Here is a 57,671-nt window from a genome sequence, read left to right as displayed (position 1 = left end):
ATGCCGTGATCGACCACATTAACCGGCACCGGGACGACGTAGTGTTTATGTTGTGGGGCAGCTACGCTCAGAAGAAAGGTCAAATGATTGACCGTCAGCGTCACTGTGTGTTGACGGCTCCACATCCATCGCCTTTGTCAGCACATCGGGGCTGGTTTGGATCCGGGCACTTTTCGAAGGCAAATGCCTATTTACGTGGCACCGGTCAAACACCCGTCGACTGGCAGCTTCAGGCGACGGTTTCCGACTGACTTTCAAGGGTCAAAAACACGCCCCCTGCTTTGCTATCCAACTGTAAATTCTCAAAAAATACCGTTATTTGCCTGCCATTGCACGGCGTCTGGACTAACCTTAAGAATGTAAGAAGACAGGAACTTCCGGCCCGAAATGCATTCAGCCAGAGTTCATCTTTCTTCGCTTGTTCATTGCAAAAAACGGAGTACGCCGGGCGGCCGGCACCTCATCTTAACCTGTCTGGTTTTTTACACTGGCGCGTACTTTGCAGCCAGGAAACCGTTGGATTGATAAACACTGAAGCATGATAGACATCGCTCATGGAAAGAGCCTAATTGTTAGCGTTTTAGGGGGTCGTTCATGGATATTTTCAAGCACTTTCAGTCACGTTACGAAGCCAGGTTGCTGGAGGAGTATTCCCTCGAGGAGTACCTCAGCCTTTGCAAAGAGGACCCGATGGCCTACTCATCGGCACCCGAGCGCATGCTCGCCGCCATTGGCGAGCCTCAGGTCATCGATACCGCCAAAGACTCGAGGCTCAGCCGCATTTTCTCCAACAAAATCATCCGGCGTTACCCGGCCTTTGAAGAATTCTATGGCATGGAAGAGCCGATCGAGCAGATCGTTTCCTACTTCCGCCACGCCGCTCAGGGGCTGGAAGAGAAGAAACAGATTCTTTATTTGCTGGGCCCGGTGGGTGGGGGTAAATCGTCGCTGGCCGAGCGATTGAAGCAATTGATCGAGACAGTCCCGTTCTATGCCATTAAAGGCTCGCCGGTGTACGAGAGCCCGCTCAGCCTGTTTGACCCGGATGAAGACGGTGCCATTCTCGAAGAGCGGTACGGCATCCCGACCCGGTATCTTCGGTCCATCATGTCACCCTGGGCGGTTAAACGCCTGCATGAGTATGGCGGCGACATCAGTCAGTTTCGGGTGGTGAAGCTGTTCCCATCCATCACCGACCAGGTCGCGGTTGCCAAGACAGAACCGGGTGACGAAAACAACCAGGATATTTCAGCACTGGTCGGTAAAGTCGATATCCGCATGCTTGAGGATTTCCCCCAGAACGACCCGGACGCCTACAGCTTCTCGGGCGCCCTGTGCAAAGCGAACCAGGGCCTGATGGAATTTGTCGAGATGTTTAAGGCGCCGATCAAGGTGCTGCACCCGTTGCTCACCGCCACACAGGAAGGCAACTACAACGCCACTGAAGGCATGAGTGCCATACCCTTCTCGGGTACGGTGCTGGCGCACAGTAACGAATCGGAGTGGAAGGCGTTTCGTAACAACAAAAACAACGAAGCGTTTCTGGACCGTGTGTTCATCGTCAAGGTGCCGTATTGCACCCGGGTCACCGAAGAAATCAATATCTATCGCAAGCTGATCGAAAACAGTTCACTGTCGGCGTCACCCTGTGCACCGGATACCCTGAAAATGCTGGCCCAATTCTCGGTTCTGTCTCGTCTAAAGGAACCCGAAAACTCCAACGTTTATTCGAAAATGCGCGTCTACGATGGCGAAAACCTGAAAGACACCGACCCCAAGGCCAAAACCATTCAGGAGTACAAGGATTCCGCCGGTGTCGACGAAGGTATGGACGGCCTCTCGACCCGGTTCGCGTTCAAGATACTGTCGAAGGTGTTCAACTTCGACGCCACCGAGGTGGCTGCCAACCCGGTGCATCTGCTTTACGTGCTGGAAGAACAGATCGAACAGCAGCAATTCCCCCAGGAAGTGCACGATCGTTATCTGGCGCACCTGAAAGAATACCTGGCGCCACGTTATGTGGATTTCATCGGCAAGGAGATTCAGACCGCTTACCTCGAAAGCTACTCCGAGTACGGACAGAATATATTTGATCGCTACGTTACTTATGCTGATTTCTGGATACAGGATCAGGAGTTCCGCGATCCCGAAACCGGCGAGATTCTGGACCGCGCGGCACTGAACGAAGAACTGGAAAAGATTGAGAAACCCGCGGGCATCTCCAACCCAAAAGACTTCCGCAACGAAATCGTCAATTTCGTGTTGCGCGCCCGGGCCAACAACGAGGGTCGTAACCCGAGCTGGCAGAGCTACGAGAAACTGCGCGCAGTCATCGAGAAGAAGATGTTCTCGAACACCGAAGATCTGCTGCCGGTGATTTCCTATTCGGCCAAGTCATCGACCGATGACGAGAAGAAACATCAGGATTTTGTGCGGCGCATGGTCAACCGTGGTTACACCGAGAAGCAGGTGCGTCTGCTGAGCGAATGGTATTTGAGAGTGCGCAAGTCGTCCTGATCGTTTTCGAAACGGCTGGCCAGCAGGCAACACCCTTGCCCGCCAGCCGGCCAACCCGGTCAGCCCGACACACAGAGGTCACAGTATGATGAATTCCTACGTGATTGACCGTCGGTTAAATGGAAAGAACAAGAGTGCGGTTAATCGTCGGCGGTTCCTGGAACGGTATCGCAAGCACATCAAAAAGGCGGTGAACGAAGCGGTGAACAAGCGCTCAATCACCGATATGGAGCACGGCGAATCCATTTCCATTCCCTCGGAAGACATTTCCGAGCCAGTCTTCGGCCATGGCCGGGGTGGCAAGCGCAACATCATCAACCCGGGCAACAAGGAATTCCGTTCCGGTGACCGCATTCGCAAGCCACAGGGCGGCGGCGGTGGCCAGGGGCAGGGTAGTGGAGAGGCTGGCAACAGCGGGGAAGGGCTGGACGACTTTACCTTCAACATCACCCAGGATGAATTTCTCGAGTTCCTGTTTGAAGACCTGGAATTGCCCAATCTGGTGCGCAAAGAACTCAAGGAAATGAGCGACCACGTCTATCGGCATGCCGGTTTTACCAGCCAGGGCGTGCCCAACCGCATCAATATCGTTCGCTCATTGCGCAACGCCCATGCCCGGCGTATTGCCCTCAGCGGTAAATCCCGGCGTCGGCTGAAAGAGCTCAAAGCACTGGTTGAGCAAGAGATGGAGAAAGAGGAGGTTTTGCGCGATGGCCACTCTTTGCTGGCCTGGCAGGAGGAAATTGAACGACTGGATCAGAAGATCCGCCGAATGCCATTTATCGATGATTTTGACCTGCGCTTTAACCGCAACGAACGGGTGCCGGTGCCCAGTAATGCCGCCGTCATGTTCTGCCTGATGGACGTCTCCGGCTCCATGACACAGAACACCAAAGACATGGCCAAGCGCTTCTTCTTGTTGCTGTACCTGTTTCTGCGGCGCAACTACGAGAAAATTGACGTTGTCTTTATCAGGCATCACACCAGTGCCAAAGAAGTGGACGAAGAAGAGTTTTTCTACTCCCGTGAAACCGGCGGCACCATTGTCTCCAGTGCATTGAAGATGATGGGTGAGGTGATAAACGACCGCTACCCGTCCAATGCCTGGAACATTTACGCGGCCCAGGCATCCGATGGCGACAACTGGAATGACGACTCGCCCCAGTGCCGTGAGCTGTTGGCCAAGGCGATCATGCCACTGGTGCAGTACTACTCCTACATCGAGATTACACCGCGAGACCACCAGGCGCTCTGGCATGCCTATGAAGATGTTCAGGCTGCGTTTCCGGAACAGTTCGCGATGGAGCAGATTATTGATCCGTCCGATATTTATCCGGTCTTCCGCCAGTTGTTTCAGAGGAAAACCACATGACACAGAAGCCTATCTCGACCGGCAGTGAATGGACCTTCCCGCTGATTCAGGAATACGATGAGGTGATCGGCCAGATAGCCCAGGAATACCGGCTCGATACCTACCCCAACCAGATCGAGATCATCAGCTCGGAGCAGATGATGGATGCCTATTCATCCATTGGCATGCCACTGGGCTATCACCACTGGTCTTATGGCAAGCAATTCCTTCAGACCCAACAGAATTATCAGCGCGGCTTTATGGGCCTGGCCTACGAGATTGTGATCAACTCCAGCCCGTGCATCGCCTATCTGATGGAAGAGAACACCATGCCCATGCAGGCACTGGTGATTGCCCATGCCTGCTACGGTCATAACTCGTTTTTCAAAAATAACTATCTGTTCAAAACCTGGACGGATGCGACCGCGATTATCGATTACCTGGTCTTCGCCAAACAGTACGTGACCCAATGCGAAGAGCGGTACGGCGTGCGTGAGGTCGAGCGGATACTGGATTCCTGCCATGCGCTGCAGAACTATGGCGTCGACCGCTACAAGCGGCCATCCCCGATTTCAGCGGCCGAAGAACTCTCCCGTCAGGAGGAGCGCGAGGCCTACCAGCAACAGCAGGTGAACCTGTTGTGGCGCACCATACCGGTATCGGAGGGCAAGGAAACCCAGCAGGAACGGCGCACCTTCCCGCCGGAGCCTCAGGAAAACATCCTGTATTTCATTGAAAAAAACGCCCCCTTGTTGGAACCCTGGCAACGTGAGCTGGTGCGCATTGTGCGCAAACTGGCCCAGTATTTTTACCCCCAGCGCCAGACACAGGTGATGAACGAGGGCTGGGCCAGCTTTTGGCATTACACCCTAATGAACGAGATGTACAACCGGGGGTACATCACCGAAGGCTTCATGATGGAGTTTCTGGCCAGTCATTCCGCCGTGGTCTACCAGCCCCCCTATGATTCAAAATACTATTCCGGGCTGAATCCTTACACCCTGGGCTTCAACATTTACCGGGATCTCAAGCGCATGTGTGAACACCCGACCGATGAAGACCGGGAATGGTTTCCGGATCTGGCGGGCAAGGACTGGCTCGATACACTGCATTTCGCCATGGAGAACTTCAAGGACGAGAGCTTCATTCAGCAGTTCCTGTCACCCAAGGTCATGCGCGATATGCATCTGTTTGCGGTCTATGACGATGAGGACGAGAGCGAGTACGAGATCAGCGCGATCCACGACGAACAAGGGTATCGCAAACTGCGAGCGATGTTGGCAGAGCAGTACAACCTGAGCATGCGCGAGCCCAACATCCAGGTCGTGGACGTCAATTTGCGCGGTGACCGTTCACTGACGCTGCGCCATACCCGGCACAATAACGTACCGCTCGACAAAGACGCCGACAAAGTGCTCAAGCACGTACACCGGCTGTGGGGCTTCGACGTGCACCTGGAATCATGCCAGGGCGATGAAGTGCGCCAGCGGTTGCACATGCCACCCCGGGAGATGACACCAGAGCAGGCCCTGGAGGAAGGACTGAAGTATGTGTAGAACCACGGCCATTGTGCACCGGCAGCGGCCTGGGTATGATTCCAGCAACCTGATTAACACGCTCACCCAGTGAGCGGAGGCGACAAACAGACAGCACAATACTCTGAACTTCAAACCACCGAGCCCTGGTGGTCTACGTCAATCGTGATATGACGCCAGGGCCTTGTTCGACACCTGCGGTGAAGAACAACAGGGTTGCCGCGGAAACGCGTCAGCCTCCCGACTTGGAAAGGTGATGCATGTTAGAAGACGCGATGGGCCGCCGGTTCTATTACCTGCGGCTGTCGGTAACCGATGTGTGCAATTTTCGTTGCACCTATTGCCTGCCAGATGGCTATCAGGGTAAACCTGATCAGTCCTTTCTTACGCTGCCCGAAATCAGACAGACGCTAACGGCCTTTGCGGCCCTTGGTACTGAAAAGGTCCGTATTACGGGCGGGGAACCAGGCCTGCGCCGTGATTTGCCGGAGATCATCAGCGCAGCCGCTCAAACCCCGGGTATCCGGACCGTGGCGCTCACGACCAATGGTTACCGGTTGGCTGAGCGCATTGCCCGCTGGCGACAGGCCGGGTTAAACCAACTGAATGTTTCCATCGATAGCCTGGACCCGGCCGAATTTCATTCCATAACAGGGCATAACCGCTTGCCAGAAATACTGCGCGGGCTGGAGGCGGCACTCGCAGAGGGCGTGTCAGTCAAGGTCAATGCCGTGTTGATGCGTGGTCTGCCCGATCAACTGGCCTCTTTTCTGGATTGGCTGAAGACCACCCCGGTCACCTTGCGTTTTATCGAGGTCATGGAGACTGGCGATCACCCGGCCTTCTTTCGAGAGCATCACATCAGCGGCCAGACCGTGAAACAGCAATTGTTGGCTGCAGGCTGGCAAGCCGTGCAGCGACGCCGGGATGCCGGGCCTGCCGAGGAGTTCTGGCACCCGGACTATCAGGGTCGTATTGGCCTGATCATGCCTTACAGTCAGGATTTCTGCTCCAGTTGCAACCGGCTGCGCATTTCCTCAACGGGAAAGCTGCATCTGTGCCTGTTTTCAGACGGTGGGCTGGACGTTCGTCCCTGGATGCAACCCCACGTGGCCACGACGGAACTGCAAGACAGACTGACCGCGTTGCTCAGGCACAAAGCGCCGAGTCATTTGCTGCACGACGGCCAAACCGGTGGCACCCAGAATCTGAGCATCATCGGAGGCTGACGGCGGTGGACAGTCATGACTGAACAGGGGGCTGTGCTGATTCTGGCCGGCGGCCGCAGCCGACGCATGGGTACCGACAAGGCGCAGCTGCCAATCGCGGATACCACCCTGCTGAACTGGCAACGCCAGCGCCTGTCCGCACTCGGCCTGCCGGTCTGGCACAGCGGGCCAGGCGGCATCGCCGATGCCTGGCCCGATTTTCGGGGCCCCCTGGCCGGATTGTACAGCGCACTGAGGCACCATCCGGAAGCCGCATTCTGGCTGGTCATACCGGTGGATATGCCCGCGCTGCCGCTGGACCGCTTGCGCCGGCTGGAGCAATGCATGAAGGCCGGGTCACCCCCCGTGGCTTACAGCAATGCACCGCTACCGCTGGCTGTGCCAGCTGCAGCAGCACTCCGGGAAACACTGGCCACCTGGCTGAATCAGCCAGATGGTCCCAGGTCCCTGCGTGCCTTGATGTCACATTTTAACGGGCGGTGGCTCACTGAGCCTTTGGATGAACGCGACCGCCTCAACCTAAATACGCCTGAAGACTGGGCTGCGTTTCAGGCACTGCGCCTGAGATGAAGCGCAAACAGCCAGGCAAGCCCAGAGGAGAGACCGGTGACTAAGCCGATAAACCCGGAGACAAACCCATCGCCGCAAGCCCTGAACGTGGTGGTGCTAACGGTGTCTGATACGCGCGGCCCGCACAACGATACGTCCGGTCAGTATCTGGCAGACGCTGCTGCTGCGGCCGGGCATAAGGTCATTGAAACGATGATCGAAAAAGACGAGGTATACCAACTGCGGGCCCACCTGTCACGCTGGATCGCCTCGGCCGATGCCCAGGTGGTACTGATGACCGGAGGCACCGGCTTTACCGGTCGTGATTCGACGCCCGAAGCCGTTGCACCTCTGTTCGATAAGCACATTGAAGGCTTTGGTGAATTGTTCAGGCAGCTTTCCTACCAGGAAATTGGCACCTCGACGGTACAGAGCCGGGCTCTGGCCGGGCTTGCCAACGGTACGCTGGTGTTCTGTTTGCCAGGTTCAACCGGCGCCTGCCGAACCGGCTGGGAAGGCATCATTCGCGAACAGCTCGACTCCACGCACAAGCCCTGTAATTTCGTCGGTCAGTTGAAGGCGGTGGTCTTATGAGCGAATTCAGTCACCTGAACGACCGGGGTGAAGCCAACATGGTCGATGTCTCCGGCAAGGCGGTGTCACAGCGTGAAGCCAGGGCCGAAGCCTTTGTGACCATGAACGAGGCCGCGCTGACTCTGATCGAACAGGGCGGTCACCACAAGGGCGACATTTTCGGGGTGGCCCGGGTGGCTGGCATTCAGGGTGCCAAACTGACACCTCAACTGATTCCCCTTTGCCACCCGCTGATGCTGAGCAAGATCGGCGTCGAGCTTGAACTGCAGCGTGTGCAGGGGCGTGTGCGCATCGAAACCCGGTGCAAGCTCGATGGCAAAACCGGGGTCGAGATGGAAGCGCTGACCGCGGCTTCGGTCACTGCACTGACCTTGTTTGACATGGTCAAAGCGGTCGACCCGGGCATGTGCATTGAAGGCCTTAGGGTGCTGGAGAAACAAGGCGGCAAAACAGGTCACTGGACAGCGGACGAGGTTGCTGATGTCTGAACCGGTTCAGGTAAAGTTTTTTGCCCGTTTGCGAGAAGAGCTCGGGGTCTCCAGCCTCAACATTCCGGCTGAGGAAGTGCCCGACCTCGATGCACTGCTTGACTGGCTGGTCAAGGCGCACCCTCAGTGGCAACCGGCACTGCAGGGTAAGCTGATGACGGCCGTGAATCAAAACATGACCTCATCTAATGCGACGCTTCTACCGGGCGACGAAGTCGCACTGTTTCCACCCGTAACCGGAGGTTGAGTCATGCGAACAACGGCTATAGAGGTACGCGTTGGCTCGGACGATTTTGATGTTCAGGCTGAATACGATGCCCTCTGTTCTCACAACACCGATGACGGCGCCGTGGTGTTCTTTGTCGGCCGGGTGCGAGACCTCAACGAGGGAGAAGCGGTTCATGGCCTGCATCTGGAGCATTATCCGGGCATGACCGAATCGGTTCTGCAACATCTGGCAGAGCAGGCGGCCGGGCGCTGGCCGCTAAACCGGGTGCGTGTTGTTCACAGGGTGGGCGACTTGCACCCGGCTGACCAGATTGTCTTTGTCGGTGTCAGCAGCCCCCACCGGCAAGCGGCGTTTGATGGTGCAGCTTTTTTGATGGACGTTCTGAAAACCGAGGCACCGTTCTGGAAAAAAGAAACCGGTCCGGACGGTACCTCGCGCTGGCTCGATGCGCGACAGAGTGACACCACACTGGCGGAACGCTGGCGTTAACCCGCCTTTGAGTGAGGCTGGTGTTCCCTCAGGCAGGCTTCGATGAGCCCGTCTTTTCGAGCCCAGATGGAATGCACCCACTCCTGCACTTCCTGGCGAAAGACATCGTCATTCTGGTAATCGCCCCGGCTGAAGTGATCGGGAATGGCGATTTCTTCAACGCTCATAATCACATGGTTCATGCGCCCGCACAGCAGATCCCAAAATGAGGGGACGCCCTGAGGGTAGACGATGGTGACGTTCGTCAGCGCGCTGAATTTGCTGCCCAGCGCCCTAATGGTAAAGGCGATGCCGCCGGCCTTGGGCCTGAGCAAATGCCGGAATGGGGAGCTCTGTTGCTGGTGTTTGAGCGGCGAAAATCGGGTGCCTTCCAGAAAATTAACGACGCTGGTAGGCATTTCGGAAAACTTTTCGCAGGCGCGTTGAGTGGCCAGCAGATCCTGACCAGCTTTCTCCGGGTGTTTCTCCAGGTAGGCTTTGGAATGACGCTCCATAAAAGGAAAATCGAGGGCCCACCAGGCCTGGCCGACCACAGGAATGCGGGCCATTTGCTTCTTGATAAAAAATTTCAGCAACGGAATCTTTCGGTGATAGGCCTGGAACAACACAAATATATCGGCCCAGGACTGGTGATTGACAGTAAGCAGATACCAGCCCCTGGGGTTGAGCTGGCCCAGTCCCTGGATGTCCCAACGGGTTGTTTGCATTCGCCGCATCCACCATAGGATACCGCCCATCCACAGTGCGGCGATTTCAGTGATGCAGGGGTTAACCCAGCGTTGCCCGGCGGGAAACTGAAGTAACAACCGCAGCAGTATAAAGATATAAAGAAAGACCCCGAGAAACAGGGTATGGCCCAACAGGGCCAGGGCAGCAACAGCGCCCATCAGGTGTGATGCAATGGCGTGAACCATGGAGCGACTCGGTTGATCGGATGGCCGCTCAGTTTATGAAAATGGCACGGCGCTGACAAATCAGCGTCACAGTGGTCGAGTCAGAAAGGGGATTCCACGAGCAAATAACCCTTGCCCCGCACGGTTCGTATTGCGTTCTCCAGCCCAAGCTTCTGACGAATGCCGGATACCAGAATGTCCACGGTGCGTGATACCCCATCGTACTCTATGCCGCGCAGTGCTTTCATGATGTCATCGCGGCTGTGAATCACGCCGGGCTGATCGTACAGCAGGCACAACAGGTTGAATTCCGGCTGGGTCAGTTCAACATCCCGGCCCTGGCAGGTGACTTTTAAATTGCGCTTATCGACGTTGAGCCAATCGAGCACAGTGCCGTCGCTGACGCCCGATGGAGCGGTGATACGGCGGCTGCGACGCAGATGCGCCTTGATTCGCGCCAGCAGGACCCGGGGTTCGACGGGTTTGGTCAGGTAATCGTCAGCCCCCAGTTCCAGCCCGAGAATTTCGTCCAGGGATTCACCACGAGCGGTCAGAAACAGAATTGGCCCCTGGTAAAACTTCTGGATCTGGCGGCACACTTCCAGGCCATCCTGCCCCGGCAACATAATGTCCAGAATCACCAGGTCCGGTGCCCAGGCCTGAATGCGGTCTGGCGCCTGAAGGCCATCGGCGACGGTCTGCACCTCGAACCCTTCGCGGGTGAGGTATTGTCGGGTCAGATCGCTCAGGGCGACATCGTCTTCAACCAGAACCAGTCGGCCATAGCTGGCCTGACTTGCTTCGGCTTCGCCGGTCGTTGTTTTATCACTGGAGTTGGAGAACGTCATGGTCGGGTTCCTATGGGGTCCATCGCAGGCTGATCGATGCAGCATAGCTCAGTGGATCGGTCTCAGTCAGGTCGGTCAGATCAACTCGCAGCCGCAAGCGCCAGTCCGGAGCAAGCTGCCAGATGACGCGGTTCTCCAGTCCAAGCTGGTCGCGGGTCAGCGATTGCACCAGGTTGAATTCCGTCTCCCAGGCAGCAAAGTCGCTGCTGATGCCGACCCCCAGATCATGGTCGGTGGTGGTGGTCGCGTTGGCGTCCAGTCTGCGGTGCTCGCTTTCCCAGAACAGGCTCGCCCGGCTGCGCGTGCCCACTGCCGCCGATAGCGCAGCGCGGCTGTCGCTTTCGAGGCCCTGATCATGCCAGAACTGATCATGGGCGAGGCGTACTCGAAACGCCCCCATGCTTTGTGCGAAAGCGACCCGGCCGAGCCAGCCATCCAGAGTGTCGTCGTGTTGCAAACCCAGGGTCAGTTGTACTATGGCGTTGGGGTTGCGCACCGAAAACCCGCCCTCCAGCCGCCCAAGCCAGGGCGAATCGGTTCTGCCCGGGTAATGGCGAGACAAGGCCGTCATCTGAATCAGCGGTCGCACGGTGTAGGATTGCCGGGTGGAATAGAACACGGTTTTAGGCAGCAGTAGCTGGCCCTGGCCTCCGACCTGAGCATAGCCACTGTTCGCCTGCTCAGTCTGCCCGGCACTGAGTTCCAGATAACTGCTGAACTGATAGTCGCTTACTGTCTGGGCTTCCTGTGCCTGTATCAGCAGCACCTGGGTGTTGATGCGCACCCGCACCGGTAAGTCGGGGTCGGCCAGTACGTCAGCCAGATAGCGTTCAGCGGTGTCTGGCTGGTTCAGTTGTAGGTAAAGTACTGCCAGTTCCAGCTTCAGGCGGGCAGCGGTCGGGTTTTGGCTGTGCAGGGCTTCCAGGTCGATGACGGCTTGTACGACGTTCCCGTCGGCCTGCAATTGCTGAATGGCGGTCAGTTCCTCTGACCAGTCGGTTTCGGCGATAGCCATAACTGGCAGCAATAAAATCAGCCACAGGGCAGGTCGCAGACGCTTAAATAGTAATAGGCGTTTATTCATTGTCATCGTCGTCCTCTTCATCCCTATCATCGTCTGTGCCGCTGTCTTCCAGCTCGGTATCATCGTCCAGATCGTCGTCATCTTCATCATCATCAAGATCGTCGTCGATGCTATTGACCCCGGAGTCTTCACCCAGTGATTCATACCAGGTTTCAAACTGATCATCGGTCCAGTCTTCCGGCAGCGACAGCAGTGTATCGAGTGACAGCGATTCACGTTCATCGGGGGCCAGCTGGCTTAACCAGCGCTCCAGCAGGCGCTCCTGAGTGGACCCTGAAGCGCCGGCCCGGTCGGCAATTAACTGATCCAGTTGTTGCGATAAATCCTCAAGTGACCGGACATCGTTTTGCGATTCAAGCAGATTGTCGGGAAGATCGTCCCACTCTCCCCAGTCGTCTTCGGCCAAAGCCGGGCCGAGGCTCAGCAGGAGCATGAACAGCAGCGTCTCAAACAGCCGGGTGCACACTTCACGGCCCATCATGAGGTTGCCTCAGCTTGATGCGTCAGGGCTGGGAGTGACACCGTTACCGAGGCACCCCCCAGCTCGCTGCGACCGAGCGTCAATTCACCCTGGTAATGACGAACCAGGGTGGCGACCAGGGCCAGCCCCATGCCATGACCGTTATGGCTCAGGTTGCGCGCCTTGTCGCCACGCACGAAGGGTTGAATGGCGTCATCAAGGCTCATGCCCCTGAACCCCGGGCCGTTGTCTTCAACGGTGAGCACCAGGTGTGGCGGCTGGGCGCTCAGAGTGACACGCGTTTGTCCCTGTCCGTACTGAAGAGCATTGCTGATCAGGTTGCGGCACAGTCGACGCCAGTGGTGGGCAGCGATACTGCCGCGATTGATGGGGTCGAGCACCAGATCAAGAGTGCCACTGCCCGGTTGCATGCGATCAACCAGGTCGCTCAGTTCATTGCTGACAAAGCAGTAGGCCGAGTCCTGATCGCTACCGCTGGCTGGGCTTTGCTGGCTCAACTGATGGTACAGCAACAATTCGTCAATCAGTTGGTTCAATTCGCGGACATCGGCTTGCAGTTGCGCCGTCAGAGGGGCATCCGGGTCGAGCATGGCCAGCGCAAACTGCATTCTGGCCAAGGGGGTTTTCAGATCGTGGGAGACCGCCTGGTTCAGTTGCTGGCTTTGCTCGGCAAGTTGAATCAGACGATCAGCCATCGATTGAATGTGACGCCACATCTCGGTCAGTGCATCGTTCTGATTTTCCGGCAGGTCTGGCGATGTCCCCGTTTCGGCGATGGTATCGATGGCCTGGTTCATACGAGTCAGCCGAAATTGCAGTGGCCTCAGCACTCGCCAGAGCGCGAGGGCCGTAATGCTCAGAAAACCGATCAGCAAGATCAATGTCATATCGGGCGTTAGCCAGACGAATTCCTGAAATGGCCCGAGCCTGAGCGCTTGCTCGGAACCGGCCGGTACATAGACAAAAAACTGTTTCAGGGTGTTGTTCCGGTCGACCACGACCTGTCCGTTGTCCAGATCACGTTCAAGCACAAACCCCAGGCCTTCATTGCGCCAGCCCAGGCGCTCAATGCCGATGCCCAGGTCGGCATTCAACTCGGCCAGGCGTTGTTCCCGCTGCACAGCCGGGACCAACGACAGCTCGTTAGTCACCAGTAAGCCGAGACCAGTGGCCAGATGCTCCCAGTCACTGATGGTGACGCTAACGGCCTGCCGGTCATCAAGAGGATGGATAAAGCGCGCCGTTTCGCTGACCCAGTCAACATCACTGTATTGGGCTTGCTGTAGCGGATTGTCGGCGGAGACCCAGTTGGTACCGGTCAACGTTGATACCAGGTCCAGCCAGGACTTGCGGCGTTCGTCTGTGTCCTGGCGCTGGTATCCCTGTTGCACAAACCGGGCGGTAGAACTCAGCAAGGGGTCTGAGAAATGTTTGAAACGGGCATCGTTGACCAGTGTGACGGCCACAAACAACGCAAGGCCGGCGATCAGTAAGATGCCAACCCAGGTGCTGTAAATTCTGGCGAATATCGAAAACATCAAGTGCCCTCAGTGAGACCACACTATAACGGTCCGGGCGTCGGCTGAGAACGCTTGCCAACAATCCCGGTACAGTATTGAAACATGTCATACAAAGCTGGGGCGTAGGCTTGGTTGCGAGTCAGATCAGCCCGTCGGGCATCACATTGATCGTGAGTGGCAGACAGCAAAAGGTGATAACTATGACTAAACCATCGCAATTGAAACAGACACAAGACAGCACGCTATCGCATCGCGGTATCCGGTCTTACCGCCCCCGTCCGCTGACGATGGCCGTTATTGCCGGTACAACTACCTTGCTGGCAGCCTGCAACCCGGGAGGTGATACCAGTTTGGGACGCGCCACTCTGGATATTCAAGCCACGGCACCCAGCTACAGTGCGAACACAGCGCGTTCTCTGACGGTGCGGGATGCGGGCGAACCGGTTGTATTGCCCGTCATCAACCCGGACAGCAGTAAAGCGGGGGACCTGACCCTAACCAAAGCCTGGATCGTTGTGCGCTCCATTGAGCTAGAGCAGGATGACGACGATGATCAGGATGACGATGACGATGACGACAGCGACGACGATGAGATCGAATTTGTCGGCCCCTTTGTGGTTAATCTGCTCACCAATGAGGTGACGCCCAATTTGCCAGAGCTGAGTTTGCCCCGTGGCCGATACGACGACATCGAAATCGAGTACGGTCCGTTGCGCAGTAATGATCAGGGTGCAGACGGGCAGCCACTGATGGATCAGTTCGAAGACCTGGGCGCAAATTACAGCCTCTATCTTGAGGGGCAATATACGCCAGTAAACGGGGCAGTGAACGCGTATGACTTTAAGCTGACCTACGACGATGATGACGATTTCGAGTTGTCGGGGCTGGATTCCAGTCTGGGCTTTGACGTTGATGGCTCAGTGGATTTGATCGTCGCGTTCCGCATGGCACGCTGGTTCCGGTTTGACGACGATGACACCAATAGCGATGGCGTTCGTTTTGAAGATGGCATCGCGCAGGGAACCAATGAGATTTTTCTGGACGATGATGACAGCTCAAATGACGCTGCAAAGGTGTATGACGTTATCGAGGAAAACATCGAGGAGTCGGCCGATTACGGTGAAGACGACGATGACGACGGAGACCTGGATTCAGACGAAGATGACGACGACGATGATGATGGCGACGACGACTGGGATGACTGGGACGATGACGACAACAGTTGAACCCGTTTTTGTAACCGAACCCGTGTAAGACCCTTGGCCAGACTATCGTCTGGCCTTTTTTATGGCAGAACCGTCTGCATTCCGGTAACAGGCCGCAATCGATCGATGACCTTAAGCCGCCTTAACGATTGGTCAACTTGATCTCGATACGCCGGTTATTCTGAAACGCTTCTTCGGTGAAAGCCGGGTCAACCGGGTGGTGTTCGCCAAAGCCTGCGGCCGCCATGCGGTTCTGATCGATGCCCTGTTGTGCCAGATAGCGAACAACCGACACCGCCCGGGCTGTGGAAAGCTCCCAGTTGGAGGGGAAACGCTCGGTGTTGATCGGGCGCTGGTCAGTATGGCCGTCGATGCGCAGTATCCAGTTGATGTCGTCGGGTATGTCAGCGGCGATTTCCTCGAAAATATCGGCCAACTTGTCCAGCTCGCCCTGGCCCGCAACGCCCAACGTCGCCGACGCTGACTCGAAAAACAGCTCGGAAGGCAGCAGAAAGCGATCGCCCTCGATCCGGATGTTGGGGTTATTGGCCAGCGCCTGGCGCAGTCGGCCAAAGAAATCGGACCGGTATTGTTCGAGCTCGTTGACGCGCTGTGCCAGAGCCGAATTTAAACGCTCGCCCAAGTCTGCCAGTAAGACCTCTTGCTCGGCAGTCAGTTCCTGCTCCAGCGCCAGGGCGGTGCTGATCTGGTTAAGTTGGGCTTGTAGGGCATCAATTTGCTGACTCAAGCGGTCAATCTCAGCCTGGGCCCGGGCCGACAACCGTTTTTCCTCTTCCAGGGCTTCTTCGCCTTCGCTGGCGATGGCGACCAGGTCTTCAATGCGCAGCTCTTGTTCCTCGATCTCACGCTGGGCGAGCAGGGTGCGCTCCTCTTCGGTGGCCAGCCTGGCTTCCAGGGCCTGGCTGCGATCGCGCAGGGAACCGACCAGCTCATCCCGGGCGGCCAGTTCGACTTCCAACTGATCGACGGTTTCCTCGCTTTGGTTCAGGCGGGTTACCAGGCCGGCAATTTCCTGTTCCAATTCGGCCCGCAATTCGCGCAGGGTCACGATATCCTGTTGCAGCGCGGCTTTTTCCCGTAATTGGACCTCGATGGTTTCCCGGTCGGTTTCAATGGTCTCCTCAAGCGCGGCTACCTGTTCCTCCAACCCGGCCTGGCGTTGCAGGCTTTGGTTATACTGAGCACGCAGTGACACCAGGCGTTCGTTCAACGCTTCATTGCTTTCTTCCTGAAGGCGCAGGGCATTGCTGATTTCGGCAAGGCGGGCATTAAGGCGGTTCAGCTCCGCATCCCGGTCCGAGACGGTTTCGGCCAGAAAGACCTGTGCCAGCGTGAAAATGAGCAACATGAAAATGACCAGCAACAACAGCGCCGACAGGGCGTCGACGTAGCCGGGCCAAACATTGACGGTGGATTGAGCGCGTCTGCGACTGCCTAACATCAGCGGGGCTCCGTTCAGTCGTCGTCAGAAAAACCCAGCTTTTCTTTCAGCTGGCGATTTTCTTCTTCGAGGATCAGGAGTTCTTCGGCCAGTTCCTCACGGGCTTTCTGGGTCCGTGGCAGGCCGGGCTCTTCGGTCAGGTCGCGCGCGTCAATCAGATTGGTTAGGCCCGTCAGCCATTCTTCAAGGCTGTCATAAAACCGGTTCTGTGCATGGCCGGCCTGAATATCCAGAAAGCCCAGTACCAGTGACCCCCCCAGACCGAGCAGTGATGAACTGAACGCAGTGCCCATGCCATCGAGTGGTCGTAGCAGGCCAGCCTGGAGTTCGCCGAAAACCTGCTCAAAATCCTGATTGCCGATGTCGAGGTTGATGATCACCCGGCCCACCGCTTCAATGGTGCCCAGCAAACCCCAGAAGGTACCCAATAGCCCCAGAAAGACCAGCAGGCTGATCATATAACGGGAAATCTCGCGGGATTCATCGAGTCGTGATCGAATGCCATCGAGCACGGTGCGCAGCGACATCGCCGACAGGGTAAAGCGGTCGCGCTTGAAATCTTCACCCAACTGGCGCGCCAGCGGCTTTAGCAGTCGTGGCTCCTGCTTAACTGACAAACCGCTGCGGCCGGTTCGAAACAGGGCAATCCACTGCAGTTCCGGACGCAGAATGAGGACCTGGCGGTAGGTCAGGCCAATACCAATCAACAAAACGGCCAGAATGAGAGCATTAAAGACCCAGTTCGCCATAAAGGCTGATTTGAGAGGTTCATAAATCAGAGCACAGACGGTGGCAACGATCAGCAGGTAGACCGTCATCCAGAAAAGGGTATGTTTGGGGTTGCTCATGAACACTCCTAGATGCGACATCAGACGGACGGAAAGTACCTTAGCACACTGTTCTTAACGTTGTCCTACCGACTTTAATTAAGCGTACAGGGTTTGAGTTTTAAGGTATCCATTACCACACTGGAACCTTAAAAAGGTCGGTAACACGGCGATATTGTCGCAATATTTAGGAATTGGTACAGGCCGAGTGTCGGCTATCGGGTGTGCCTATCCGGTGTAGTCCGCAGCATGGACTAAAACGCCAGGAGCGTTTTAGCATGAGCGTAGCGAGCCCGAAGGGTGAATCCCATGGATGGGAGTCATATCCTGCGGCCTAGGCTCCATGGAAGGATTTACGCCGAGCGATGTGTCGCACCACCCGTATAGGCATAGCCGGTGGCTGACACGCCTTTTTGGCACCTTAGTAAAATGGGCCGGTGTATTGGAGTAAATGAAACCAGACTAGTCTCCAATTGCCTACAAAGTCGGTGTAATAGGGGTTTGGTTTGAAAAAAGCACTTTAAAGTTCGTTTATGCGCGGATAAACTTCAATATCGAACAAAAAAGAAAATAACGGCGTTACAGAATCCGGGGTTCCTATGACAGATTTACTGCTAGCCATTGATCAGGGCACGACCAGTACCCGAGCCATTCTCTTCAGTCGGCAGGGCGACAGCCTGGCCAGTGCGCAACAGGAATTTGAACAGCACTTTCCAGATGATGGCTGGGTTGAGCACAACCCGGAAGACATCTGGCAGTCAACGCTCGATACCCTGAAAGAAGTCGTTGCCAGGGCAGGAGAGCACGATGGCACGATTCGGGCGCTGGGCATTACCAATCAGCGGGAAACCACTCTGGTGTGGAATCGCAAGACAGGTGAGCCGCTGTATAACGCCATTGTCTGGCAAGACCGGCGAACAGCCCGGTACTGCGAAGAGCTTCAGGACCGTAAGACCGAAGGCTGGGTGCATGAAAAAACCGGGTTGCTACTGGATCCATACTTTTCCGCCTCGAAGATCGCCTGGATTCTCGACAACGTCAAAGGTGCCCGGGCCCAGGCAGAAGCCGGTGACCTCCTGTTCGGCACGGTTGATACCTACCTGATCTGGAAGATGACCGGCGGCAAGCGCCACGTCACTGATGCGACCAATGCCTCCCGGACGCTGCTGTTCAACATTCATACCCAACAGTGGGATTCTGCACTGCTGGATCTGTTTCGAGTCCCCCGTTCAATAATGCCGACGGTGCTGGACTCGGCCGCCGATTTTGGCACCACCGATCCGGATGTCGTGGGTATTGAATTGCCCATTGCCGGGGTGGCCGGCGACCAGCAAGCCGCATTGTTCGGCCAATGTTGCTTCGATAAGGGCATGACCAAGAGCACCTACGGCACCGGCTGTTTTATGGTGATGAACACGGGCTCGCAACCGGTTAATTCAAAGCACCGCCTGCTGACCACCGTTGGCTACCGGATCGATGGCCGGGTGACCTATGCACTGGAAGGCTCCATTTTCATGGCCGGGGCCACCATGCAATGGCTGCGGGACAAAATGGGGTTCATCAAACACGCCGCCGACAGTGAAGCCATGGCCGAGAAAGTAGGGCCGGATCAGCATGTCTACCTGGTCCCGGCGTTTACCGGGCTGGGCGCCCCGCACTGGGACCCCGATGCACGCGCCGCCCTGGTCGGGATGACGCGGGATTCTGGCATTGAGCATATCGTGACGGCGGGTTTACAGTCGGTTGGGTACCAGACCGCTGACCTGCTGGGTGCCATGCTCGATGATGGCGCCATTGACGAAGTTGAACTGCGTATCGACGGTGGCATGGCCGCGAACAACTGGGCAATGCAGTTTCTGTCGAACGTGACTGACTCCAAAGTGACCCGTCCGGTCATTACGGAAACCACCGCACTGGGTGCGGCGATGCTGGCCGGATTGCAAACCGGGGTCTACAAGTCGACCCGGGAATTGTCTGAATTGTGGCAGGCAGATCGCACCTTTGACACCGACATGAAGTCGGATCAGCGTAAGCGGCTGGTATCTGGCTGGCAGCGAGCGGTTCGATCAGCGTTGATGGATTGAGACGGGCAATGAGTTAAGGCCACGGTTCAGGAGCGGTATTTGTAAACGGTATTGCGGCTGACCCCGGCCGCTTTAGCGGTTTTGGATACATTGCCGTGGTGCTCTTTCAGCAACCGGGGTATCAGCCGTTCCAGAGGTTCTACCTCTGGCGTGTTTCCTGGCTGGTGCGGGCTGTCGAGCTCATCGAAAAAGTCGTCAGGCAGGTGCCAGTCTTCCAGTTCATCCCCATCGGCCATGGCCATGCCCACTTTCAATACATGGACCAGCTGGCGCATGTTGCCAGGCCAGGGGTGTTTGACCAGCATCTTAAGCAAGTGCTCACTCAGCGGCTGGGCGGGTTCTTCAAGGCGCAAACGCTCGAAAACGTAGCGGATCAGTTCGGCCTTGTCGGCCCGGTCGCGCAGCGAGGGCAGTTCAATGTTGAGGCCAGAAATGCGGTAGTACAGGTCTTCCCTGAAACGGCCCTCGGCGACTTCGTCTTTCAGAATCCGGTTGGTGGCTGAAATCAGCTTGATGTCGACTGGAAATACCTCGGTCGAACCCAGCGGAGTAACCATGCGTTCCTGCAAGACACGCAGCAGCCGCGACTGAACCGTCAGTGGCATTTCCCCAATTTCATCAAGAAAGAGGGTGCCCCGGTGGGCGCGACGTATCAGGCCAATCGAGCCCTTGTTCTGAGCGCCGGTGAAGGCGCCGCGCTCGTAGCCAAAGAGTTCAGACTCGACCAGCTCCGACGGTATGGCGGCGCAGTTAACCGCCACCAGCATCTCACTGGCCCGGCTGCTGTGATAATGCAGGCTACGCACCAGAATTTCTTTACCGGCGCCAGTTTCACCGTGTATCAGAATCGGAATGTCCTTTTCCATAATCTTGTGCGCCTGACGCACCGTCCGCCGTACCCGCACGTCCCCATGTTCCAGTTGCTCCAATGGAATGACATTTGGTGGTAGCGGGCGTTGTGGCTGGGCAGCCGTTGTTTTTTCGGCTGGCGATGGCTCTTCATGAGCCTCTGTCGCCTCTGATCCAGTGCCTGGTTCGGTGTAAGCCGTCAAATCGAAAGCGGTGGTCTGAGTCTCGGCATCCAGTGGGGTGACTGGTGGTATATAGTCGGCCCTATTGCGGAAATCGGGCACCCGCATGACCGGTGCCAGCGGCGGAATGACTTTCACATAGATCTGAAACCGGCCCATGGCACGCAGTTTCATCGGCGCGTTGGGAGGGTGGTGCTTGATCTCCCGCATGGAGCAGTCAAAGACCTGGTTGATGTTCAGCAAGGCGAGATCCTGCGCCAGGACGACCTCGGCCCGGCGGTTGGCCGAAACAATGACGCCATTCTCATCGAGCACCAGAATGCCGGACCAGTGACTGTCGAGACTGACGACATTGGTATTAAAGGTGAGGATAAAGTGGTCTTTCTGAAACGCAGAGTAAATCAGCCGGTTTTCGACACTGAGCGACATCAACTTGACCATGCCCAGGGTGTGGTCTTGCGGCAGGTAGGCATCGGAGGAAATATCCAGAACCCCTACCAGGTCATTTTTGGTGTCGTAAATGGGGGAAGCTGAGCCCACCATGAAGCGATTGGCACGCAGGAAATGTTCGTCCCGGCCCACCTGAATGGCGTGGCCGGTGATCAGGGCGGTACCGATAGCGTTGGTGCCAACCCCCACCTCTGTCCACTGATTGCCACCCACCAGCCCGTGTTCGGAAGCGGGTCCGAAGCGTGATTGCCCCCAGGTGTTGAGGACATGCCCTTGCCGGTCGGCCAGAACAATCATGCATGATGAGTTGCTCAGGATGTTTTCGTAGTAAGGAAGGACTTCTTTTTCCGTTGTCTCCAGCAAGCTGTGATGCTGTTCGACCCGGTCCTTGAGCTCCCCTTTCGGCAAAGTGGCAAAGTTGGGCTGGCTACCGTGTTCCAGACCATATTGCTCACACCGGTACCACGACTCCTGAATCACCTCTTTGTGATCTTTCGTGTTCGTATCGAGACTCTCATGCCCTGTGACATCAGGACTTGGCTGTGCGTTTTGTTGTTGTTTAGACCGGCTTGTATGTTCGTTTTTGTCCATTTCCGGCTCCGATACCCCTGATTATCAGGGTGGAGCGCCAAGCCTTGTTCAACATTCTGCATTGGTTTGAGGGCAAGTCAACTGTGAAGCAGTGTTCATGGACCTATATCGGCGGATTCAGGCTGACATTCCCCCGGTTGTGAAAGCCAGGTTCAAATGGGGTCATGCGCCCAGGAACATGCCGGGGCATGGTCAGTTGTTCACAAAAGTGTTCATTTTTACAGTTGCTCTGAACACTTTGAACAGTTTTGAACACTCCTGGTACAGCGACAGGATGTCTACGCTTCTGGGCTTTCTCTGGTTATCAAGGCGCGAGGCCCCATTGGCTGAGGGTGTTGGAAAATATTCGATAATTTTCGTTTCTTCTGGCACGGGTCTTGTACTACAGATATCACAGAACGCCGGAGTCCGATCTGTCCGCGGCAAGCCAGTAACGCAGTGACCGGGTTCCGGCAGGTAATTGCTGTCACAGACTGATATAAAAATAAAAGGCCGATCAGGCTATCCACCCCGCTCAACCTGTGAGTGGGGTTGCAAGACCAAACAATAACGACAAAGGGTAAGTAGCATGTCACTGACGCTGCAAAACGTGTCACGGGTCGTCGATGGAGAGACCTGGATTTCAGATGTCGATCTGACGCTGGAACCGGGTTCCTTTAACGTGTTGCTGGGGCGAACGCTCTCCGGCAAAACCACTCTGATGCGTCTGATGGCTGGCCTCGACCGGCCAACCAAGGGCAAGGTTCTGATGAACGGCGTGGATGTCACCGGCGTGTCGGTGCGCGAGCGGAACATCTCCATGGTGTATCAACAGTTTATCAATTACCCGAACCTGACCGTTTACGAAAATATTGCCTCGCCGCTGCGTCTGGCCAAACTGGATAAAGACACGCTCGATCGGCGGGTGCGTGAAACCGCTGAAATGTTGGGCATCGAGTCCATGCTCGATCGTCTGCCACTGGAGCTTTCCGGGGGGCAACAGCAAAGAACGGCTATGGCCCGTGCTTTGGTGAAGGACGCCCAGGTGGTCCTGTTCGATGAACCCCTGGTCAACCTCGACTACAAATTGCGCGAAGGGTTGCGCGATGAGTTGCGCAATTTGTTCAAAGCGCGCAATTGCATTGCCGTTTACGCCACTACCGAGCCCAACGAAGCCCTGGCTCTGGGCGGCAATACCGCAGTATTGCATGAAGGTCGCTTGCTGCAAATGGGCCCCACGGCTCAGGTGTATCACAAGCCGCGCGATATTATCACGGCAGAGATGTTCTCGGAGCCGCCGATCAATGTGGTGCCGGGTGAGGTGACAGAAAATGAAGTCACCTTTGATCAGGACGTGCACTTTCAACTGAACAATGATCTGAAAATGCTGCAGCCGGGGCACTATCAATTTGGGGTTCGGGCCTCGCACATCGGTCTGGTGCCGCATTCCGACGATGACCTTGAACTGCCGGTAAAAGTGGACCTGGCAGAGTTGTCCGGTTCGGAGACCTTCCTGCACGTGCGCAACCCTCACTTCGAGCTGGTGCTGCATCTATCTGGCGTTCATGAATACGAGGTGGATCAGGAGATCAAAATCTATTTCCCGACCCACAAGTTGTATGCCTTCGATACCCAGGGCTCGCTTGTTCACTCGCCCGCCCGACTTGTGGAGGCCTGATCATGGCGCAAATTACCTTGAAGTCACTGGCGCACACCTACAGTGCCAACCCCAAAGGCCCGGAAGACTATGCCATTCGCGAAATGCAGCATGTGTGGGAGCAGGGTGGGGCTTATGCCTTGCTGGGCCCTTCCGGGTGTGGCAAGTCGACGTTGCTGAACATCATCTCCGGTCTGTTAGAGCCGTCTGATGGTGACATTCTGTTCGACGATACCCGGGTTAATAAACTGAAACCCGAGCAGCGCAACATCGCTCAGGTGTTTCAGTTCCCGGTGGTGTACGACACCATGACGGTGTTCGAAAACCTTGCCTTTCCACTGCGCAACATCGGCGTGCCTGAGCATAAGGTCAAGTCCAAGGTGTATGAAGTGGCGGAAGTGCTGGAGCTGACCGAACAGCTGAATCGCAAAGCCAAAGGGCTGAGTGCCGATCAGAAGCAAAAAGTATCGATGGGCCGTGGCCTGGTAAGGGACGATGTCTCCGCCATTTTGTTCGACGAACCGCTGACGGTCATCGACCCGCAACTGAAATGGAAGCTGCGACGCAAGCTCAAGCAGATTCACAAGCAGTTCAACACCACCATGGTATATGTAACACACGATCAGTTGGAGGCCTCTACCTTCGCCGACAAGATCGCGCTGATGTTCGAAGGTCAGATCGTTCAGTTTGGCACGCCCCGGGAATTGTTTGAAAGCCCGAAGCATACCTTTGTCGGCTACTTCATTGGCAGCCCGGGCATGAATTTCATCACACCAGAGCTGACGGATCGCGGCCTTGAATTTGAAGGCCAGCTGATGCCGGTAGCGGATAAGATGGTTGCGCACTTGCGCCAGTCCGGTATTACCAACATCAAACTGGGCATTCGCCCCGAGTTTGTCCATGTCTGGACAGAAGCCAATGACGATGCCTTTGAGGTCACCATTCAGGACATTGAAGATCTGGGTACTTACCGGATCATGTCGTTCCGATTCGGCTCTATTCCGATGAAGGCACGTTTGCACGAAGATCAGAAGGTGCCGGATAAAAAAGCACGCGTCAGCTTTCCCGAGCAATGGCTCAAAGTCTATGCCGACGAATATTTGCTGGAGCTTCCCCATGAATAAGATTGAAAGCAACAAGGGGTGGTTGTTTGTTCTGCCCGTTTTTATTGTCGTCGCATTTTCAGCGGTTATTCCGCTGATGACGGTGGTGAACTATTCGGTTCAGGATGTGTTTGACGCCAATACCCGTTTCTTCACCGGAACTGAATGGTACCGGACGATGTTGAACGATCCGCAATTGCAGGGGGCGCTTGTCCGGCAATTCATTTTCTCCTTCACCATTCTGGCCATTGAGGTACCGCTGGGCATTTTGGTAGCGCTGATGATGCCGAAAAAAGGGTGGCAGGCATCGCTGTCTCTGGTGCTGGTCTCGTTGCCACTGCTGATTCCATTAAATGTGGTGGGCACAATCTGGCAGATATTTACCCGGACAGACATTGGTTTAATGGGCTGGGGGATTCGTGAACTGGGTTATGCCTATAACATTTCACGAAACTCAGGAGATGCCTGGGCCACCATCATTCTGATGGACGTCTGGCACTGGACACCGCTGATTGCCTTGCTGTGCTACAGCGGTCTGCGGGCCATCCCTGAGGCTTATTATCAGGCTGCCCGTATTGATCGGGCCTCACGCTGGGCCGTGTTCCGTTACATCCAATTGCCGAAGCTGACCAATGTTCTCGTTATTGGCGTGCTGATTCGCTTTATGGACTCGTTCATGATCTATGCCGAGCCTTTTGTGTTGACCGGGGGTGGCCCTGGCAGTTCAACCACCTTTCTCAGCCAGGCGCTGACAGCGATGGCCATCGGGCAGTTTGATCTGGGCCCTGCGGCCGCTTTCTCGATCATTTACTTTCTGATCATTCTGGCAGTGAGCTTCGTGTTCTATACCACCATCATGCACATGCAGAAAGACAAAACGACGCAAAAAACCGGGGATAGCTGACATGACGATGAACACGGCAAACGGCGCCTCGATACCAAAGTCGAAATCCGCCTCTTCATTTGATGTTCGTGCCCGGTACAAAGGAGACTCTGCCATGAAGTCACGCATTGGCCTGACGATCTATCTGGTACTGCTGATCTTGCCGATCTACTGGCTGGTCAACATGTCATTTAAAACCAACCAGGAAATATTGGGCGCACTGTCATTCTTTCCCAATAATTTCACGCTGGATAATTACCAGCGCATACTGACGGACCCCAGCTGGTACAGCGGCTACATAAACTCCATGACCTACGTGGCCATGAACATGACCATCAGCTTGCTGGTAGCACTGCCGGCGGCCTATGCGTTCAGTCGCTATAAGTTTGTCGGTGACAAGCACCTGTTTTTCTGGTTGCTGACCAACAAGATGGCGCCACCGGCGGTTTTCGCTCTACCGTTTTTTCAGCTGTATTCTTCGATCGGCTTGTTTGATACGCACATTGCCGTAGCGCTGGCTCACTGTCTGTTTAACGTGGCACTGGCTGTGTGGATTCTGGAAGGGTTTATGTCGGGCGTACCCATCGAAATTGATGAGACGGCTTACATCGACGGCTACAAGTTCTGGAACTTTTTCCTGAAGATCTACATTCCACTGATTCGCTCGGGCATTGGGGTCACCGCCTTCTTTCTGTTCATGTTCTCCTGGATAGAACTGTTGCTTGCACGCACCTTAACGGCAACGGAGTCACAGCCCATTCAGGCGATTATGACGCGTACGGCCGGAGCATCTGGCATTGACTGGGGGCTGTTGTCGGCGGCCGGTGTACTGACGATCTTGCCTGGTATTTTTGTTATCTACTTTGTTCGTAACCACGTCGCCAAGGGCTTTGCCCTCGGCCGTACCTGAGGAGACTTCCAATGAACTGGATGGTCTGGACATTACCCACAGCCGGCTTTTTCTCTGCAATAGCGGTGATTCTGGCGGGCATGACGGTGTGGCAGTATTTTTCGCCGTCGATCGAACGGAAGGGTTTTTTGCCCATCAGTACCACCCGGGGTGATCGATTGTTTATTGGTCTGCTGACCAGCGCTTTCTTTCATCTGGGGATGATTGGGTTTACCGAATTTCACGTGTTGGTAGCAACCGCTCTGTCAGTCGTCTGGGTAGTCGTACTGATGCGCTGGGGTTGACCCAAAGCAATGTGAAACAAAAGGAAAAGGACGATGTCAGTAAAGGGATGTAATTCAAGAACCAAGAATGAGGTCATCATGAACAATAAAAAAATGAAGTACCTATCGCTAGTAATGTCAGGTTCTTTCCTGATCGCTGCCCACACTCAGGCCGAAGACCAGTATCGTCAGGCGGCCGAACGCTGGGTTGATAACAACTTTCAGCGCTCCACGCTCAGCCGTGAAGAGCAGATTGCTGAACTTGAGTGGTTTATTCAGGCTGCCGAACCGTTCCGGGGCATGGAAATCAGTACCGTTGCAGAAGGGTTGACAACGCACGAATATGAATCGAGCGTGTTGGCCGAAGCCTTCACAGAAATCACCGGTATTGAAGTCACGCACAACATCATCGGCGAAGGTGACGTTGTCAACACCATGCAAACGCAGATGCAGTCCAACCGAAGCATTTATGATGGCTTCGTCAACGACTCGGATGCAATCGGCACGCACCTGCGCTACGGCAAGACCATCGCTATTTCAGATGCGATCGAGAATGAATGGAGCGATTTTACCAACCCGGGTTTGGACCTGGATGACTTTATCGGCATTCAGTACACCACTGGCCCGGACGGTAAAATTTACCAGTTGCCAACTCAGCAGTTTGCCAACCTGTACTGGTTCCGCGCCGACTGGTTCGAGCGCGACGACCTGAAGGCGGCATTTCGCGATGAATACGGTTACGACCTGGGCGTCCCTTTGAACTGGTCGGCCTATGAAGACATTGCCGAGTTCTTCACCGGTCGGGAGATCGACGGTCAAACGGTCTATGGTCACATGGATTATGGTCGTCGTGATCCGTCACTGGGCTGGCGCTTTCACGATTCCTGGTTCTCCATGGCCGGTATGGGCGACCCGGGTCTGCCGTTCGGTAACCCTGTCGATGACTGGGGTATTCGTGTAAATGAAGAGGGTAACCCGGTTGGTGCCAGTGTTACCCGCGGTGGTGCGACAAACTCGCCTGCGTCAGAATACGCGCTGCGCAAAATGGTTGACTGGTTGCGTGACTATGCACCGCCAGAAGCACAGGGCATGACCTTTGGCGAAGCAGGGCCGGTACCGGCGCAGGGCAATATCGCACAGCAAGCGTTCTGGTACACAGCCTTTACGGCAGACATGACGGATCCGTCTTTGCCGGTAACGGAAGACGACGGCACGCCGAAGTGGCGCATGGCGCCCTCGCCAGTCGGTCCGTACTGGGAAGAAGGCATGAAAGTCGGCTATCAGGACGTAGGTGCCTGGACCTTCTTTGATTCCACGCCAGAAGACCGTCGCACCGCTGCCTGGTTGTTTGCCCAGTTCACTGTGTCAAAAACGGTGTCGCTGGAAAAAACCATCCGCGGTCTGACACCCATTCGTCGCTCTGATATCAACTCCGATGAAATGACCGAGCTGGCTCCCAAGCTGGGCGGTCTGGTTGAGTTCTATCGCAGCCCGAATGAAAGCATGTGGACACCGTCTGGTACCAACGTACCTGATTATCCGCGGCTTGCTCCGCTGTGGTGGCAGAACCTGGCACCTGCGGTTAGTGGTGAGATTTCTGCTCAGGAAGCACTGGATAACCTGGCCGGTGCGATCGACAACACCATGAGCCGACTGGCCCGTGCCAATGTGTTTGAGCAGTATGCGCCGATCCTCAATGAAGAGCGTGATGCCCAGTATTGGCTCGATCAGCCGGGTGCACCCAAGCCTCGTCTGGACAACGAAAAGCCGCAGGGCCGTACCCAGCCATATGATGAAATGATGGCTGAGTGGATGGCTGCCGGTACGATGTAACGGACTGGGGTTTGCTCGCCGTATGAGCAAACCCCGGATTTAACATTGTCAGACAGATCAACTAGACACGAAAGCCAAGACAAATGAGGCGGCCGGACTATTCACCCGGCCGGGAGTTTCTGCCTGAAATCCCCGCCTCATTTGTACCCACGAGTGCTGAGTCCTTGGGCTGGTTTCCAGCCCCTTTTTCGATAACACCCACTGAAGGCTAATAGCCTGCGTTTACGTGATTTATTGCGCCGACAATGTGCGTTCAAATAATGACAGTACCCGAACGTCGTCAACCTCAATGGCCACCTTCACCAGAGGCCGGTTCTCCCAGCCTTCCGTTGGAAAGGTACGCCCTTCGGGGGCCATCATCGTCTGGCCGATGGCCAGACCATCGGTCGCCACACGAATGGCACCATGGCGGCAGCCGAACAGAGAGGGGTCCAGCACATAGGCGATGGTAGCGGCGTCGTGGAAATAACAGCCGTCGATGCCCATGGCTTCACGGTAAAAGTCGAAATAATGTTGTGCCGCCTTGTTCAAAAACCCGCCCTGTTCCGGATTTGCAGCTTCGATGCGCTCCAGTACCCCCGCTTTGAGCAGTACCTGATGGGTCACATCCAGGCCGATCATGGTGACTGGCCAGTCGGCTCCGAAAACGGCATCACCAGCGTGCGGGTCGTTGATCAGGTTGGCTTCAGCCACCGGACTGACGTTACCGGTTTCGTGCACAGCGCCACCCATTAACACGACTTCCTTTACCTTACCGGCTATGTCCGGATCCAGTTCCAGCGCCAGCGCCAGATTAGTCAGTGGACCCAGTGCAACCAGGGTGACTTCGCCCGGGTTGGCATTGACGGTGTCGACAATAAAATGCGGGGCGCTGCGTATATCACGTTCACAGGTCGCTTCCGGCCACCCTATGTTGCCAAAGCCGTCCTGCCCGTGCACGTAGTCGGCATGTTGGCGCGGTTCCATCATCAGCGGTGTGTCGGCCCCCTTGGCGACCGGGACGGGTTTGCCCGCCCACTGGCTCAACGTCAGTGCATTCAGGGTGGCACGCTCGGCACTGACATTGCCGAATACCGTGGTCAGACCCAGTACCTCGATCTCTGCAGCACCAAAGGCGAACAGGATGGCCATCGCATCGTCGATGCCCGGGTCTGTGTCGATGATGATTTTGTGCGTCATGCCGGGTCTCCGTCTGTGGGTTGGTGTGCTGTCTTGCTCATAAAGGCCCGGGTTTCTTCCAGCGTGGGGATGGAAGAGGACGCCCCAAGGCGGGTGACGCAGATCGCGGCAGCGGCCGACCCCAGCGCCATGGCCTGTGCCGGGCTATTGCCTGCAGCAAGCGCCGACAAGGCATAACCAATAAAGGTGTCACCGGCGGCCGTAGTATCGAGAGCCTCGACAGAGTGTGCGGCAACGCTGTCTCTGTTAGTCCGGTGCAAATACACCACACCCGCTTTGCCGAGCGTCAGCAGGGTATGCAATTGCGGGTAGGTGTTCACCAGTGCCTGTTCTGCATCGGCAACGGTCTGGGTTTCGGTCAGGTCCATCGCTTCAACTTCATTGACGATCAGCCAGTCGATCTGGCCAAGCAGTGGCCTGACCCGATCTACATCCATAGGGGCCGGATTGAAGGCAATGGTCAGCCTCTGTTGGCGCGCCTGGGTTATTGCTGCTTCGAGGCCATTGGTTTCATTCTGCATCAGCAACCAGTCGCCGCGTTGGCCGTTGGCCAGTGCCTGCGCCAGTTGCGCTTCCGTCAGCCGGTGGTTGGCACCCGGGTACAGAATGATGGCGTTTTCGGCGGCTTTGGTCAGCTGGATAATGGCATGGCCACTGGCCTCGGGCAGCAGAACCACCTGGTCGGTATTGACCCCGGCCTCCTGCAGCTGTGTCAGGGCCCAGTCATCCTGCTGTCCCAGCGCGCCAATGTGCCTTACGTCGGCGCCGGCGCGAGCCAGCGCAATGGACTGATTGGCACCCTTGCCCCCCAGTACGGTCTGGTAATCGGTTGAACCCAGGGTTTCTCCGGGGCGGACAAAGTGGTCGACCTGGTACAGATGATCGATATTAATGGAACCGAGGTTGTAAAGGGTCATATAGGCATTCCGGCCGAATGAAAAGGGAGAGTTGGGCACCACCGTGAATCAATAGTATGGCAGTGGTTTAGCTAGACTGTGAAGTTCGCTAAGATTAGATCATGAACAGTAAACCAATCGGTCAGGTTTTTAAACCACCAGGCTGACTACAGGAGTGTGTTATGGCCTACGATCCGAACAACATTTTCGCCAAAATGCTGCGCGACGAAATTCCCTGCATCAAGGTCTATGAAGACGACTACACACTGGCGTTTATGGATATCATGCCACAGACCGATGGCCATACCCTGGTGATTCCAAAAGAGCCTGCCGAGACCTTGATGGACTTGTCCGATGAAGCGGCAGCTCACTGGATACAGAGTACCAAGAAAGTCGCTGCTGCGGTTAAGGCAGGGCTCGAGGCACAGGGCGTGGTGTTGTTTCAGTTGAATGGCAAAGGGGCGGGGCAAACCGTTCCTCATGTTCACTGCCATGTTATCCCGGGCTCCATCGCTGACCTGCGCCAGCCTCACGCCACCAAAGAAGCCGATATGGAGCACTTGAAGTCGCTGGCTGAAAAGATCAGGGCGGCGCTGTAGCACCGTTTAAGGCTCAGGCCGGAACCGTCAGGGTTTCCGGCTCATCAGCCAGATTAGTCAGCCAATAGCGGCGGCGCACGCGCCAGTAGACGCCCGCCGCTTTGACGACTTCTTCGCTCAACACCAGAGCGTATACCCAGATAAAGGGCAGCTCCCAGATAAAGGCCGCTATCCAGGTTAATGGCAGGCCAATCAGCCAAAGCGCCACCATGTCCATGCCCAGACAAAACTTGCTGTCGCCGCCGGCGCGCAGAATGCCCTGAATGGCGGTCATGTTGAACACCTTGATCCAGAAACCCAGACACATGATGACCATGGCCCATTGTGTCTGGCGAAGGGTTTCACTGTCCTGGGTAGCCAGAGTTGCCAGTAGAACCGGTGAGCCGACCAGCAGTAATACTCCCACCATCAGTGAGCCCAGCGGTGCCATCCACATAAAGCGGTTGGCCAGCCATTGTGCTTCGTCGAACTGGCCGCGCCCGAGACGTTGGCCAATCATGATGCCGCAGGCGTTGACCAGGCCAAAGAACAGCGAGTGATACATGCCCTCAATGGGTGCCAGTAGGCTCATGACGGCCAGTGGTACGGTGCCCATGCGACCGGCGATCAGGGTGTAACCCAGCGAACCCAATGACCAGAGGGTAAAATTCAACACCAGAGGCCAGGCCAGGGTGAAAAACCGTCTGGGCAGGGTAGAGTGGCGCAGACCAGTAAAGGCGCTGACCGACAGATGCAGGGTTCGGGTGTGTTGAACGTCAACGGTCATCCAGCCGATCTGAAATAAGCGCGCCAGCACTGTCGCAACCGCCGCTCCGGTGACACCCAGGGCAGGCACGCCCAGCCCACCGTTAATAAACCAGTAATTCATGACGATGTTCAGCACGATGGCAACGATCGCGTACTTCAGCGGCCAGCCGGTGCGGCCGATGGCGCGCATTGCTGATTCATAAACGATGATGCCCTGGGTTGTGAATAAGGTCTGGCCGAGCAAAGCCATGTAGGGAGTGCCCAGTTGGATAACCGCAGGGTCCCGTGTTCCCAGGCGCACCAGAAACTCAGCGTTTAGAATCACCAGCAGGGTAAAGGGCAGCATGATCAGGGCGCCGACACACTGCGACAGCGCCAGCGTTTGCCGGACTTTTTCATGGCGACCGGCGCCAAAATACTGGGCACAGAGAATGCTGCACCCAGTCCCCAGCGCGGCCATGATCAGAATCAGTACGAAATTCAGCTTGGCCGCCAGACCGACGGCCGCTACCGCCTCACTGCCCAGATGCCCGACCATCAGCACGTCGGCCATGGCCAGTGCGGAAACCAGGGCTGACTGAAACGCGACCGGCAAGGCCAATGCAAAAACCTGTTGCCAGAATGCTCGATAGCTCATCGATGCTCCGTGTATACACCAACAGGTGCGTCAGGTTGATACTGTGAAAAAGAATGTTCCGATCGAGTAGGGGCTGTATAACAGCGTAAGAGGTTATTCAGGAATCGATGGAATAGGCTTGTATTGAGCTATATTCTAGGGCCAGGTAACCCTGGGGGCTATGTGCAGATGAATCAACTACCTGTGAATATGGATCATGAAGACTTTCAGGACATACTGATTCTCGGCCCCGAATGCCGGGAGCGCTTTCTGATTGCTGAAGAGATACCTGAGCTTAGAGACCATGACATGCATATGGGCGGGGTCAGTTGGCTGCGTGGGCATTATCACGTCGGACGAAAAGATCCCGACATTCATACCCTGCTGTTTACACTGGGCGGCGGCGGTCAGGTTCGGTTGCCGGGTCGATCAGAAATGATCACCCCTGGCAGCGTTACCCTGCTGCCCGCCCATCAACCTTTCCTGTTTGAACTGGGTGCCGCAGAACAGGAATGGCGAATGGCCTGGCTACTGCTGGACGACTCCGAGGTTTGGTCTGCCTTGCGGGGTCAACCGGCCGATGTGTTTCAACATGATCAGGTTTGGGCTATTTCACCGATGATGGACGCACTTTATCACCAGATTAGGACACCACGCCGACGCCGCATGGTCGGGCTGATCAGTGAGATGCTGACTGATTTGTTGCTCAGGGAATCGGGCTATAGCCGGCTAGAAATGACGGTGCGTCAATTGTATGCCCAGCTCGAAGACCAGTTGCATCACCCCTGGTCTCAGGCCCGACTGGCCGAACGGGTACATTGCTCGGTACCGCACCTTAACCGGGTATGCAAGAAGCTATATGGTCAGGGGCCCATGTCGCGCCTGGCCGATCTTCGGTTGCAGCGCGCCGGTGAACTGCTGGCCAGCAGTAACTGGCAAGTCAGTCAAATTGCTCAGCGGGTCGGCTATGCCGATGCTTTCAATTTCAGTCACTGGTTTCGTGGCCGAACGGGCATGTCGCCGACCCAGTTCAGGCGCTATTCGCGCCGCCGTTCGTCACAGTACGAGGCGTAGGTGTCACCGTACTAGAAAACCACTCTGGTTATTAATTAGTCAAAACGATGGCTGTTTTTTGTTCAGAATGGAATGACCTTCCTGCTTGATTCGCATGATTAATTTCCCGCTGTTTTTCAGGTTTTCTGGCGTTTTCAAGGCAATTATCAGCGCCAATAACATTCATTCAATGCACATTGATTGCCTGCTCGTATGTAAGACATTGCCGACAATTTTTGAGTATGACGAGTCAATCACAAAAAAAAAAATTGGTAAATATCACCGATTGACTTGAGTGGCCCGAAACCGTTTCATACACGCGCCGAATGCGAGCATGTCGTCGCGGCACACTGAACATGAAGTTCAGTAGCACGATCCAACCTCCGGAGTCCTGATCAGCTCCGCACAGGTTGCGAAGGGAACAGCTACAGACAGGGAAAGACAAGGACGATGCGTCTTTGATCTATTTTAAATCCTACGCCTGCGGGCGCAGAGATCCTCTATTTCCCTTTCTGTCTGTGACTCTCGATAGCGTATCGCGCTGAATTCGTATTGCGTGAAGGAATGCAATACGACACCTGAAAAGTCATAGGAGAAGGAAATGTCTGAAGGCATTTGGATTAAAAAGTCACTGGTTGCTGCGGTCGCGGCAGGTACTCTGGTTCTGGTTGGCTGTGGCGAAGATGATTCGAACAACAGCAACAGCTCCACCAGCAATGAATCGTCACAGTACGTCAGCGTCAACAACCCCCGCGGTTCCATCACTGGCCTGGTGACTGACACGAACGGTATGCCGATCGAAGGCGCAACCGTATACCTTGGCAATCAGTCTGTTGTGACCAACGCCGGCGGCCAATACTATTTCAGCGATGTGGCTGTCAGCCAGACAGTTCGCAACGACAACGATTCCTACGCCCAGGCACTGGCACTGACCATTGTCCCGCCGGCCCAGTACCTGAAAGCCAGCGTTACTGTTAAGCCGCAAGCGCAACTCTTCAATGGTTCTGAAGCCAATGCAGACACCAGCGAAGTCACCAACCCGGTAACCACCTTCATCGATGGCTTCAATGCCTCAGCCGGAACCGCGGTATTGCCTGAAAAAATGGCAACCGTTAAAGGTGTTCTGCGCAGCGCCGACAGTGGCGAAGCGCTGGCTCAGGTGAACCTGGCGCTGGACATGGTTTCTACCGCCTCTGGCGTCGACCAGGAGCAGCAACAGGATGGCGTAGTAACCAGCTACGGCATTGAATCTGTTACCACCACTACTTCGGCCAGCGGTGCGTTTGAATTCACCAACGTGCCTGCTGACGCCATTCTGAAGCTTGCAGCTGAAGGCTATACCGTCACTGCTCAAGCGGATACTTCAGATGAGTACACGCCCTACGAGCTGGGTAACGTAGAAGCCACTGAAGTACAGAGTGAAGATGAAATTTCACCCTGGGTGAAAGCCGTTGCCGAAGTGGTCGATCAGACTGCGGGTCGCGGTATGTTGAACGATGATGTGACTACTCAGTTCACCATCGAATTCAGCGAAACCATGGCTAACATCGATGTGTCTGGTAACTCTCTGCTGGTTCGTGACGTTGACGGTGGTGCCTACCTGCCGCACAGCGCCAGCCTGAACGGCAAAGTGCTGACGGTAACTCTGGATTCAGCTCTGGTCGCTGGTAATGAAATTGACGTGCTGCTGCTGCGTGACGACTTCCGCGATACTGCCATGCCATCCAACTCTGTTGGCACCACCATTGCGAACGGCGATAACTCGCCTGTTGGCTTTGATGAAGGCCTGACAACCAGTGTTGGTAGCAGCTATGTTCGTATCAAGCTGAAAGCCTACATTGAAGCAAACCAGAATGCCGAAGCCGTTGATCTGACCGATGCCCAGCAAGCTCAAGACGTAACCGGTTTCGGTTCTTTGCTGCAACTTCAACAAGACAACGATGCCTTCCTGGATGTTGATGACGAGCGCGACGGTATTCAGCAACTGAACACTGCAGACGACAACGATTCAAGCAATGTCGCCGATGCAGCAGAGCGTATGGAAGATCTGGCCAGTGCCATTGCGGCGACAGTTGGCTACATTGATGACACCAGCGTTGAAGCCAATGCTGCGGGTATCGAATTTGCCTCTACCGTTGCTGACTACTATGAAATGGACGTTATCGGCAGCAATGGCCTGTCCAAGTTTAACGGTCTGGTCAACAAGCGTCTGGTCGGTGCGACATTCGACGGTGGCGTTGCCAACCGTTTCGTATCCGATGTAGCCGAAGGTGAGGCAGTCTACCTGGTGGTTCAGGGCGTTGAGCCAGGTGACATCGTAACCATTACGCCGTTCGATCAGTTCGGTTACGAAGGCCAAACGGCTTCGCTGACCCTGGAAGACAACGTAGCACCGACCACCGTGCTGCAGAAGGCTTATGGTGTGAATGCTGACAACAACAACGGTTCTGTCTCGAGCCTGCAATACGGTAACGGTGGCGAACAGTCATCGACTCCGGATGTTGAGCCGGGTATTCCGTTCCTGAACATCACTCCGCGCATGTTGAGCGTGGTTGATGGCACCAGCGACGGTACCGAAGAGCTGGGCGTTGAAGGTCTGCTGACACTTAAGCCCTTGTTTGACCTGAACCTGGTTAACGACATCGCCGACAGCAACGACCGTGGTGAATACTTCATCGACGAGCTGGACTTCGACGCTGCTAACATCCCGGGCTCTACTCCTGGCATCTACGATGCTGTTGCTTACACTGCCTGGATCGGTGACGCCACTGCTCGCACCCGTTCTATTGGTGTCGCAATGTCTGAAAATGTTGAACTGACTGGAACGGACCCGGTTGTTGATACGCTGAACGCTGGCCTGAGCAACTTTGTTGCCAACAGCAACGTCAACATTGAAGACGATGGCGAATCAACAACGGCCGATCTGGTTCAATTCGACATCGACGATGTGGTGACTTTCGGTAACACCGATCACGGCTCCATCATCGACTTCCAGGCTTCCATTCAGGATGCAACCGGAAATGCCGGTTCAAGCAATGCCAAGGTTGTCGTTGGTGATGCACTGCCGCCGATGGTTGAAAGCGCCAGCTATGTAGGTAACGAACTGGTCATCAACTTCAACGAAGCGGTTGCTATCGATACCACGACTCAGATCGTTCTGGGTGGTCAGACCATCACCATGGATCTGGATACGGTTAACGCTTTCAATGCACAGGCTGATCAGTCTACCTTGCGTGTTTTGCCAAGCGCCTGGGGCGAAGACCTGAACCGCACTGCTATCTTCACACTGGCACAGTATGACGAAAGCGATGCAACCGCAGGGTCTTTCCCGTCGGATCTGTACCGTCACGCCCGTCTGGACTTCAGCGACGTGGAAGACGTGCTGGGCAACAGCTGGAATGATTTCTCGATCGGTAACGCCGCCGATGACAACGAGTTCTTCTTCCACCAGCCAGATTTCGCCGCGATTGATCAAACTGGTTTGTTCCGTGTAACCGGTGTCGACAACGGTACAACACTGAACTCTGACACCATCTCGGTTCAGTTCACGGGTACCCACCCAATCGACCTGTCTTCCTGGGACGGGAACAACGACGGCACCATTGCTCAGAATGAGTTCGAAGGCCGGTTCACCTTTACTGATGACAATGGTGGCACCGCAGACATTAATGCAGCTGACGATACTCACTCTCTGGTAGTCAGCAATGGCGGACGTACTCTGACCTTTACCTTCGTGTTGGGCGGTGACCCCGTTGAAGCTGGCGATAACCTGATCGTTGACGCTCCCTGGGAAAGCCAGTGGGACGCGTCCGAGACTTCGGCTCCTGCCAACTCAGACGTTGATTTCGAGTAATCCCTCTCGAAACCATCAGGTAGCTTCGGCTACCTGACTTTGAAGGCCCGAATCGTTTGATTCGGGCTTTTTTTTGTCTGCTATTTTTGAAACGTGGTTATCAGGCCAAAAAAAACCCGCCTCAGCGGGTTTGATTGAATAGCCTTTGCCCGTTAACCGACTTCTTTTGCCAGTATCTTGGCCGCCCATTCTTTGGGTCCTGTCTGGTGTACCGAGCTGCCTTGGGTATCCACAGCAACGGTTACCGGCATATCCACCACATCAAACTCGTAAATGGCTTCCATACCCAAGTCTTCAAAGGCGACGACTTTGGCCTCGCGAATGGCCTTGGATACCAGGTAGGCTGCTCCGCCCACGGCCATCAAGTAGGTTGCCTTGTGGCGGGCAATGGATTCAATCGCTACCGGGCCACGCTCTGCCTTGCCCACCATGCCGATCAGACCCGTGTGCTCCAGGACGGTGTCGGTGAACTTATCCATCCGGGTGGCTGTGGTCGGCCCCGCTGGACCCACCGCTTCATCACCCATGGGGTCAACCGGGCCAACGTAGTAGATCATCTTGTTGGTGAAGTCGACGGGCAGGGGTTCGCCCTTGCTGATCATATCGACCATGCGCTTGTGAGCGGCATCGCGGCCAGTGTACATCTTGCCGTTGAGCAACAGGGTTTCGCCGGGTTTCCAGTCGAGCATGTCAGTTTTGGTCAGGGTGTTCAGGTCGACACGGCGCGCCTTGGGGCCGGCATCCCAGACGATATCGGGCCAGTCTTCCAGCTTGGGCTCTTCGAGTTTGGCAATGCCGGAACCGTCCAACACGAAGTGAGTATGACGGGTGGCCGCGCAGTTGGGGATGATGGCGACGGGCTTGTTCGCCGCATGGGTCGGTGCGTCCATGACTTTGATGTCGAGTACCGTCGTCAGGCCACCGAGGCCCTGAGCGCCGATGCCCAGTTTGTTCACTTTTTCAAACAATTCAAGCCGCAGTTCCTCGCCCCGATTGCTGGCCCCCCGTTCCTGCAGTTCCTGAATGTTGATTGGTTCCATCAGGGATTCTTTGGCCATCAGCATGGCTTTCTCGGCGGTGCCGCCGATGCCGATGCCGAGCATACCCGGCGGGCACCAGCCAGCGCCCATTTCAGGAACCACTTTCAGTACCCAATCGACGATCGAATCCGAGGGGTTCAGCATGGCGAATTTGGATTTGGCTTCACTGCCACCCCCCTTGGCTGCTACCTGTACATCGACGGTATTGCCGGGCACCACTTGGGTGTGTATCACGGCCGGGGTGTTGTCTTTGGTGTTGGTGCGCTTGCCGTCCGGGTCGGCCAGTACGGAAGCACGCAGCACGTTGTCGGGGTGCAGATAAGCACGGCGAACGCCTTCGTTGACCATGTCTTCAACGCCCATGGTGGCGCCATCCCAGCGAACGTCCATCCCGATCTTCAAAAACACGGTCACGATGCCGGTGTCCTGACAAATAGGGCGGTGCCCCTCGGCACACATCCGGCTGTTGATCAGAATCTGGGCCATGGCATCTTTGGCGGCCTGGGATTCTTCGCGCTCGTAGGCCTGATGCACGGCCTGAATGAAGTCTTTCGGGTGATAGTAGGAAATGAACTGCAAGGCGTCTGCGACGCTCTGAATAAGATCGTCCTGCTTAATGACGGTCATGAAGGGCTCCTCTGCCGGTCTGCTCGGTGGCGCGAAGTGTACAACACTTTTCCAGGAATCGGTTCAGTTCAAAAGCATTAGCCGGTTGCTCAAGCGTGGTGGCAATGACTCGCATCGGATACCGGTGATGCCTCTGAGGGGTCGGCGTGAACCCTTCCATGGGGCCTAGACCGCAGCATCCATGCTGCGAACTTCCCCTCAGAGGCATCACCGGCACCCGCCGCTTTACTTGTGTCAGCCTCGACTTTAGCTATTTCGAGGTAGCCTGACCAACGGCACTTGCAAAATTCAAACGCTCGTTTAAATTGTAGGGTATCTGATACCAACAGGAGCTCCCATGAGCGAAATTATACAGCGGGTGCATAACGGCGTTCTGGAACTGACATTGAACCGCCCCGAGAAACGCAATGCGCTGACCGAGGCTATGTACATCGAGTTGAAGTCCATACTCGATGAAGCCAAGCACAACCCGGAAGCTCGGGTAGTATTGTTGTCGGGTCAGAAGTTCTGCTTTACGGCGGGCAACGATCTGAAAGACTTCATGGAACACCCAATGGAAGATGATGATGCCCCGGTGCTGCGCTTTCTGCGCACCATGGCTGATTTCCCCAAACCCATTGTTGCGGCGGTCAATGGGCCTGCCGTCGGTATTGGCACCACCTTGTTGCTGCATTGTGATCTGGTGTACAGCGGCGACAGTGCAGTGTTCCAGTTGCCGTTCGTCAGTTTGGGCCTGGTGCCGGAGTTTGCCTCTTCTTTTCTGCTGCCGTTAAAAGTAGGGCATGTCAAAGCGGCCGAGTGGCTGATGCTGGGCAAGAGCTTTGGTCCGCAGGAGGCGCTTGAAGCCGGGCTGGTCAACGCTGTTTTTGGCGATGAAAACTACCTTCAAGCCGCTCATCAGCAGGCGCAACTGCTGGCTGCGCAACCGCCCAAGGCGATTGAGCTGACCAAAAAGCTGATGAAGCAGCACTTTATGAGCATTACATTGAACACCATTGACGATGAAGCCCGCCACTTTCAGGCACAATTGAAGAGCGACGAGTTTCGCCAGGCCGTCAGTGCTTTTTTTGCCGCCAAGTCAGGCGCTGAATAAGCAGCGCCAGGTAGCGGCGGTCCCGCACCAGATAGCCAAACACCAGCCCCCAGAAGGCCCCTCCGATTCCGAATAGAGTGACATTGGCCACGGTGACCAGGAAGGTCACCAGGCTGGCTTCGCGTTCTTGCCCATCCTGCAAGGCGATGACCAGGCTGTTGGCAATGGTTGGCAGCAGCGCCAGGCCCGCCAGCGTCATGATGTAAGCACCCGGCAAGGCCCGGAATAACCCGATAACCGAAGCAGCCAGCAAACCCAGTATGGCGTAGGTAACGCCAGCCGATACCGCAGCGGTGTAGCGTTTTTTGGGGTCCGGGTGGGCATCTGACGTCATGCAGATGGCGGCGGTGATGGCGGCCAGGTTCAAGGCAAATGCGCCGAAAGGCGCCAGTCCCAGAGTTGTCAGCCCGGTCCATTTTAATACCGACGAGGTGGGGGAGTGGTAGCCGGCAGCGGTCAGCGTCGCGATGCCGGGCAGGTTTTGCGAAGCCATGGTGACGATAAACAGCGGCAGGGTCAGGCTGAAGGCGGCTTGCCAGGTGAATTCTGGCCACTGCAGCACGGGTTTGGTCCACGACCAGGCCCAGGCATTGTCGGCGACCTGATTCAACGCCAGTGCCAGCATCAAACCAACCAGCGCTACCAGCAATACCGCGTAGCGCGGGATCCACAGCCGTGCCAGAAAATACACGATTGCCATGGTTCCGGCCAAAACCGGTGCCTCGGTCAGAGAGGACGCGGCATTCAGGCCAAAAGGAAACAGCACGCCAGCCAGCATGGCACTGGCCAGTGCCGGGCTCAGCTTTTGAGTCAGTTTTTCGGCCTGTCCGGTAAAACCGGCCAGCGTTATTAAAGCGCCGGTCAGAATAAAAGCACCGATCGCCTCAGCCAGTGAAAAACCCGAGAGACTGACAATTAATACAGCGGCGCCCGGCGTTGACCAGGCGGTTACCAGCGGCAGCCGGTGCTGCAGTGACAAGCCCACCGAGGTGATACCCATGCCAAGCCCCAGCGCCCATAGCCAGGAGCTGGCCTGGGTGGGGGTGGTACCCGCTGCTTCAGCGGCCTGAAAGATCAGTACGGCTGAGCTGCTGAAACCAACGAGTACAGCAACAACCCCCGCACTGACGCTGCTGAGTGACAGATCCTGCCAGAATTGACGCCAAAGCGGGGTGCGCATGACCAGTTCTCCTGTGGTTTTACGGCTGTGCGTTATAACGTACAATGCGCGCAGACTAACAGTGTGCGCTATAGCGCACAAGCCTTTGTTGATCAGGAGAAGTCACCATGTCGGACATTCAGCAACAGTTTGCCGCCAGGCTGAAAACACTGCGCGCCCAGCGGCGCTGGAGTCTGGATAGGGCCGCGACGGAAACCGGGGTCAGCAAGGCAATGCTGGGGCAGATCGAGCGGGGGGAGTCCAGCCCAACGCTGACCACACTCTGGCGTTTGGCCAAGGGTTATGAAGTTGGCTTTTCAACCTTGATAGAGCCTGTCGAGACGGGGCTGAGAAAAGACGAGGCCGTTGTTGATTCGGTGCCGCGGGTAACGCCGGAAGACAGCGCATTGGCGGTAAAAACGATGCTGCCTTTTGCTGCCGAACTGCATACCGAGTTGCTGGACGTCGAGATTGAGCCCGGCGGGCTGCGCGAGTCCGACGCTCACCGGGCCGGCGTTATCGAGTGTATTCTTGTCCAGTCTGGTGCGCTGTCGGTTTTCAGTGACGATCAGTGGCACCGACTTCGAACGGGCGAAGCTCATCGCTTTCGGGCCGATCAGTCACATGCTTACCGCAATGACTCTGCGGACAAACCTGCCCGGTTTTTGAATGTGATTGTTTATCCCTGAGGTCGGTTTCAGAACAACCCTAGCTGCGGCCCGTCATCAGACGGGAGGTCATTGTCTTCATTATTAGTGACTTCAGCGGGTGCCTGGTCAGGCGCTTTTTTATCTGTTTTTTTGGTTGCTTCAGGCACTGGTGCGGTCGGGCCTTGTATCCAGTGCTCGTCCAGTTGTTGCAGCCAGGTTAGCACTTCCGGCAAGTCGTCCCGGTTAGGGTGTTCTGTCATCAATTGTTCTGTTGCCGCTATGGCGTCATTAAGTGTCAGGGTGCTGCCCCAGTCCGGGTCAGTCAGATGGGTGCGTACCTGGTCGTGCCAGTGTGATTGTTCAGCGGCGCTGAGGCTGTCGGGAAAATGCCGGGCGCGGGCCAGAAACACCAGGGCTTGCTGGCGGTCGTCCTGAAGGCCATCGGCCAGGCCTGGCCAGGTCTCGGGGTGGCGGTCATTGCGCCGAATCTGATTCAGAATGCCGCGATCGTGATCACCGATGAACCCCTGGTAAAGCGCCTGCTGAGGGTCGTCCGGGGCAGGGCGGTCGGTGGTTTTGAACACGTCGCGCGCCAGCGATACCAGGTCATGCCAGCGATCCAGGATGGCCAGGTGCTGCGCAATGCGGGCCGGGTCAATCGCGAACCGCTCGCAGGTGGCTTCGTCCAGAATGCGATAAGGGGCGATCATCGGGCAGCGGTTTAAATGCAGTGTTCTCAAGGGTGGCCTGGCAATGCCCTCAGGTAATGAGTCGGTGGGGGTATATAGCCAGTCGCGAACCTCATCGGCATTGTGATCCAGTAGCCAACTTGGGTCCTGCATCAAATCGAGCACGATGATTTCGTTGCGCCGATCCGGGTGCTCCATTAGAGGCACCTCGACTGTCAGACAGCCTTGCCGGGCTGGAATCTTGCCACTGACGTGCAACATGGGCTGGCGTGATTCCAGTGGCAACTGCCGGCGCACTTCATGTTTGAACCGCAAAGACAGGGCGTAGTCGAACAACTTTGGCTGGCGGTCTCGAATCAGTCGTGCCAGGGCTATGGTGGCCAACACGTCGCTGACGGCGTCGTGCGCTTTTGCGTGTTCTATGCCATTGGCGGCCGTTAGCTGTTCTAGCTTGAACGAGGGGTCGCCATTGTCATGCCTGGGCCATTCGATGCCCTCCGGGCGCAGCGCATACGTCAGGCGTACTACGTCGAGCAGGTCCCAGCGGCTGTTCTGGTTACGCCATTCACGACTGTAGGGGTCGAGCAGGTTGCGGTAAAACAGGAACCGGGTGAATTCGTCATCAAAGCGCAGGCTGTTGTAGCCCACGGTGCAGGTACCGGGCTCTGACATGATGGCGTTGATGCGACTGGCCAGTTCCCATTCGGTCAACCCTTCCTGTTCACACTGGCCGGGCGTGAGGCCGGTTATCATCACCGCTGACGGGTCGATGACCGCATCGGGTAATGGCTTGCATTTCCAGTCCATCGGCTCACCGATGATGTTCAGGTCGGCATCGGTGATCACGGCGGCAAACTGGGCAATGCCATCCCGGGCCGGGTGAATGCCCCAGGTTTCATAGTCGTACCAGAGAAATTGCCGGGGCGCTGTTGAAGAGGGTTTGGGCATGGGTTCCGGTGTCCTGTCGGTGCAGTAGTGCTCGCTCCTGCATGGGTTTACACTGTAGCAACAGCCCGCACAAACAGGCTGGCTGCGGTGATCCGCAAGGGCGCCTAACCTCGGCGCCAATTTCGTACAGCCTATCATTGATGGGCGTTTCCGGCACGGTGAACACGCGTTCCCGGCCTGGCTCAATGGCAATCAGGGAGATCGTTACATGGTGCTCAGCAAATTTTTTGGCAAAAAGTCCAAACCCGCAAAACCCACTGCGAAATCACCCGGAAATACCCGAACAGAATCTGTCAAGCCCGGTGTAGATCAGTGGCTGATTCAGGTTCGGGCGGTCGACCCGAAACAGCGCAGGGAGGCCATGGCTGAACTGGCCAGGGGCCTGGATGAGGGCAAACTGACAGCGGAGCAACGTCTACAGTTACCCGCGGCCGAACAACTGGCGCTGAACCTGCATGCGAATACACCGGTGTCGGATGTCAGTGATGCTCTCTGCGTCGAGGTTGCTCGCCACGGTTTCTCGGCACGGGTTCGAACGGCGGCCGCGGGGCTGGTCAGTGATATCGATGCACTGGAACAGCTGCTGAAACATGCCAAAGGCAGCGACAAAACCGTGTATCGGCTGGTAAAAACCCGACTGGATGACCATAAACACGAGCAACAAGCGCTGCAATCCAGAGTCGATCACACCCGCCGACTGGTTGAGCAACTCGAGCGTCATGCCAAAGCCCCGGTCGATCCTCTGTACAGCGGCAAGTTGCGCGCGCTTGTGGACCAGTGGTCTGCCAATAGCCTCTATGCCGACGAGGTACTGACTGAGCGCTGGCATCAGGCCATCAGCGACGCTCAGGCCCGGATTCCGGTGGAGTCTGACATCGCCAGTTCCGAACCGGAAGCGGACACCGCCTTACCGGTCACGGAGCCTGGCGGTGCGGGTTCAGAGGGTGTTAGCTTTGCGGAAGCGAATGACGACGCGACCCCGGATGTCGAAAGCACCGAGAAAGACCCGCGTCGCACCCAATTAATTCAAGACCTGTGGCATGACCTGAAAGACCGGCTCGATCAGGCAGACCCTGACCAGGCACAGGTACGCGATGCCTTGCTGTATCTGACAGAGCAACAACATCAGTGGCGCCAGACCGAGCAGTCGCAACGCGCCAGTCGCGAAGAGGAACGAGCCTTTCATCAGCTCTGCACCACCTATGAAACGTCGTTGAACGCACTGGTTCTGCTGATTGAGCGTTACGGTCCGCTGGCTGACCTGTTGCCTGCCATTGAAGCCGATCCGGCTGGTCATGATGCTGCTGCCCACGCGTTGGATGAATGGCTGCACAGTCTGGATTGGCCGGAAGGTGAACCGGAACCTGCCCTGAAAGGCAGGGTTGAACAGGTGGTTCGAGTCCATCACGACCAACTGGCTGAGCACAGAAAACAGAGCATCCAGGCCGTTCGTCAGGCACGCGGACTGATCCGCCGTTGCCAGGGGGCGATCAACGATGGCCACCTGAAACGTGCTTCGGGTCTGTTGCAAGGCATACGCGATGCCGTAGTGGATCTGAAACCTGAAGAACACCATGGGCTCTTTCGCCAGTTTGAAGAGACTGAACAAGCAGTCGAGAAATTGCGCGACTGGCAAAGTTTTGCGGTACTGCCCAAAAAAGAAGCCCTGATCGAACGCATGCGTCACTTGCTCGACCAGTCGTTACCGCCAGAAGACCGCGCCCGGCAAATCCGCGACATGCAAGATGAATGGCGCATGCTGAGCCGGGGCCTGCAGAACCAGCATCAGGCGCTGTGGGAGACCTTTCACGATCTGGCACAACAGGCCTATGAACCCTGCAAGGCGTTTTTTGAAGAGCAGGGCAAGCTGCGTTCATTAAACTTGCGTCAGCGCCAGGCGCTGGCCGACCAATTGGGTCAGTATGAGCAGTTGATCGACAGCAAGGGCCTGGATCTGAAAGAGTTGGACCGGGTGCTGACACTGGCCCGGAACGATTGGCGCCGGTTCTCACCGGTAGACCGGGCGGCCAACAAGGCGGTGCAAGCCCAGTTCGACGCCGTGTTTCAACGCTTGCGTGATCGGTTACAAGGCGAGCAGCAGGTTTTCCGTGAGGCCAAGCTGGCCATCATCGAGCAGGCGCAAGCCTTGCTGGATGAGCCCGATTCGCGCCAGGCTACCGAAAAAGCCAAGCAACTGCAGCGCGACTGGCAGCAGGCCGGGCATTTGGCCCGGCGCGACGAACAGGCGTTGTGGAAGTCGTTCCGGGCGATATGCGATGAGCTCTTTGCCCGTCGCGAAGCAGCGGCAGATGCATTTAAAGCAGACCTGAACGCCCATAAGGCCCAGGCCGACGAGATATTGGCGGGTATGGAAGCCATTCTGGCTGACGCTGACCCGCTGGCCTCCAAAGCCCGGTTTGATGACCTTAAAGACCAGTACAATGCGCTGGGTACGTTGCCTAAAGCCGATTATAAAAAACTGCAGGATCGGCTTGACCGCCTGAACCGGGACTTCCAAGCCCGGTGTAACGCTTTCAAGGTTCAACAGCAGGATCAGCACTGGCAGGCCCTGTTTGACTGGAATCGGCAGGCCCGGTTTGATTGTGATTCAGCGGAAGCGGCGACGACGGAGTGGCAAGCTTTGAGCAAGATACCGGCACCGGCTAGCGGTTTGCTGTCGTCGCTGCCGAATTGGCAGTCGCCAGAAGCCGACAATGATGCCTTGCGCCGTAAGACCGTTGAGCTGGAAGTCCTGACTCGGGCAGAAACACCAGAGGCCGACAAAGCTTTGCGCATGGAATTGCAGGTACAGCGTCTGACGGATGGTTTGGGCCAGCAAGTGGATCAGAATGACATTGACCAGGCCGTTGTCGCGTGGCTCGCCACTCCAGCGAGCAATGAAGCCGAATTCGATGCACTGATGAGTCGGATGAAGCAGGCCCGACAAACCTGGATGACGTCGGACTGATTGAAAAAACTGAAAAAAATCATAAAGTTAGTTGACAGCTACCGGGGTCATCATTAATATGCGTCCCCGTTGAGAGGCGATGACCAAACGGTCAGCAAAGCACAGCATCCGAACCAGAAACGGGTGATGGTTTCTGAAAATACTCGATCAGAAGCACTCTCTAAACAGGTTATTGCGGGGTGGAGCAGTCTGGTAGCTCGTCGGGCTCATAACCCGAAGGTCGTAGGTTCAAATCCTGCCCCCGCTACCAAACAAAAAAGCCCGAACAGCAATGTTCGGGCTTTTTTAATGCCTGGTTAACAGTGGTACCAGATTAGCTCGTCAGGCTCATAACCCGAAGGTCGTAGCCGGAGCGCCGGCCGGTTAAATCCCGCCCCCGCTACCAAACAAAAAAGCCCGAACAGCAATGTTCGGGCTTTTTTGTTTGGGTATGAAATGGGCAGGGTCTACCGGGCTTGAAAGCCGTAATACCCTACAGATGTCGGGTGAGCGCTTGGGTCATCAAGCATTACAATGTGCGCGTTTTTGACACCAGGGGCGCAGAAGTAGCCCAACGGGGGGTTATACTTTCCGGGCTAAAATCAGTCGCTCCATATTGACAGCATCGTAAAATCGGGTCATTTTGCCCATTGCTCACCATACCTGAGTCGGTATTTATCGATTTGGCTCTGGTCAGAAGGATCTTTCACAGCTATGTATCTGCGTGCTTTCGGCCTGAGGACATTATTACCCCACAGCGGGCTGGTTAGATTCAGCGGGCTTTTCTGCCTCGTTCTCTTTTTGGCTTACCCGGTTCAAGCTGAACGTACCCCGGCTTCTTCACACTTGAATGTCGACCTGTCGATGCTGGACCTCGACCGAACGGATGGTCGCTACGCACTTGCCAATAACTCTCACTCGACCGGTTTTATGCCTGCTCCAATTGGGCAGAAGCTGGAAGACGCACCCCACGAATTCAAGGGTGAACAGGGGGCCAGTCTGACCGCGAATTTCAGACAGCACAGCCGATACTGGTTGTCTGCGCGCGTTATTAATCAGACTGAGACCCGTGACTGGTACGTGCACATCAGTAATTTCGGCTTTCAGCAACCTCGCATCCTGATCCGGGACTGGGAGGGTCAGACCATTCATACCATCGATAACTCAGTGACTTCCGGTGCCACGGAAATCAATGCCATCGGGCGTGCGGCCAAAGTCACGCTTGAACCGGGTATGTCCTATCAAATCGTGGTTGAGTTATCCGCAAGTCATGTCACCTGGAAACCTTACATCGGCCTGATGAGCGCAGACTTTTATCAACACTGGCAGATGCAGATGGATTTTGCGTTCAAGCTGGCCATCGGGATCATGCTGGGGATCATTCTGTTGGGGTTTGTTGCCTGGGCTCTGACGTCTGACAAAACGTTTTTTTGGGGAGCTGCGTCTTCTCTGGTGATGCTGTGCTATTACCTGGAACATAGCAGTCTACCAGCGATTTTGGGGCTAGCCAGTTACGAGAAAACGGCATTTTTCTGGTTGCTGGTTACGTTCTCGTTACTGACGATGACCGCCTTTGCCGCCAGTTTCCTGCAGATCAATCGACGGTCAGGACGATCATACTCAGTGTTCTATTACACCGCACTGGCAACCATGCTGGTCGGGCTCGCTGGTACACAGCTTTCGTTCAACGCAAACGTACTTGTATATTCTCTGAACTATTTCGCGGTCTCGCTGGTTATTCTGGGATCGGGAATCTCCAGGGTTCGATCACAGGGGCGTTACTACTGGATGTACATTCTGGGCTGGTTACCCATGGTTTTGTCGATGGTACAGGTGATCTGGGTCGTCAATGCCCCCCGGGAGGCCGTTGAGGAAATTGGCGTTTCCTACAAAATGATCCATGTTCTGTATATTCAGATTTTGCACATGGTCCTGCACATTGCCGCCATCGTTTTGCGCGTCAAAGCGCTGAATGAAGAAAAGCACCGCATGGAGCAGATCAGTCAGGCCAAATCGCGCTTTATTGCGCACAGCAGTCACGATCTCAGTCAGCCATTGCATTCGATGAATGTCTACATGGAATCTTTGAAACCCCATGTTCATGGCCAGGCTGGCAACGATCTGTTTGTACGGCTCAAAGAATCCCATCGCCAGATGAGTGAATCCTTCAGCGCCATCATGGATCTGACCAAGCTAGAGTCCGGCGTGATCAGACCAGGCCTGGAAACCGTGTCACTGGAAAGTCTGTTTTCAAAGTTGAAGAGCGAGTATCTGGGGCTGGCCATGTCCAGGCGTCTTGAGCTGAGTGTCGAAGCCGAATCGTTGCAGGTACGCAGTGATCCGGTTTTACTGGAGCGCCTGCTGCGTAACCTCATTTCCAATGCCATCAAGTACACCGACGCGGGCAAGGTGAGGGTGGTTTGCCGTAGTGTGGACGATCAGGTGGTCATCGAAGTTATCGACACCGGCTGCGGTATTGCCAGTGAGCACCAGGAAGCCATTTTCGATATCTATCACCGGTCACTGGACGCTCCGGATACAACCAGCGGCTCTGGCATTGGTTTGTCGATCGTCAGGCATATCTCCCAGTTGCTGGATCATCCGGTGTCATTAACGTCAGTGCCCGGTAAAGGCAGCTGTTTCGCGATCCAGGCTCCGCTGGCGGAAGTACCGGCTCAGAGCAGAAACCCTGAAACACCGTCAACGAAGAGCAGTAAGTTTGTGGTGGCACTGGTACTGGGCAATACTGGTCTGAGAGATCCGGTGTGGGATCGGCTGAAACAATGGAATTGTTCGGTATTGATTTTCAACTCGGCAGACGAGGTGCTGCAGTCTCGGCTACCAGTGGATATCGTGATGTGTGATGACGCCAATCATCGAGACATCGCGCTGTTATCTGATCGCGCCGACGTTCTGACACAAGACTGCGTGACCGCCTGTATTTGCAAGCCCGGATTCACGTTGCCCGAGCACTGGGTTGCCCTGTCGGCGCCGGTGATGCCCGCTCAGTTGCGCGCCCTTTTGAACTTCGCGGCACGGAAGCGTCAGTCTCAGGCACCGACAGCAGTTGCTGCCCAGTGAAGGTTGACGTCATGGCTACGGTTTTATCGACAGTAATGCGACCACAAGAGTCGAAATCATGAGCGTGAAAATAGTGATTACTGAAGATCACGAGTTGTATCGGGATGCGCTGGGTACTCTGGTGATTGAGGCATTTCCGGGGGTTCAGGTGATTGAATCGGGGGATTTTCCCACGACACTATCCCTGCTCGACACACACTCAGATGTAGCGCTGGTGTTGTTTGACATTCATATTCCAGGCACCAGTGGCCTCAATGGGCTGAAAGAGATCAAAGCCCGTTATCCGGCACTGCCGCTGGTGGTGGTGTCTACGGTTGATTACCAGGCCAGTATTCAGCAGATGCTGCAGCTTGGAGCCGATGGTTTTATCGCAAAAACCAGTTCGCGCGCCATGATGGTTCGGGCGCTCAGAGATGTCATGGAAGGCGAAGTTGTTATTCTCAGTGGTCGCGACAGCGACGACGTCGTAGCACTGTCACCCCGCCAGATCGATACCCTTGAATTACTGGCCCAGGGGCTGCCTAACAAGGAGATTGCGGCCAGACTTAACATTGCTCCTACCACGGTACGTGAATATGTCTCCGACATTCTGGGGCTGTTCAAATGCGATAACCGAACGCAAGCTGTCCTGAAAGCACGCCAGCTTGGTTTTATCCTTTATTGATGCCGCTGTCTGTGCCCGTCATAACCACAGTTTAATAGTGCCGAGTACCCGGAGTGTGATTAGAGCGTTCCCCCACATTCAATCCGGTAGCCCAGATCTATGATCGAATCGCCGACCTGTATACCTTGAATGCGTGCGAGCAGCTCGCGCGCCGCCCGTTCGCCAATGGCTTCCCGGGGGGTAACGACGCTGGCCAGACGAGGGGCCATTACCTGACCGACATCGTGCCCGTGAAAACCAGCAATGGCCATGTCGTCGGGGACACGCAAATTTTGACGCAGACATTCGAAGTAGGCGCCAATGGCCACGTCATCGTTGGTACAGAACAAGCCATCTGCTTTGGGGTAGTCGGATGTGATTTCACGCAACAGGGCAGCGCCAACGCTGAACGATGAACGTTGTGCGCTTTGCAGTGTGGTTGGGGTCAGGCCATGTTCCAGCATGGCTTTGCTGTAGCCCTCCTGTCGCTGCAAGGTACGGGCGTCCATGCGTACCGCCAGGTAGAGAATCTTGCGCCGGCCGGCTTTTATCATGGCTGAAACCATGTCGTAGGCTGCGGTGACGTTGTCGTACCCGACGGCCTGGTGCAGAGGCGCGTTGTGTGTGTCCATGATTTCAACGGTCGGAATGCCGGCCGTCTCAAGCATCCGCAGGCTGCGATCGGTATGCTGGTTTTCCGACAAGATAACGCCATCGACATTATAGGAAAGCAACGACGCCAGGCTTACTTCTTCCATCTCGACGCTGTAACCATAATGGGCCAGCATCAGATGGTAACCTTTGGGTTCAGTGACGGTTTCGATACCCTTGATGATATCTGCGAACACCAGGTTAGTCAGCGAAGGCACCAGTACGCCAATCGCCCGGCTGGTTGATTTGGACAGAATATCGGGCCCGCGGTTGGGAATGTAACCCAGGGTTTCGGCCACATGGAAAATACGCTCGCGCAGCGCCTCAGAGACCGTATCCGGCTCTCGCAGACAACGACTCACCGTCATTTTGGTGGCGCCAACCTGGTCGGCAATGTCTTGTAATGTGGGTCGTCTTTTTTTCACGTTTCGGCCCTTTACCCGTCGCCCGGCACAGTGTCTGGTGAACTGCGATAATACACCGAAAGCCCGAGTTTACCGAAGGCTGTCCAGACATTGTTGAAAAACAGCCTGAGGCGGCTGGTCAATGTCGATGACCGTGGCTTCGCCCTCGGTCGGTTCTTCCAATTGCGCGAACTGACTGAGCAGCATGCCCTTGCCGGCAAAGTAGTGGTGCTGACGTTGCACCAGTCGTGGCCAGATGACGTCAATATCACCCTTCAGGTACAGAAACTGAACAGACGAATCCGCCGAGCGCAGCCGGTCCCGGTACCGGGCTTTCAGGGCAGAGCAGGCCAGTACTATGGCTTCCTCTCTAGCCAGCAAATTCACCAGGTCACTGAGCCAGCTTTCGCGGTCATCATCGTTCAGTGGTGTGCCACTGGCCATCTTTCTGATGTTGTCGGGCGTGTGAAAGTCATCCGCGTCGATGTAGAGGCACTTCAGCGCGGTGGCCAGCTGGTCCGCGATCAGGCTTTTGCCGCTACCGGAAACGCCCATCACAATTATTTTTCTAAAAGCCATCCATTGTTCGCCAATATATGCACCACGGCCGGTTTGGCCGGCCTGGTGCTGGTTAGTGTCGTAAGACGTTACGAGCCGTCAAGTCGGGTGGTTTACAGACGTAGGGTAGACTCGGCATCAAACAGGGATCCTCGAGCCGGATCAAAACCGATGTCGATACTTTGCCCGGGTGCCAGCAACTGGTCGCTGTCACAACTGAAGGTCACGGCCTGGTCGGCCACCCGGGTCCAGACCAGTGTATTGGAACCCATGGGTTCCACAATTTCTATCTCTACCCGGGTGCTGAATGGCATTCCCCGGGCTCCTTCGCCGGCGATAATGTGCTCCGGGCGAATACCCAGCACCGCCGAGCATGAGTCAGACGATGCACGGGCAAACTGATAGCTGCTGGTCGGAATGTGCGTACCGCTGTCGGTAACGAAGCAGGTTTCATCGCCGGTCTGCAAGGTTCCCTGAAAGAAGTTCATTGAGGGCGACCCGATAAAACCCGCAACGTACAGATTGACCGGCTTGTTGTAAATGGTATGGGGGTCTGCCAGTTGCTGAATAACGCCGTCTTTCATGATGGCGATGCGATTGGCCAGCGTCAGTGCTTCGATTTGATCGTGCGTCACATAGATCATGGTGTTTTTCAGGCGCTGGTGCAGCCGTTTGATCTCAACCCGAAGATCCGACCTCAGTTTGGCATCGAGGTTGGATAGCGGCTCGTCAAACAGAAATACTTTCGCCTCGCGTACCAGAGCCCGCCCGATGGCAACGCGCTGGCGCTGACCTCCAGACAGTTCAACTGGCTTGCGTTGAAGCAATTCTTCCATTTGTAAGATCTCGGCTGCCCGGGCGACGCGCCGTTGAATTTCATCCTTTTTGTAGCCGGCGACCTTCAATCCGAATGACAGGTTTTTTTCAACCGTCATTTGCGGGTAGAGCGCATAGGATTGAAACACCATGCCGATGCCGCGATCTTTGGGTTCTTCCCAGGTCACGTTACGGTTGTCGATGTGAATCTGACCGTCGCTAATGTCCATAAGGCCTGCGATGCAATTCAGCAACGTAGATTTGCCACATCCTGAAGGGCCTAGCAGTACAATAAATTCCCCCTGCTCGATATCGAGATTCAGGTTTTCCAGTACCCGGGTGTTGCCATAGTCCAGGGTAAGATCCCGGATGGATACACTGTGTTCAGACATGTTCATTACCCCTTGACCGCACCGGCTGCGATGCCTCGCACGAACCATTTGCCGGAAATAAAGTAAACGATGAGCGGAACAGCCGCTGTTAGAATGGTGGCGGCCATGTGCACGTTGTACTCCCTCACCCCAGTGGTGGTTTGTACAATATTGTTGAGTTGTACGGTCATCGGCATGTTCTGACGACCGGCAAAAACCGTCCCAAACAGAAAATCATTCCAGATGCCCGTCAGCTGCAGGATGATCGCCACTATGGTGATGGGCACCGCCATAGGGATCATGATGCGGAAGAAAATTTGCCAGAACCCGGCACCGTCGATCCTCGCCGCCTTGAACATTTCCATGGGCAGGCTGGCAAAAAAGTTGCGGTACAGCAGTGTCAGAATGGGCATTCCGAAGATCGAATGGACAAGTACAATACTGAGCAGCGTCGAAAAGATACCCAGTTCGCGCATGGTGATGATCAGCGGGTAAATGACGACCTGGTAGGGCACAAAGGCACCAAATACCAGAATGCCGAACACCAGATTGGCATACCTGTAGCGCCAGAAAGACAGCGCATAGCCATTGATAGCTGCAATGGTAATGGAGACCACCGTGGCGATGGCGGTGATCTTGACTGAGTTCCAGAAACCCGGTTGCAGACCGTTGCAGTCGCGCCCGGTACAGGCGCTGAACCAGGCCTTGATCCAGGGCTCAAAGGTCGGGTCGCTGGGCCAGTTGAACAGATTACCCTCACGGATTTCCGGCAGGGTTTTCAGCGAGGTGACGATCATCACCCAAAACGGCATCAGAAAAAACAGCGCTGCCATGATCAGAAATCCGTAGATGCCAAGGCGAGCAATACTCAGTTGGCTTTTGCGAGGGCCGCAGGGGCCCTCCAGTACCCGGCCGGATGCACCCGGCACCACGTTGTTGACAACCAGTGTCATGACAGTCTCTCCCGGTTGCGCTTCATTCGCCATTGGATGAAACCGTTCAGTGCCAATAGCAAAATAACGGGCAGCAGCATCATCATGGCGGCGGCCATGCCCAGTGCAACATTGATTCGATTGGTGATGTGCTCAATGACGAAAACCGCTGGCATTTGTGTTGCAATGCCCGGCCCGCCCTGTGTCATGGCGATGACGATGTCGAATACCCGAACGACGCCTACGCACTGCAGTACAAAGGCGGTAAAGAGTGCGCCTTTCATCATTGGCAGAACGATGAACAGATAGGTTTTCCAGGCGGATATGCCATCGATGCGCGCGGCCTTCCAGATCTCGGTGTCGATACCCCGCAACCCGGCAAGGATGATGGCCATGGTGACGCCGATGCTGTTCCAGATGGCACCGACGACCAGGCCGTAAATGGCGGTATCGGCATTGACCAGTGGCGCGAAAGTAAAGTCGGTAAAGCCCCAGCCGCGTACGGCCGCCTGTATGCCAATGCTGGGGTCCAGTATCCAGCGCCAGGCCAGGCCGGTAATTACCAGTGACATGGCAAAGGGATACAGAAAAATTGAACGCAATAGCGATTCACAGCGAATTTTCTGGTCCATAAACACGGCGAGCAGAAAACCGAACATCATGCTCAACCCGACCGAAAGCAAACCGAAAAACCAGAGGTTGTTGGCGGAAACTATCCAGCGACCGGTTGACCACAAGCGCTTATACTGATCCAGACCAACAAAGTTGAAGCTCGGGAACATCCGCGCATCGGTAAACGACAGAAGGCCGGAATAAACAATGCAGATAACAAAGACACCGATAGCGGTAATGATCATCGGTGCGGTGCCCAGTACACTCATCAGCGCGGACCAGCGGATCCGTCTGGGTTTTGGGTACTTTGCGGGCGACCGGGTCCGGTAACGGCCGGAACCGGCAGAAAGTGTCTGTGACATGTTGATACCTTTGGAGCGCCACCTGAACGACGACAGGTGGCGCGCGTGCTGATGCAAACGGGGAGGGAAGCGCACAGGGTGTGACTTCCCGAAGCGCCGGATACAGGCTACGAGACGATCAGTCGGCCTGGGCGATAATATCGACAAACCGGCGTTGAATGTCCTCGGTACTCAGGCTCGGGTTAGCCCAAGCTTCCAGCCACAGGTCGTCCAGTTGGCCAAGGCCGTCTTCAGTGAAAAACATGTTGGCTGAGGGCAGTACACGGTTGCGATCTTCGAGAATGTCGAGGCCCACTTTCATGCAGTCATCCGCGATGCTCATGTCGACATCATCACGCACCGGCAAGGAGCCTTTGGCGTTATTGAAGCTTGCCTGAACTTCCGGGCTGAGCATCATGGAGGCCAGGGCCAGCTGGGCTGCTTCTACGTCGGGGTCAGACTGCTTGGGAAACAGGAAAACATCACCGCCGGTGTCGAGGTAAGGGTCTTCCGAGGGTCCAGCGATGCAGGCGTAATCAATGCCGGGTTCAAGACCGGCCAGTGCGAATTCGCCCCGGGCCCAGTCGCCCATTATCTGCATACCGGCCTGGTGGGTAATGACCAGGTTGGTGGTGTCGTTCCAGTTGCGGTTCGCCGAACCGTCATCGGTATACTGTTTCAGGCTCTTGAAAAGCTCGATCGCAGAACGCACTTCCGGGCCGCCAGCGACGTCGAGATCGCGGTCCCGGTAGAGTGCTTCAAACCCGTCCTTGCCCAGTTGCGAGACCAGTACGACACGCGCGGCACCGCTGATTTGCCAGCCTTCACCGCCTATGGCAAAGGGCGTGATGCCCGCTTCCTGAAGGGCAGGTGCAGAGGCTATGAAATCGTCAAGGTTGGTCGGCAAGGCTACTCCGGCCTTTTCGAAGGCGGGAATGGATGCCCAGGCCCATTGCCAGGAGTGGATGTTCACTGGCAGACAGTAGATTTTGCCATCGTATTCGCACACATCGAGGATTGAATCCGGGCGAATAAAGTCGCGCCAGCCTTCCTGTTCCGCCAGCTCGGTCAAGTCGAGCAACATGCCGGCTTCGGCCAGTTCTTCATATTGCCGTGAAATGTTGAACTGAGCTGCCGCCGGGGGATCGCCACCCAGAATACGTTGCAGGGTGGTTGAGCGGGCATTGGAGCCACCGGCGATGGCGGTATCGACCCAGTTGTGAGGGGTACGAGCGTCAAACTCATCGGCGAATACGGTCACCGCCGCCTGCTCACCGCCCGAGGTCCACCAGTGAATCACTTCCAGATCAGCTGCCTTGGCGCTGGCCATTGTGATGACCGATGCGGCCGTCATAGCCGCCCATTTCGTTGTTTGCTTCATGATGTTCTCCGTTTTTTATTGCAGCGCCGCTAGGGATGACGCTATTTATAATGAGAAAGTTACCGGTAACATTGCTAAGTATGTTACCGGTAACTTTTAAAGTCTATAACAGGTTTTAACCGGTTACAACGCTTTCAGGTTGAATACTCCAGTGCACTTAGTAAACCACCTTGACCTGGTAGAGTTTTCCGGCCTGGATGTCGCGAATGCAATGCCCTTCCAGCGGCCGGCCGTCGACCCAGATGCCCCTCTGCTCCGGTTTATCAGTGCGTAGATAGCGAACAGCGAAACGTGCACTGCGGAATTGCCGGACGACCTTTACATCGTCCCATTCGGTGGGCAGGGCGGGGCGTACCAGCAAGCCTTCCCGGCTACCTTGCAAACCAAAGAGCGACTCGATCAACGTTCGATAAACCCAGGCAACGGTACCGGTGTTGAACAGCTGACTCGACCGGCCAGCGGTGCGCGGAAACTGGTAGTAGGCACCTCGATAGTAGTTGGGAATATAAACCGGCATTTGGCCGCGCTGGCGGTAGTCCGCCTCGGAATCGCCGGGAATCATCTGTCTAATCAGCCGATAGGCGCGGTCGGTTTCACCGGTCTGGTACAGGCTGTAGGCGTAGAAGGCGGCGGCGTGGTTATAGACCGATCCGTTCTCAGCCGAACCCGGGTGTTTCTGGGTGACCCGGCCGACGTCATCGCGCATGGCGGTGTAGGCTGGCGCGAACATCATGACGCCGTAGGGGGTTTCCAGTTGGGCTTCAATGGCCGCAATCATCGACGATTGCTGTTCTTGCGTGCAGGTACCGGCTAGAATCGCCCAGCTTTGCGGGTTGAGAAAAATCCGCCCCTCGGCATCATCGCTGATGCCGAACGTGACGCCATCGTCGGTAATGCCCCGGCCATACCACTGGCCGTCCCAAAGATGCCGGTTTACCGCCGCGTCGATGTCACTGGCGCAGGCCAGGCATTCTTCAGCAACGGCATTAGCCCCCTGGTGCTGGCACATTTGCGCCCAGAGTTTTAGGGCGTAGGAGGTCGCCACGCTCAGCCAGCCAGACACGCCCTTGCCCTTGTAGCCAACCATGTTCATCGGGTCGCACCAGTCGCCCTGGGCAATGTAGCTGAGCCCGCGTTCATCCCGCGCCTGCATTAGCCAGCGCATGGCTTGCGTCATGCGGTCGAACACCGTGCGTTGGCCGTCACCCTGCCAGTCGCTGACCAGTTGTGACAGTAAGTCGTAGTCACCGGTTTCATCAAGATAGGCCTGCAGCGTGATCGGTAGCCAGACGCAGTGGTCGGTATGGGGAATCTGGTTGATGTATTTCAATTCCGTCTCAGCGCTCAGGCGAATGCCATCGGGCATCGCACCGGATGCCTCTTGCTGACTGAGGGCGTAGACCAGGGCCTCACGGGTAACTCTGGGGTTGATATAAACCATACCCAGTGCGTCTTGCAGATAATTCCGGGTTTGCGGGTCCATGCTGAGCCGGTTTACATCGCCGTGATAAAACACCTGGCGTGGCAGCCAGTGGTTAACAACGTCGTTCAGCAGGGCATCGGGTGTTTCGATATGGAGCACACCTTCCCCCTGGCCAATATAGCGGGCATAACGGGATTGGACCTCGCTGAAATCCGGGGCGCTGAAATAGCGCTCCCGCATTTGTCGGATGTGCGCCTCGTCCCGTGCCGGGCCGATC

General features: G+C 55.9%; 47 protein-coding genes, 1 tRNA gene and 1 riboswitch (2 of these 49 cut by a window edge). Of the genes, 27 read left to right on the top strand and 21 right to left on the bottom strand.

Annotated elements, in window-relative coordinates:
- From ung to moaE, 10 genes are all read left to right on the top strand, one after another.
- Nucleotides 1-251, top strand: partial view of a uracil-DNA glycosylase gene (gene ung / locus EP166_RS05475; protein ID WP_127555766.1) — the 3' portion only. Its footprint begins 484 nt before the window's first position; the window shows 251 of its 735 coding nt (coding positions 485-735); its start codon lies off the left edge, out of view; its stop codon occupies nt 249-251.
- Nucleotides 252-594: 343 nt separating this feature from the next.
- Nucleotides 595-2,517 carry a PrkA family serine protein kinase gene (locus EP166_RS05470; protein ID WP_127555765.1) on the top strand — a complete coding sequence of 641 codons (1,923 nt, stop codon included), beginning with the start codon at nt 595-597 and terminating at the stop codon, nt 2,515-2,517.
- An 85-nt stretch (nt 2,518-2,602) separates the two neighbouring features.
- Nucleotides 2,603-3,889 (top strand): YeaH/YhbH family protein, encoded by a 1,287-nt coding sequence (locus EP166_RS05465; RefSeq protein ID WP_127555764.1) that lies wholly within the window; start codon nt 2,603-2,605, stop codon nt 3,887-3,889.
- Nucleotides 3,886-5,424 (top strand): SpoVR family protein, encoded by a 1,539-nt coding sequence (locus tag EP166_RS05460; RefSeq protein WP_127555763.1) that lies wholly within the window; start codon nt 3,886-3,888, stop codon nt 5,422-5,424. Before EP166_RS05465 ends, EP166_RS05460 begins: the two co-directional genes overlap by 4 nt.
- A gap of 104 nt (nt 5,425-5,528) precedes the next feature.
- A riboswitch (molybdenum cofactor riboswitch) is annotated at nt 5,529-5,675 on the top strand.
- A complete protein-coding gene (gene moaA, locus EP166_RS05455; protein WP_127555762.1) occupies nt 5,664-6,632 on the top strand; it encodes a GTP 3',8-cyclase MoaA in 969 nt (322 codons plus the stop codon). (Overlaps the previous riboswitch by 12 nt.)
- A gap of 15 nt (nt 6,633-6,647) precedes the next feature.
- Nucleotides 6,648-7,202 carry a molybdenum cofactor guanylyltransferase gene (gene mobA, locus EP166_RS05450; protein ID WP_127555761.1) on the top strand — a complete coding sequence of 185 codons (555 nt, stop codon included), beginning with the start codon at nt 6,648-6,650 and terminating at the stop codon, nt 7,200-7,202.
- Between the two features lie 36 nt (nt 7,203-7,238).
- Nucleotides 7,239-7,775: a molybdenum cofactor biosynthesis protein B gene (moaB, locus tag EP166_RS05445; protein WP_246026219.1), complete on the top strand. Its 537-nt coding sequence runs from the start codon at nt 7,239-7,241 to the stop codon at nt 7,773-7,775.
- Complete coding sequence (moaC, locus tag EP166_RS05440; RefSeq protein WP_127555760.1) at nt 7,772-8,263, top strand: cyclic pyranopterin monophosphate synthase MoaC; 492 nt, start codon at nt 7,772-7,774, stop codon at nt 8,261-8,263. The genes moaB and moaC overlap by 4 nt, the downstream gene beginning before the upstream one ends.
- The gene (locus EP166_RS05435) at nt 8,256-8,510 is read left to right on the top strand and encodes a MoaD/ThiS family protein (protein ID WP_127555759.1); all 255 of its coding nucleotides are present in this window, start codon (nt 8,256-8,258) and stop codon (nt 8,508-8,510) included. The genes moaC and EP166_RS05435 overlap by 8 nt, the downstream gene beginning before the upstream one ends.
- A 3-nt stretch (nt 8,511-8,513) precedes the next feature.
- The gene (gene moaE / locus EP166_RS05430; RefSeq protein ID WP_127555758.1) at nt 8,514-8,981 is read left to right on the top strand and encodes a molybdopterin synthase catalytic subunit MoaE; all 468 of its coding nucleotides are present in this window, start codon (nt 8,514-8,516) and stop codon (nt 8,979-8,981) included.
- On the opposite strand, the gene EP166_RS05425 is transcribed toward moaE, so the two are convergent.
- From EP166_RS05425 to EP166_RS05405, 5 genes are all read right to left on the bottom strand, one after another.
- Nucleotides 8,978-9,895, bottom strand: coding sequence for an acyltransferase (locus EP166_RS05425; protein WP_127555757.1), 918 nt, complete (start codon nt 9,893-9,895; stop codon nt 8,978-8,980). The genes moaE and EP166_RS05425 overlap by 4 nt on opposite strands.
- An 80-nt stretch (nt 9,896-9,975) precedes the next feature.
- On the bottom strand, nt 9,976-10,722 hold the full coding sequence (locus tag EP166_RS05420; protein WP_127555756.1) for a response regulator transcription factor: 747 nt from the start codon (nt 10,720-10,722) through the stop codon (nt 9,976-9,978).
- A gap of 10 nt (nt 10,723-10,732) precedes the next feature.
- Nucleotides 10,733-11,806: a tetratricopeptide repeat protein gene (locus EP166_RS05415; RefSeq protein WP_127555755.1), complete on the bottom strand. Its 1,074-nt coding sequence runs from the start codon at nt 11,804-11,806 to the stop codon at nt 10,733-10,735.
- Nucleotides 11,799-12,287 (bottom strand): hypothetical protein, encoded by a 489-nt coding sequence (locus tag EP166_RS21110; protein WP_164743828.1) that lies wholly within the window; start codon nt 12,285-12,287, stop codon nt 11,799-11,801. Before EP166_RS21110 ends, EP166_RS05415 begins: the two co-directional genes overlap by 8 nt.
- Nucleotides 12,284-13,825 (bottom strand): ATP-binding protein, encoded by a 1,542-nt coding sequence (locus EP166_RS05405; protein WP_127555754.1) that lies wholly within the window; start codon nt 13,823-13,825, stop codon nt 12,284-12,286. Before EP166_RS05405 ends, EP166_RS21110 begins: the two co-directional genes overlap by 4 nt.
- Nucleotides 13,826-14,007: 182 nt before the next feature.
- On the opposite strand from EP166_RS05405, the gene EP166_RS05400 reads away from it, so the two are divergent.
- Nucleotides 14,008-15,033, top strand: coding sequence for a DUF4382 domain-containing protein (locus tag EP166_RS05400; RefSeq protein WP_127555753.1), 1,026 nt, complete (start codon nt 14,008-14,010; stop codon nt 15,031-15,033).
- A gap of 121 nt (nt 15,034-15,154) precedes the next feature.
- Here EP166_RS05400 and EP166_RS05395 read toward each other — a convergent pair whose 3' ends face one another.
- Together EP166_RS05395 and EP166_RS05390 are read right to left on the bottom strand one after the other, a co-directional pair.
- On the bottom strand, nt 15,155-16,474 hold the full coding sequence (locus EP166_RS05395; protein WP_127555752.1) for a peptidoglycan-binding protein: 1,320 nt from the start codon (nt 16,472-16,474) through the stop codon (nt 15,155-15,157).
- A gap of 14 nt (nt 16,475-16,488) precedes the next feature.
- On the bottom strand, nt 16,489-17,322 hold the full coding sequence (locus EP166_RS05390) for a hypothetical protein (protein ID WP_213677551.1): 834 nt from the start codon (nt 17,320-17,322) through the stop codon (nt 16,489-16,491).
- Nucleotides 17,323-17,900: 578 nt separating this feature from the next.
- On the opposite strand from EP166_RS05390, the gene glpK reads away from it, so the two are divergent.
- The gene (gene glpK, locus EP166_RS05385) at nt 17,901-19,385 is read left to right on the top strand and encodes a glycerol kinase GlpK (protein ID WP_127555751.1); all 1,485 of its coding nucleotides are present in this window, start codon (nt 17,901-17,903) and stop codon (nt 19,383-19,385) included.
- A gap of 26 nt (nt 19,386-19,411) precedes the next feature.
- Here the strand turns inward: glpK and EP166_RS05380 are convergent, their stop codons facing one another.
- The gene (locus tag EP166_RS05380; RefSeq protein ID WP_425470000.1) at nt 19,412-21,346 is read right to left on the bottom strand and encodes a sigma-54-dependent Fis family transcriptional regulator; all 1,935 of its coding nucleotides are present in this window, start codon (nt 21,344-21,346) and stop codon (nt 19,412-19,414) included.
- A 679-nt stretch (nt 21,347-22,025) separates the two neighbouring features.
- Between EP166_RS05380 and EP166_RS05375 the strand changes: the two genes are divergently transcribed.
- From EP166_RS05375 to EP166_RS05350, 6 genes are all read left to right on the top strand, one after another.
- A complete protein-coding gene (locus tag EP166_RS05375) occupies nt 22,026-23,114 on the top strand; it encodes an ABC transporter ATP-binding protein (RefSeq protein WP_127555749.1) in 1,089 nt (362 codons plus the stop codon).
- Between the two features lie 2 nt (nt 23,115-23,116).
- A complete protein-coding gene (locus EP166_RS05370; RefSeq protein WP_127555748.1) occupies nt 23,117-24,217 on the top strand; it encodes an ABC transporter ATP-binding protein in 1,101 nt (366 codons plus the stop codon).
- Nucleotides 24,210-25,100: a carbohydrate ABC transporter permease gene (locus EP166_RS05365; RefSeq protein ID WP_127555747.1), complete on the top strand. Its 891-nt coding sequence runs from the start codon at nt 24,210-24,212 to the stop codon at nt 25,098-25,100. Before EP166_RS05370 ends, EP166_RS05365 begins: the two co-directional genes overlap by 8 nt.
- Nucleotides 25,101-25,194: 94 nt before the next feature.
- Nucleotides 25,195-25,989 carry a carbohydrate ABC transporter permease gene (locus EP166_RS05360; RefSeq protein ID WP_127555746.1) on the top strand — a complete coding sequence of 265 codons (795 nt, stop codon included), beginning with the start codon at nt 25,195-25,197 and terminating at the stop codon, nt 25,987-25,989.
- A gap of 11 nt (nt 25,990-26,000) precedes the next feature.
- Nucleotides 26,001-26,273 carry a DUF2160 domain-containing protein gene (locus EP166_RS05355; RefSeq protein ID WP_127555745.1) on the top strand — a complete coding sequence of 91 codons (273 nt, stop codon included), beginning with the start codon at nt 26,001-26,003 and terminating at the stop codon, nt 26,271-26,273.
- 78 nt (nt 26,274-26,351) lie between these two features.
- Nucleotides 26,352-28,085 (top strand): ABC transporter substrate-binding protein, encoded by a 1,734-nt coding sequence (locus tag EP166_RS05350; RefSeq protein WP_127555744.1) that lies wholly within the window; start codon nt 26,352-26,354, stop codon nt 28,083-28,085.
- A 231-nt stretch (nt 28,086-28,316) separates the two neighbouring features.
- Here the strand turns inward: EP166_RS05350 and EP166_RS05345 are convergent, their stop codons facing one another.
- Both EP166_RS05345 and EP166_RS05340 read right to left on the bottom strand, forming a co-directional pair.
- Nucleotides 28,317-29,264: a nucleoside hydrolase gene (locus EP166_RS05345; protein WP_127555743.1), complete on the bottom strand. Its 948-nt coding sequence runs from the start codon at nt 29,262-29,264 to the stop codon at nt 28,317-28,319.
- Nucleotides 29,261-30,181: a ribokinase gene (locus EP166_RS05340; RefSeq protein WP_127555742.1), complete on the bottom strand. Its 921-nt coding sequence runs from the start codon at nt 30,179-30,181 to the stop codon at nt 29,261-29,263. The genes EP166_RS05345 and EP166_RS05340 overlap by 4 nt, the downstream gene beginning before the upstream one ends.
- A gap of 161 nt (nt 30,182-30,342) precedes the next feature.
- On the opposite strand from EP166_RS05340, the gene EP166_RS05335 reads away from it, so the two are divergent.
- Complete coding sequence (locus EP166_RS05335; RefSeq protein ID WP_127555741.1) at nt 30,343-30,759, top strand: HIT family protein; 417 nt, start codon at nt 30,343-30,345, stop codon at nt 30,757-30,759.
- Nucleotides 30,760-30,772: 13 nt separating this feature from the next.
- Here EP166_RS05335 and EP166_RS05330 read toward each other — a convergent pair whose 3' ends face one another.
- A complete protein-coding gene (locus EP166_RS05330; RefSeq protein WP_127555740.1) occupies nt 30,773-32,143 on the bottom strand; it encodes an MATE family efflux transporter in 1,371 nt (456 codons plus the stop codon).
- Between the two features lie 168 nt (nt 32,144-32,311).
- On the opposite strand from EP166_RS05330, the gene EP166_RS05325 reads away from it, so the two are divergent.
- Both EP166_RS05325 and EP166_RS05320 read left to right on the top strand, forming a co-directional pair.
- Nucleotides 32,312-33,196, top strand: coding sequence for a helix-turn-helix transcriptional regulator (locus EP166_RS05325; RefSeq protein ID WP_127555739.1), 885 nt, complete (start codon nt 32,312-32,314; stop codon nt 33,194-33,196).
- A gap of 580 nt (nt 33,197-33,776) precedes the next feature.
- Nucleotides 33,777-37,028 carry a carboxypeptidase-like regulatory domain-containing protein gene (locus tag EP166_RS05320; protein WP_127555738.1) on the top strand — a complete coding sequence of 1,084 codons (3,252 nt, stop codon included), beginning with the start codon at nt 33,777-33,779 and terminating at the stop codon, nt 37,026-37,028.
- A gap of 152 nt (nt 37,029-37,180) precedes the next feature.
- Here the strand turns inward: EP166_RS05320 and EP166_RS05315 are convergent, their stop codons facing one another.
- Nucleotides 37,181-38,695 carry a fumarate hydratase gene (locus EP166_RS05315; RefSeq protein WP_127555737.1) on the bottom strand — a complete coding sequence of 505 codons (1,515 nt, stop codon included), beginning with the start codon at nt 38,693-38,695 and terminating at the stop codon, nt 37,181-37,183.
- Nucleotides 38,696-39,032: 337 nt separating this feature from the next.
- On the opposite strand from EP166_RS05315, the gene EP166_RS05310 reads away from it, so the two are divergent.
- A complete protein-coding gene (locus EP166_RS05310) occupies nt 39,033-39,788 on the top strand; it encodes an enoyl-CoA hydratase (RefSeq protein WP_127555736.1) in 756 nt (251 codons plus the stop codon).
- On the opposite strand, the gene EP166_RS05305 is transcribed toward EP166_RS05310, so the two are convergent.
- Nucleotides 39,751-40,968, bottom strand: coding sequence for a benzoate/H(+) symporter BenE family transporter (locus EP166_RS05305; protein WP_127555735.1), 1,218 nt, complete (start codon nt 40,966-40,968; stop codon nt 39,751-39,753). The two genes, EP166_RS05310 and EP166_RS05305, sit on opposite strands and share 38 nt — an antisense overlap.
- A 107-nt stretch (nt 40,969-41,075) precedes the next feature.
- On the opposite strand from EP166_RS05305, the gene EP166_RS05300 reads away from it, so the two are divergent.
- Nucleotides 41,076-41,636, top strand: a complete 561-nt coding sequence (locus EP166_RS05300) for a helix-turn-helix domain-containing protein (protein WP_127555734.1) — start codon at nt 41,076-41,078, stop codon at nt 41,634-41,636.
- Nucleotides 41,637-41,644: 8 nt separating this feature from the next.
- On the opposite strand, the gene sbcB is transcribed toward EP166_RS05300, so the two are convergent.
- Nucleotides 41,645-43,234, bottom strand: a complete 1,590-nt coding sequence (sbcB, locus tag EP166_RS05295) for an exodeoxyribonuclease I (RefSeq protein WP_164743827.1) — start codon at nt 43,232-43,234, stop codon at nt 41,645-41,647.
- A 208-nt stretch (nt 43,235-43,442) separates the two neighbouring features.
- Between sbcB and EP166_RS05290 the strand changes: the two genes are divergently transcribed.
- The 4 genes from EP166_RS05290 to EP166_RS05275 all read left to right on the top strand — a co-directional run bounded on the left by EP166_RS05290 (nt 43,443) and on the right by EP166_RS05275 (nt 49,926).
- On the top strand, nt 43,443-46,202 hold the full coding sequence (locus EP166_RS05290; RefSeq protein WP_127555732.1) for a DUF349 domain-containing protein: 2,760 nt from the start codon (nt 43,443-43,445) through the stop codon (nt 46,200-46,202).
- A 173-nt stretch (nt 46,203-46,375) separates the two neighbouring features.
- Nucleotides 46,376-46,452: transfer RNA gene (locus EP166_RS05285), tRNA-Met, on the top strand.
- 575 nt (nt 46,453-47,027) lie between these two features.
- Nucleotides 47,028-49,262 (top strand): sensor histidine kinase, encoded by a 2,235-nt coding sequence (locus tag EP166_RS05280; RefSeq protein ID WP_164743826.1) that lies wholly within the window; start codon nt 47,028-47,030, stop codon nt 49,260-49,262.
- 58 nt (nt 49,263-49,320) lie between these two features.
- Complete coding sequence (locus EP166_RS05275) at nt 49,321-49,926, top strand: response regulator transcription factor (protein WP_127555730.1); 606 nt, start codon at nt 49,321-49,323, stop codon at nt 49,924-49,926.
- Between the two features lie 59 nt (nt 49,927-49,985).
- Here the strand turns inward: EP166_RS05275 and gntR are convergent, their stop codons facing one another.
- The 7 genes from gntR to EP166_RS05240 all read right to left on the bottom strand — a co-directional run.
- Nucleotides 49,986-50,981, bottom strand: a complete 996-nt coding sequence (gene gntR, locus EP166_RS05270) for a gluconate operon transcriptional repressor GntR (protein WP_127555729.1) — start codon at nt 50,979-50,981, stop codon at nt 49,986-49,988.
- Nucleotides 50,982-51,050: 69 nt separating this feature from the next.
- Nucleotides 51,051-51,539 carry a gluconokinase gene (locus EP166_RS05265; protein ID WP_127555728.1) on the bottom strand — a complete coding sequence of 163 codons (489 nt, stop codon included), beginning with the start codon at nt 51,537-51,539 and terminating at the stop codon, nt 51,051-51,053.
- A gap of 92 nt (nt 51,540-51,631) precedes the next feature.
- Nucleotides 51,632-52,726, bottom strand: coding sequence for an ABC transporter ATP-binding protein (locus EP166_RS05260; protein ID WP_220432482.1), 1,095 nt, complete (start codon nt 52,724-52,726; stop codon nt 51,632-51,634).
- 5 nt (nt 52,727-52,731) lie between these two features.
- Nucleotides 52,732-53,658, bottom strand: coding sequence for a carbohydrate ABC transporter permease (locus tag EP166_RS05255; RefSeq protein ID WP_127555726.1), 927 nt, complete (start codon nt 53,656-53,658; stop codon nt 52,732-52,734).
- On the bottom strand, nt 53,655-54,611 hold the full coding sequence (locus EP166_RS05250; protein WP_127555725.1) for a carbohydrate ABC transporter permease: 957 nt from the start codon (nt 54,609-54,611) through the stop codon (nt 53,655-53,657). The genes EP166_RS05255 and EP166_RS05250 overlap by 4 nt, the downstream gene beginning before the upstream one ends.
- Before the next feature lie 118 nt (nt 54,612-54,729).
- Nucleotides 54,730-55,971: an ABC transporter substrate-binding protein gene (locus EP166_RS05245; RefSeq protein ID WP_127555724.1), complete on the bottom strand. Its 1,242-nt coding sequence runs from the start codon at nt 55,969-55,971 to the stop codon at nt 54,730-54,732.
- 157 nt (nt 55,972-56,128) lie between these two features.
- Nucleotides 56,129-57,671, bottom strand: partial view of a GH36-type glycosyl hydrolase domain-containing protein gene (locus tag EP166_RS05240; RefSeq protein WP_127555723.1) — the 3' portion only. It continues 812 nt past the right edge of the window; only the last 1,543 of its 2,355 coding nucleotides appear in the window; its start codon lies off the right edge, out of view; it ends in the stop codon at nt 56,129-56,131.

Origin of the sequence: Saccharospirillum alexandrii (genome assembly GCF_004000275.1) — a bacterium.
Classification (GTDB): domain Bacteria; phylum Pseudomonadota; class Gammaproteobacteria; order Pseudomonadales; family Natronospirillaceae; genus Saccharospirillum; species Saccharospirillum alexandrii.
Note: the sequence above shows the minus strand (reverse complement) of the source record. Positions and strands in the feature narration are given on the sequence as shown.

What these genes read in the sequence shown, in the direction of transcription:
- EP166_RS05470 (WP_127555765.1), top strand. Translation starts at nt 595, where the DNA reads ATGGATATTTTCAAGCACTTTCAGTCACGTTACGAAGCCAGGTTGCTG.
- EP166_RS05465 (WP_127555764.1), top strand. Translation starts at nt 2,603, where the DNA reads ATGATGAATTCCTACGTGATTGACCGTCGGTTAAATGGAAAGAACAAG.
- EP166_RS05460 (WP_127555763.1), top strand. Translation starts at nt 3,886, where the DNA reads ATGACACAGAAGCCTATCTCGACCGGCAGTGAATGGACCTTCCCGCTG.
- moaA (WP_127555762.1), top strand. Translation starts at nt 5,664, where the DNA reads ATGTTAGAAGACGCGATGGGCCGCCGGTTCTATTACCTGCGGCTGTCG.
- mobA (WP_127555761.1), top strand. Translation starts at nt 6,648, where the DNA reads ATGACTGAACAGGGGGCTGTGCTGATTCTGGCCGGCGGCCGCAGCCGA.
- moaC (WP_127555760.1), top strand. Translation starts at nt 7,772, where the DNA reads ATGAGCGAATTCAGTCACCTGAACGACCGGGGTGAAGCCAACATGGTC.
- EP166_RS05435 (WP_127555759.1), top strand. Translation starts at nt 8,256, where the DNA reads ATGTCTGAACCGGTTCAGGTAAAGTTTTTTGCCCGTTTGCGAGAAGAG.
- moaE (WP_127555758.1), top strand. Translation starts at nt 8,514, where the DNA reads ATGCGAACAACGGCTATAGAGGTACGCGTTGGCTCGGACGATTTTGAT.
- EP166_RS05425 (WP_127555757.1), bottom strand. Translation starts at nt 9,895, where the DNA reads ATGGTTCACGCCATTGCATCACACCTGATGGGCGCTGTTGCTGCCCTG.
- EP166_RS05420 (WP_127555756.1), bottom strand. Translation starts at nt 10,722, where the DNA reads ATGACGTTCTCCAACTCCAGTGATAAAACAACGACCGGCGAAGCCGAA.
- EP166_RS05415 (WP_127555755.1), bottom strand. Translation starts at nt 11,806, where the DNA reads ATGAATAAACGCCTATTACTATTTAAGCGTCTGCGACCTGCCCTGTGG.
- EP166_RS21110 (WP_164743828.1), bottom strand. Translation starts at nt 12,287, where the DNA reads ATGATGGGCCGTGAAGTGTGCACCCGGCTGTTTGAGACGCTGCTGTTC.
- EP166_RS05405 (WP_127555754.1), bottom strand. Translation starts at nt 13,825, where the DNA reads ATGTTTTCGATATTCGCCAGAATTTACAGCACCTGGGTTGGCATCTTA.
- EP166_RS05400 (WP_127555753.1), top strand. Translation starts at nt 14,008, where the DNA reads ATGACTAAACCATCGCAATTGAAACAGACACAAGACAGCACGCTATCG.
- EP166_RS05395 (WP_127555752.1), bottom strand. Translation starts at nt 16,474, where the DNA reads ATGTTAGGCAGTCGCAGACGCGCTCAATCCACCGTCAATGTTTGGCCC.
- EP166_RS05390 (WP_213677551.1), bottom strand. Translation starts at nt 17,322, where the DNA reads ATGAGCAACCCCAAACATACCCTTTTCTGGATGACGGTCTACCTGCTG.
- glpK (WP_127555751.1), top strand. Translation starts at nt 17,901, where the DNA reads ATGACAGATTTACTGCTAGCCATTGATCAGGGCACGACCAGTACCCGA.
- EP166_RS05375 (WP_127555749.1), top strand. Translation starts at nt 22,026, where the DNA reads ATGTCACTGACGCTGCAAAACGTGTCACGGGTCGTCGATGGAGAGACC.
- EP166_RS05370 (WP_127555748.1), top strand. Translation starts at nt 23,117, where the DNA reads ATGGCGCAAATTACCTTGAAGTCACTGGCGCACACCTACAGTGCCAAC.
- EP166_RS05365 (WP_127555747.1), top strand. Translation starts at nt 24,210, where the DNA reads ATGAATAAGATTGAAAGCAACAAGGGGTGGTTGTTTGTTCTGCCCGTT.
- EP166_RS05360 (WP_127555746.1), top strand. Translation starts at nt 25,195, where the DNA reads ATGAAGTCACGCATTGGCCTGACGATCTATCTGGTACTGCTGATCTTG.
- EP166_RS05355 (WP_127555745.1), top strand. Translation starts at nt 26,001, where the DNA reads ATGAACTGGATGGTCTGGACATTACCCACAGCCGGCTTTTTCTCTGCA.
- EP166_RS05350 (WP_127555744.1), top strand. Translation starts at nt 26,352, where the DNA reads ATGAACAATAAAAAAATGAAGTACCTATCGCTAGTAATGTCAGGTTCT.
- EP166_RS05345 (WP_127555743.1), bottom strand. Translation starts at nt 29,264, where the DNA reads ATGACGCACAAAATCATCATCGACACAGACCCGGGCATCGACGATGCG.
- EP166_RS05340 (WP_127555742.1), bottom strand. Translation starts at nt 30,181, where the DNA reads ATGACCCTTTACAACCTCGGTTCCATTAATATCGATCATCTGTACCAG.
- EP166_RS05335 (WP_127555741.1), top strand. Translation starts at nt 30,343, where the DNA reads ATGGCCTACGATCCGAACAACATTTTCGCCAAAATGCTGCGCGACGAA.
- EP166_RS05330 (WP_127555740.1), bottom strand. Translation starts at nt 32,143, where the DNA reads ATGAGCTATCGAGCATTCTGGCAACAGGTTTTTGCATTGGCCTTGCCG.
- EP166_RS05325 (WP_127555739.1), top strand. Translation starts at nt 32,312, where the DNA reads ATGAATCAACTACCTGTGAATATGGATCATGAAGACTTTCAGGACATA.
- EP166_RS05320 (WP_127555738.1), top strand. Translation starts at nt 33,777, where the DNA reads ATGTCTGAAGGCATTTGGATTAAAAAGTCACTGGTTGCTGCGGTCGCG.
- EP166_RS05315 (WP_127555737.1), bottom strand. Translation starts at nt 38,695, where the DNA reads ATGACCGTCATTAAGCAGGACGATCTTATTCAGAGCGTCGCAGACGCC.
- EP166_RS05310 (WP_127555736.1), top strand. Translation starts at nt 39,033, where the DNA reads ATGAGCGAAATTATACAGCGGGTGCATAACGGCGTTCTGGAACTGACA.
- EP166_RS05305 (WP_127555735.1), bottom strand. Translation starts at nt 40,968, where the DNA reads ATGCGCACCCCGCTTTGGCGTCAATTCTGGCAGGATCTGTCACTCAGC.
- EP166_RS05300 (WP_127555734.1), top strand. Translation starts at nt 41,076, where the DNA reads ATGTCGGACATTCAGCAACAGTTTGCCGCCAGGCTGAAAACACTGCGC.
- sbcB (WP_164743827.1), bottom strand. Translation starts at nt 43,234, where the DNA reads ATGCCCAAACCCTCTTCAACAGCGCCCCGGCAATTTCTCTGGTACGAC.
- EP166_RS05290 (WP_127555732.1), top strand. Translation starts at nt 43,443, where the DNA reads ATGGTGCTCAGCAAATTTTTTGGCAAAAAGTCCAAACCCGCAAAACCC.
- EP166_RS05275 (WP_127555730.1), top strand. Translation starts at nt 49,321, where the DNA reads ATGAGCGTGAAAATAGTGATTACTGAAGATCACGAGTTGTATCGGGAT.
- EP166_RS05265 (WP_127555728.1), bottom strand. Translation starts at nt 51,539, where the DNA reads ATGGCTTTTAGAAAAATAATTGTGATGGGCGTTTCCGGTAGCGGCAAA.
- EP166_RS05260 (WP_220432482.1), bottom strand. Translation starts at nt 52,726, where the DNA reads ATGTCTGAACACAGTGTATCCATCCGGGATCTTACCCTGGACTATGGC.
- EP166_RS05255 (WP_127555726.1), bottom strand. Translation starts at nt 53,658, where the DNA reads ATGACACTGGTTGTCAACAACGTGGTGCCGGGTGCATCCGGCCGGGTA.
- EP166_RS05250 (WP_127555725.1), bottom strand. Translation starts at nt 54,611, where the DNA reads ATGTCACAGACACTTTCTGCCGGTTCCGGCCGTTACCGGACCCGGTCG.
- EP166_RS05245 (WP_127555724.1), bottom strand. Translation starts at nt 55,971, where the DNA reads ATGAAGCAAACAACGAAATGGGCGGCTATGACGGCCGCATCGGTCATC.